This window comes from Variovorax sp. WS11 (genome assembly GCF_010499245.1).
GTDB lineage: Bacteria > Pseudomonadota > Gammaproteobacteria > Burkholderiales > Burkholderiaceae_C > Variovorax.
The window spans coordinates 897,236-951,532 of sequence record NZ_JAAGOW010000002.1; the positions used below are offsets into that span (position 1 = coordinate 897,236).

Annotated in this window: 55 protein-coding genes and 2 pseudogenes (2 of these 57 only partly in view); 30 read left to right on the forward strand and 27 right to left on the reverse strand. The window is 67.6% G+C overall.

The window, feature by feature from the left end; translation table 11 throughout:
- The 5 genes from GXN78_RS24730 to GXN78_RS24750 form a co-directional block, all read right to left on the reverse strand.
- A protein-coding gene (locus GXN78_RS24730; protein WP_106557305.1) for a potassium transporter TrkG crosses the window boundary here: on the reverse strand, positions 1–1,138 show its 5' portion. It extends 329 nt beyond the left edge of the window; only the first 1,138 of its 1,467 coding nucleotides appear in the window; its start codon is at positions 1,136–1,138; its stop codon lies off the left edge, out of view.
- Between the two features lie 18 nt (positions 1,139–1,156).
- A complete protein-coding gene (trkA, locus tag GXN78_RS24735) occupies positions 1,157–2,626 on the reverse strand; it encodes a Trk system potassium transporter TrkA (protein WP_106557304.1) in 1,470 nt (489 codons plus the stop codon).
- Between the two features lie 92 nt (positions 2,627–2,718).
- Positions 2,719–3,678 carry a 2-hydroxyacid dehydrogenase gene (locus tag GXN78_RS24740; protein ID WP_106557328.1) on the reverse strand — a complete coding sequence of 320 codons (960 nt, stop codon included), beginning with the start codon at positions 3,676–3,678 and terminating at the stop codon, positions 2,719–2,721.
- Positions 3,679–3,683: 5 nt separating this feature from the next.
- Positions 3,684–4,643, reverse strand: coding sequence for a tripartite tricarboxylate transporter substrate binding protein (locus tag GXN78_RS24745; protein WP_239142891.1), 960 nt, complete (start codon positions 4,641–4,643; stop codon positions 3,684–3,686).
- A gap of 10 nt (positions 4,644–4,653) precedes the next feature.
- Positions 4,654–5,625, reverse strand: a complete 972-nt coding sequence (locus tag GXN78_RS24750) for a tripartite tricarboxylate transporter substrate binding protein (RefSeq protein ID WP_106557302.1) — start codon at positions 5,623–5,625, stop codon at positions 4,654–4,656.
- Positions 5,626–5,720: 95 nt separating this feature from the next.
- Between GXN78_RS24750 and GXN78_RS24755 the strand changes: the two genes are divergently transcribed.
- From GXN78_RS24755 to GXN78_RS24780, 6 genes and pseudogenes are all read left to right on the forward strand, one after another.
- Complete coding sequence (locus GXN78_RS24755; RefSeq protein ID WP_106557301.1) at positions 5,721–6,629, forward strand: LysR family transcriptional regulator; 909 nt, start codon at positions 5,721–5,723, stop codon at positions 6,627–6,629.
- 90 nt (positions 6,630–6,719) lie between these two features.
- Positions 6,720–9,020: an NADP-dependent malic enzyme gene (locus GXN78_RS24760; RefSeq protein ID WP_106557300.1), complete on the forward strand. Its 2,301-nt coding sequence runs from the start codon at positions 6,720–6,722 to the stop codon at positions 9,018–9,020.
- Positions 9,021–9,189: 169 nt separating this feature from the next.
- A complete protein-coding gene (locus tag GXN78_RS24765; RefSeq protein WP_106557299.1) occupies positions 9,190–10,221 on the forward strand; it encodes an ABC transporter substrate-binding protein in 1,032 nt (343 codons plus the stop codon).
- Positions 10,221–11,065, forward strand: a pseudogene (locus tag GXN78_RS24770) (ABC transporter ATP-binding protein). The gene GXN78_RS24765 and the pseudogene GXN78_RS24770 overlap by 1 nt, the downstream one beginning before the upstream one ends.
- Positions 11,062–11,827 (forward strand): annotated as a pseudogene (locus tag GXN78_RS24775) (ABC transporter permease). The pseudogenes GXN78_RS24770 and GXN78_RS24775 overlap by 4 nt, the downstream one beginning before the upstream one ends.
- On the forward strand, positions 11,820–12,302 hold the full coding sequence (locus GXN78_RS24780; protein WP_106557296.1) for a nucleoside deaminase: 483 nt from the start codon (positions 11,820–11,822) through the stop codon (positions 12,300–12,302). The pseudogene GXN78_RS24775 and the gene GXN78_RS24780 overlap by 8 nt, the downstream one beginning before the upstream one ends.
- A gap of 34 nt (positions 12,303–12,336) precedes the next feature.
- Here the strand turns inward: GXN78_RS24780 and GXN78_RS24785 are convergent, their stop codons facing one another.
- Positions 12,337–13,215, reverse strand: coding sequence for an MBL fold metallo-hydrolase (locus GXN78_RS24785; RefSeq protein ID WP_106557327.1), 879 nt, complete (start codon positions 13,213–13,215; stop codon positions 12,337–12,339).
- An 89-nt stretch (positions 13,216–13,304) separates the two neighbouring features.
- Here GXN78_RS24785 and GXN78_RS24790 point away from each other — a divergent pair, with 89 nt between their 5' ends.
- From GXN78_RS24790 to GXN78_RS24810, 5 genes are all read left to right on the forward strand, one after another.
- Positions 13,305–13,691, forward strand: coding sequence for a metalloregulator ArsR/SmtB family transcription factor (locus GXN78_RS24790; protein WP_106557295.1), 387 nt, complete (start codon positions 13,305–13,307; stop codon positions 13,689–13,691).
- Positions 13,688–14,119 carry a YeeE/YedE family protein gene (locus GXN78_RS24795; RefSeq protein WP_106557294.1) on the forward strand — a complete coding sequence of 144 codons (432 nt, stop codon included), beginning with the start codon at positions 13,688–13,690 and terminating at the stop codon, positions 14,117–14,119. The genes GXN78_RS24790 and GXN78_RS24795 overlap by 4 nt, the downstream gene beginning before the upstream one ends.
- A gap of 3 nt (positions 14,120–14,122) precedes the next feature.
- A complete protein-coding gene (locus GXN78_RS24800) occupies positions 14,123–14,560 on the forward strand; it encodes a YeeE/YedE family protein (protein ID WP_106557293.1) in 438 nt (145 codons plus the stop codon).
- A 72-nt stretch (positions 14,561–14,632) separates the two neighbouring features.
- Positions 14,633–15,136 carry a hemerythrin domain-containing protein gene (locus tag GXN78_RS24805; protein WP_106557292.1) on the forward strand — a complete coding sequence of 168 codons (504 nt, stop codon included), beginning with the start codon at positions 14,633–14,635 and terminating at the stop codon, positions 15,134–15,136.
- 85 nt (positions 15,137–15,221) lie between these two features.
- Positions 15,222–15,536: an EthD family reductase gene (locus GXN78_RS24810; RefSeq protein ID WP_106557291.1), complete on the forward strand. Its 315-nt coding sequence runs from the start codon at positions 15,222–15,224 to the stop codon at positions 15,534–15,536.
- On the opposite strand, the gene GXN78_RS24815 is transcribed toward GXN78_RS24810, so the two are convergent.
- From GXN78_RS24815 to GXN78_RS24830, 5 genes are all read right to left on the reverse strand, one after another.
- Positions 15,514–16,569, reverse strand: coding sequence for a lysylphosphatidylglycerol synthase domain-containing protein (locus GXN78_RS24815; RefSeq protein ID WP_239142892.1), 1,056 nt, complete (start codon positions 16,567–16,569; stop codon positions 15,514–15,516). The genes GXN78_RS24810 and GXN78_RS24815 overlap by 23 nt on opposite strands.
- An 82-nt stretch (positions 16,570–16,651) precedes the next feature.
- Entirely contained in the window at positions 16,652–17,608 is a 957-nt protein-coding gene (locus GXN78_RS24820) for a hypothetical protein (RefSeq protein WP_146163064.1), read from the reverse strand.
- Between the two features lie 58 nt (positions 17,609–17,666).
- On the reverse strand, positions 17,667–17,810 hold the full coding sequence (locus GXN78_RS40910) for a hypothetical protein (protein WP_181360556.1): 144 nt from the start codon (positions 17,808–17,810) through the stop codon (positions 17,667–17,669).
- A 1-nt stretch (position 17,811) separates the two neighbouring features.
- Positions 17,812–18,144, reverse strand: coding sequence for a hypothetical protein (locus tag GXN78_RS24825; RefSeq protein ID WP_106557289.1), 333 nt, complete (start codon positions 18,142–18,144; stop codon positions 17,812–17,814).
- Between the two features lie 63 nt (positions 18,145–18,207).
- The gene (locus tag GXN78_RS24830) at positions 18,208–18,606 is read right to left on the reverse strand and encodes a hypothetical protein (RefSeq protein ID WP_106557288.1); all 399 of its coding nucleotides are present in this window, start codon (positions 18,604–18,606) and stop codon (positions 18,208–18,210) included.
- Positions 18,607–19,011: 405 nt separating this feature from the next.
- Between GXN78_RS24830 and GXN78_RS24835 the strand changes: the two genes are divergently transcribed.
- A complete protein-coding gene (locus GXN78_RS24835) occupies positions 19,012–20,568 on the forward strand; it encodes a phospholipase D family protein (protein WP_164255730.1) in 1,557 nt (518 codons plus the stop codon).
- Between the two features lie 9 nt (positions 20,569–20,577).
- On the opposite strand, the gene GXN78_RS24840 is transcribed toward GXN78_RS24835, so the two are convergent.
- On the reverse strand, positions 20,578–22,056 hold the full coding sequence (locus GXN78_RS24840; RefSeq protein WP_106557286.1) for a cyclic nucleotide-binding domain-containing protein: 1,479 nt from the start codon (positions 22,054–22,056) through the stop codon (positions 20,578–20,580).
- A gap of 74 nt (positions 22,057–22,130) precedes the next feature.
- On the opposite strand from GXN78_RS24840, the gene GXN78_RS24845 reads away from it, so the two are divergent.
- The gene (locus GXN78_RS24845) at positions 22,131–22,382 is read left to right on the forward strand and encodes a hypothetical protein (protein WP_164255732.1); all 252 of its coding nucleotides are present in this window, start codon (positions 22,131–22,133) and stop codon (positions 22,380–22,382) included.
- Positions 22,379–24,085: a cyclic nucleotide-binding and patatin-like phospholipase domain-containing protein gene (locus GXN78_RS24850; RefSeq protein WP_164255734.1), complete on the forward strand. Its 1,707-nt coding sequence runs from the start codon at positions 22,379–22,381 to the stop codon at positions 24,083–24,085. Before GXN78_RS24845 ends, GXN78_RS24850 begins: the two co-directional genes overlap by 4 nt.
- Before the next feature lie 145 nt (positions 24,086–24,230).
- Here GXN78_RS24850 and GXN78_RS24855 read toward each other — a convergent pair whose 3' ends face one another.
- Together GXN78_RS24855 and GXN78_RS24860 are read right to left on the reverse strand one after the other, a co-directional pair.
- Complete coding sequence (locus GXN78_RS24855; protein ID WP_106557284.1) at positions 24,231–25,202, reverse strand: Fe-Mn family superoxide dismutase; 972 nt, start codon at positions 25,200–25,202, stop codon at positions 24,231–24,233.
- Between the two features lie 25 nt (positions 25,203–25,227).
- Positions 25,228–26,214, reverse strand: coding sequence for a chromate resistance protein ChrB domain-containing protein (locus GXN78_RS24860; RefSeq protein WP_106557283.1), 987 nt, complete (start codon positions 26,212–26,214; stop codon positions 25,228–25,230).
- Positions 26,215–26,277: 63 nt separating this feature from the next.
- Here GXN78_RS24860 and GXN78_RS24865 point away from each other — a divergent pair, with 63 nt between their 5' ends.
- On the forward strand, positions 26,278–27,540 hold the full coding sequence (locus tag GXN78_RS24865; RefSeq protein WP_106557282.1) for an MFS transporter: 1,263 nt from the start codon (positions 26,278–26,280) through the stop codon (positions 27,538–27,540).
- Positions 27,541–27,569: 29 nt separating this feature from the next.
- Here the strand turns inward: GXN78_RS24865 and GXN78_RS24870 are convergent, their stop codons facing one another.
- From GXN78_RS24870 to GXN78_RS24885, 4 genes are all read right to left on the reverse strand, one after another.
- On the reverse strand, positions 27,570–30,716 hold the full coding sequence (locus GXN78_RS24870; RefSeq protein ID WP_106557281.1) for an efflux RND transporter permease subunit: 3,147 nt from the start codon (positions 30,714–30,716) through the stop codon (positions 27,570–27,572).
- Positions 30,713–32,005 carry an efflux RND transporter periplasmic adaptor subunit gene (locus GXN78_RS24875; protein ID WP_239142893.1) on the reverse strand — a complete coding sequence of 431 codons (1,293 nt, stop codon included), beginning with the start codon at positions 32,003–32,005 and terminating at the stop codon, positions 30,713–30,715. Before GXN78_RS24875 ends, GXN78_RS24870 begins: the two co-directional genes overlap by 4 nt.
- Positions 32,002–33,234 carry a TolC family protein gene (locus GXN78_RS24880; protein WP_106557324.1) on the reverse strand — a complete coding sequence of 411 codons (1,233 nt, stop codon included), beginning with the start codon at positions 33,232–33,234 and terminating at the stop codon, positions 32,002–32,004. The genes GXN78_RS24875 and GXN78_RS24880 overlap by 4 nt, the downstream gene beginning before the upstream one ends.
- A 76-nt stretch (positions 33,235–33,310) precedes the next feature.
- Positions 33,311–33,775: a hypothetical protein gene (locus GXN78_RS24885; RefSeq protein WP_239142894.1), complete on the reverse strand. Its 465-nt coding sequence runs from the start codon at positions 33,773–33,775 to the stop codon at positions 33,311–33,313.
- Between the two features lie 12 nt (positions 33,776–33,787).
- On the opposite strand from GXN78_RS24885, the gene GXN78_RS24890 reads away from it, so the two are divergent.
- Genes GXN78_RS24890 through GXN78_RS24920 form a run of 7 tightly spaced genes read left to right on the forward strand, consistent with a single transcriptional unit; the run spans position 33,788 to position 38,284 of the window.
- Positions 33,788–34,114, forward strand: a complete 327-nt coding sequence (locus GXN78_RS24890) for a metalloregulator ArsR/SmtB family transcription factor (protein WP_106557280.1) — start codon at positions 33,788–33,790, stop codon at positions 34,112–34,114.
- Positions 34,115–34,132: 18 nt separating this feature from the next.
- Complete coding sequence (locus tag GXN78_RS24895) at positions 34,133–34,612, forward strand: ArsI/CadI family heavy metal resistance metalloenzyme (RefSeq protein ID WP_106557279.1); 480 nt, start codon at positions 34,133–34,135, stop codon at positions 34,610–34,612.
- A 12-nt stretch (positions 34,613–34,624) separates the two neighbouring features.
- On the forward strand, positions 34,625–35,119 hold the full coding sequence (locus tag GXN78_RS24900; RefSeq protein ID WP_106557278.1) for an arsenate reductase ArsC: 495 nt from the start codon (positions 34,625–34,627) through the stop codon (positions 35,117–35,119).
- Between the two features lie 3 nt (positions 35,120–35,122).
- Positions 35,123–35,617: an arsenate reductase ArsC gene (locus GXN78_RS24905; RefSeq protein WP_106557277.1), complete on the forward strand. Its 495-nt coding sequence runs from the start codon at positions 35,123–35,125 to the stop codon at positions 35,615–35,617.
- 11 nt (positions 35,618–35,628) lie between these two features.
- Positions 35,629–36,333, forward strand: coding sequence for an MIP/aquaporin family protein (locus GXN78_RS24910; protein ID WP_106557322.1), 705 nt, complete (start codon positions 35,629–35,631; stop codon positions 36,331–36,333).
- A 6-nt stretch (positions 36,334–36,339) separates the two neighbouring features.
- Complete coding sequence (gene arsH, locus GXN78_RS24915) at positions 36,340–37,062, forward strand: arsenical resistance protein ArsH (protein ID WP_106557276.1); 723 nt, start codon at positions 36,340–36,342, stop codon at positions 37,060–37,062.
- A 10-nt stretch (positions 37,063–37,072) separates the two neighbouring features.
- Positions 37,073–38,284, forward strand: a complete 1,212-nt coding sequence (locus GXN78_RS24920) for an MFS transporter (protein ID WP_239142895.1) — start codon at positions 37,073–37,075, stop codon at positions 38,282–38,284.
- 39 nt (positions 38,285–38,323) lie between these two features.
- On the opposite strand, the gene GXN78_RS24925 is transcribed toward GXN78_RS24920, so the two are convergent.
- The 6 genes from GXN78_RS24925 to GXN78_RS24950 form a co-directional block, all read right to left on the reverse strand.
- Positions 38,324–39,091, reverse strand: a complete 768-nt coding sequence (locus GXN78_RS24925; RefSeq protein WP_106557275.1) for an alpha/beta hydrolase — start codon at positions 39,089–39,091, stop codon at positions 38,324–38,326.
- A 92-nt stretch (positions 39,092–39,183) separates the two neighbouring features.
- Positions 39,184–40,503, reverse strand: a complete 1,320-nt coding sequence (locus GXN78_RS24930; RefSeq protein WP_106557274.1) for an epoxide hydrolase family protein — start codon at positions 40,501–40,503, stop codon at positions 39,184–39,186.
- A gap of 28 nt (positions 40,504–40,531) precedes the next feature.
- On the reverse strand, positions 40,532–42,010 hold the full coding sequence (locus GXN78_RS24935) for an efflux transporter outer membrane subunit (RefSeq protein WP_239142896.1): 1,479 nt from the start codon (positions 42,008–42,010) through the stop codon (positions 40,532–40,534).
- Positions 42,007–42,909: an HlyD family secretion protein gene (locus GXN78_RS24940; RefSeq protein WP_106557273.1), complete on the reverse strand. Its 903-nt coding sequence runs from the start codon at positions 42,907–42,909 to the stop codon at positions 42,007–42,009. Before GXN78_RS24940 ends, GXN78_RS24935 begins: the two co-directional genes overlap by 4 nt.
- Positions 42,910–42,915: 6 nt before the next feature.
- Positions 42,916–43,146, reverse strand: coding sequence for a DUF1656 domain-containing protein (locus GXN78_RS24945; RefSeq protein WP_106557272.1), 231 nt, complete (start codon positions 43,144–43,146; stop codon positions 42,916–42,918).
- Positions 43,140–45,191, reverse strand: a complete 2,052-nt coding sequence (locus GXN78_RS24950; RefSeq protein ID WP_106557271.1) for an FUSC family protein — start codon at positions 45,189–45,191, stop codon at positions 43,140–43,142. The genes GXN78_RS24945 and GXN78_RS24950 overlap by 7 nt, the downstream gene beginning before the upstream one ends.
- A gap of 210 nt (positions 45,192–45,401) precedes the next feature.
- Here GXN78_RS24950 and GXN78_RS24955 point away from each other — a divergent pair, with 210 nt between their 5' ends.
- Positions 45,402–46,064 (forward strand): gamma-glutamylcyclotransferase, encoded by a 663-nt coding sequence (locus GXN78_RS24955; RefSeq protein ID WP_239142897.1) that lies wholly within the window; start codon positions 45,402–45,404, stop codon positions 46,062–46,064.
- Between the two features lie 8 nt (positions 46,065–46,072).
- Here the strand turns inward: GXN78_RS24955 and GXN78_RS24960 are convergent, their stop codons facing one another.
- On the reverse strand, positions 46,073–46,984 hold the full coding sequence (locus tag GXN78_RS24960; protein WP_106557269.1) for a LysR family transcriptional regulator: 912 nt from the start codon (positions 46,982–46,984) through the stop codon (positions 46,073–46,075).
- 262 nt (positions 46,985–47,246) lie between these two features.
- Here GXN78_RS24960 and GXN78_RS24965 point away from each other — a divergent pair, with 262 nt between their 5' ends.
- The 3 genes from GXN78_RS24965 (at position 47,247) to GXN78_RS24975 (ending at position 49,261) form a co-directional block, all read left to right on the forward strand.
- A complete protein-coding gene (locus GXN78_RS24965; RefSeq protein ID WP_106557268.1) occupies positions 47,247–47,729 on the forward strand; it encodes a MaoC family dehydratase in 483 nt (160 codons plus the stop codon).
- Positions 47,726–47,911 (forward strand): hypothetical protein, encoded by a 186-nt coding sequence (locus GXN78_RS24970; protein ID WP_106557267.1) that lies wholly within the window; start codon positions 47,726–47,728, stop codon positions 47,909–47,911. The genes GXN78_RS24965 and GXN78_RS24970 overlap by 4 nt, the downstream gene beginning before the upstream one ends.
- A 63-nt stretch (positions 47,912–47,974) precedes the next feature.
- Positions 47,975–49,261, forward strand: coding sequence for an epoxide hydrolase family protein (locus GXN78_RS24975; protein ID WP_106557266.1), 1,287 nt, complete (start codon positions 47,975–47,977; stop codon positions 49,259–49,261).
- Between the two features lie 21 nt (positions 49,262–49,282).
- On the opposite strand, the gene GXN78_RS24980 is transcribed toward GXN78_RS24975, so the two are convergent.
- Together GXN78_RS24980 and GXN78_RS24985 are read right to left on the reverse strand one after the other, a co-directional pair.
- Positions 49,283–49,741, reverse strand: a complete 459-nt coding sequence (locus GXN78_RS24980; protein WP_106557265.1) for a hypothetical protein — start codon at positions 49,739–49,741, stop codon at positions 49,283–49,285.
- A 136-nt stretch (positions 49,742–49,877) separates the two neighbouring features.
- Entirely contained in the window at positions 49,878–50,669 is a 792-nt protein-coding gene (locus GXN78_RS24985) for an IclR family transcriptional regulator (protein WP_106557264.1), read from the reverse strand.
- A 152-nt stretch (positions 50,670–50,821) separates the two neighbouring features.
- On the opposite strand from GXN78_RS24985, the gene GXN78_RS24990 reads away from it, so the two are divergent.
- The 4 genes from GXN78_RS24990 to GXN78_RS25005 all read left to right on the forward strand — a co-directional run.
- Positions 50,822–51,766 (forward strand): tripartite tricarboxylate transporter substrate binding protein, encoded by a 945-nt coding sequence (locus GXN78_RS24990; protein WP_239142928.1) that lies wholly within the window; start codon positions 50,822–50,824, stop codon positions 51,764–51,766.
- 116 nt (positions 51,767–51,882) lie between these two features.
- Positions 51,883–52,572 carry an RraA family protein gene (locus GXN78_RS24995; RefSeq protein WP_181360555.1) on the forward strand — a complete coding sequence of 230 codons (690 nt, stop codon included), beginning with the start codon at positions 51,883–51,885 and terminating at the stop codon, positions 52,570–52,572.
- Positions 52,569–53,495: an NAD(P)-dependent oxidoreductase gene (locus GXN78_RS25000; RefSeq protein ID WP_106557262.1), complete on the forward strand. Its 927-nt coding sequence runs from the start codon at positions 52,569–52,571 to the stop codon at positions 53,493–53,495. The genes GXN78_RS24995 and GXN78_RS25000 overlap by 4 nt, the downstream gene beginning before the upstream one ends.
- Positions 53,496–53,526: 31 nt before the next feature.
- Positions 53,527–54,297, forward strand: the 5' portion of a protein-coding gene (locus tag GXN78_RS25005; protein ID WP_106557261.1) for a tripartite tricarboxylate transporter substrate binding protein. Its footprint extends 213 nt past the window's final position; the window shows 771 of its 984 coding nt (coding positions 1–771); the start codon lies at positions 53,527–53,529; the stop codon falls past the right edge of the window.

Genomic DNA, 54,297 nt, shown 5'->3' on the forward strand with positions numbered 1-54,297 from the left:
GCGGATGCACGAGACTCGTCATCTCGCGGCGCGCCTGCTTCACGAGGATGAGCACCCGCACCATCTTGATGCCGCAGCCGGCAGAGCCTGCGCTGGTCGCCACGCTCGAGAGCAGCAGCATGAAGAGCGGCGCGAACACGGGCCAGTGAAGGTAGTCGACGGTCGCAAACCCGGTCGTGCTGCCGACCGAGATGGTGTGGAACACGCCGTAGCGCAGCGCGTCCACCGGCCCGTAGACGCCTTTCACCCACAGCACCACCGCCACCAGCAGACCGCCGCCGATCAGCGCGCCGAGCGTGGCGCGCATCTCCGGGTCGCGCCAGAAGCCGCGCCAGTGGCCTTTTCGCATCGCGACGAAGTACAGCGCGAAGTTGCAGCTGGCCGCGAGCATGAAGAGCACCGCCACCCCTTCGAGCAGCGGCGACGCGAAGTGCGCAAAGCTCGCGTCGTGCGGCGAGAGCCCGCCCAGGCTCACGGTGGTGAACATGTGCATGAGCGCGTCGATGGCCGTCATGCCGAAGGCCCAGTATGCGAGGAAGCAGATCGCCGAGAAGGTCGCGTAGATGCCCCAGAGCCCCTTGGCGGTTTCCTTCACGCGCGGCGTGAGCTTGCTGTCCTTGATCGGGCCGGCCACCTCGGCCTTGAAGAGCTGGCTGCCGCCCACGCCCAAGAGCGGCAGGATGGCCACCGCCAGCACCAGGATGCCCATGCCGCCGAGCCATTGCAGGAAGGTGCGCCACACGTTGATCGACACCGGCAACTCGTCCAGCTTGACGAGCACCGTCGCGCCCGTGGTCGTGAGGCCCGACACCGCCTCGAAGTAGGCATGCGTGAAGTTGATCGGCCGCCCGATGTCGTCGAGCGCCCACATCAGCGGCAGCGTGGCAAAGAGCGGCAGCAGCACCCAGGTGAAGGAGACCAGGAAGATGCCGTGGCGCGGTTGCAGCTCGCGCTTGTAGCGGCTCAGGCCGCCCCACAGCGCGCCGCCGCAGACGAAGGAGATCGCCGCCGAGAAGGCCCACACATGGCGCAGGCCGTCGGCGTGCGTCCACGAGATGACCCACGGCACGAACATGCCGAGCGAGAAGAAGGTCAGGAGCGCACCGAGCACGCGCAGGACCGGAAGGAAGTCGCTCATTGAAGGCGCGCCGTGGCGTCAGAAGAAGGTGGCGCTCACGCGGAACAGCTTCTCCACGTCGCGCAGCTGGCGCTTGCGCGGCACGAAGATCACGACGTGGTCGTTGCTCTCGATCACGGTGTCGCCGCGCGCGATGATCACTTGTGCCGGCGTGGGCAGCGGCGCCTCGCCGGCCGGGACCGCGCCCTCCCCGATCTCCGGCAAGCCGCGCATGACCAGGCCGAACTGCGCGCCCTTGGGCAGCTGGATGTCCGAGATCCTGCGCCCGACCACGCGCGAGGTCTTGCGGTCGCCGCGCGCCACGATCTCCAGGGCCTCGGCCACGCCGCGGCGCAGGCTGTGCACCGCCTGCACGTCGCCCCGGCGCACATAGGCCAGCAGTTCGCCCAGCATGGTCTGCGCGGGCGACAGCGCAATGTCGATCTGCGTGCCGTGCATCAGGTCGGCATAGCTGCGGCGGTTGATCAGCGCCAGCACGCGCTGCGCGCCCAGGCGCTTGGCCAGCAGGCTGGCCATGATGTTGTCCTCGTCGTCGCTGGTGAGCGAGAGGAACAGGTCGATGTTCTCGATGCCCTCGTCTTCCAGCAGGTCTTCGTCGGTGCCGTCGCCGTGCAGCACCAGCACGCCGGTCGGCAGCTCGGAGGCGAGCAGCACGCAGCGTGCGTGGTCGCGCTCCAGCAGCTTGATCTGGTAGTTGCGGCCGGTCTCGACCAGTTGCCTCGCAAGCCGCAGGCCCACGCGGCCGCCGCCCGCGATCATGATGCGCTCGACGGCGCGATGATCGGCCTGGTCGTAGCGGTGCAGCGCCGACAGGACCGATTGCAGGTGCTCGCGCGCCGACAGCACGAACACCTCGTCGCCGGGCTCGATGAGCGTCTGGCCTTCGCAGAGGATGAAGCGGTCGGGCTCGTTCTCGAGCCGGCGGTAGATCGCGACGATGCGCATGTCCGCACCGGGCACGCATTCGCGCAGCTCGGCGATGGTGTGGCGCACCAAGGGCGCGCCCGCCACCGCGCGCACCGACACCAGGCAGGCCAGCCCGTTGGCGAACTCGCGCACCTGCAGCGCCTCGGGGTACTCGACCAGCTTGCCGATGTAGCGCGTCAGCGATTCCTCGGGGCAGATCACGCGGTCGACGGCAAAGCCTTCCTTGCCGAGGAGTGGGCTGTCGTCCTTGAACGCATTGGAACGCACGCGCGCGATGCGCGTCGGAATGCCGAACACCTGGTGGGCGACCTTGCAGCAGACCAGGTTGGTCTCGTCCTGCGCGGCGCAGGCGATCAGCATGTCGGCATCGCGCGCGCCGGCTTCGGTCAGCACGTCGGGCTCGATGCCGCTGCCCACCACGCCGCGCAGTTCGAAGCGTTCCTCGAGTTGGCGCAGGCGCACCGCGTCGGTGTCGATGACGGTGATGTCGTTGCGCTCCGACACGAGCGTGCCGGCCACGCTCTCGCCGATCCGGCCAGCGCCGAGGATGATGATTTTCAATGGATGTCCCCCCGGGACGGTTTATACGCCCGAAGGGAACCGCGTGATAGTCGCCCTGGCAGATCGCTGGGCCGGGCGGCGTGGGAGAACCGTCAGTTCGCAGCAGCGCTGGGCAACATACGCCCTTCGAAGAACGCCGAAAGGTTATCCAGCACTCTCCGGCCCATGGCTTCCCGCGTCTGCACCGTCGAACTCGCGATGTGCGGTGCGAGCACCACGTTGTCGAGCGCGAGGAGTTCGGCCGGCACGTGCGGCTCGTCTTCGAAGACGTCGAGGGCGGCGCCGGCAATCTGCCTTCGCTTCAATGCATCGAGCAGCGCCGCCTCGTCGACGACCGTTCCCCTGGCCACGTTCACCAGAAAGCCCTTGGCGCCCAGTGCATCGAGCACCGCCGCATCCACGAGGTGGCGGGTGGCCGCACCGCCCGCCGTGATGATCACGAGGAAGTCCGCCCAGCGCGCCAGGTCGAGCAACCGGGGTTCATGGGCCCAAGCTACACCTTCCACGGCCCGCCGTGCGTGGTAGCGAAGCTCCATGTCGAATCCCCCCGCGCGCCGGGCGATCGTCCGGCCGATGCGGCCGAGCCCGACGAGCCCGAGCTTCGCGCCGCTCACCTGCCGGCCCAGGGGAAAGGGCGAGTGGCCGCCGGCCTGCCAGCGGTGCGCGCGCACGTAGCGGTCCGCCTCCGGCAGCCGCCGCGCCACCGACAGGAGCAGTCCCATGGCCATGTCGGCGACACAGTCGTTGAGGACATCGGGGGTGTAGCCGACGGGGATTCCGCGCTGCGCGGCGGCGGCGAGGTCCAGCCGGTCGAGCCCGACGCCGAAGCTCGAGATGACGCGCAGATGGGGCAGCGCGCCGATCAAGGCGGCGTCGGCACCGCAGGCGGCCGACGTCACCACCCCTGCGATCTCCGTGCCGCGCTCCGCGAGAAAGGCGTTGCGCTCCGGCCCGGGTCCGGGCAGGCGACGCACGACGTAGGTGTCGGCGAGTGCGCGCTCCAGCGAAGGCAGCAGCGCAATGGTCTGGAGGAGGACGGGGCGGTCGGTCATCTTCTTCAATCGATCTTGACGTTGCGCACGCGAATGATCTCTGCGTAGCGCTTGCGGTCGTTGTCTATCAGGCGCGCGAACTGATCGGGCGTGGTCGCGGCCGGGACAGCGCCGAGTTGGACCAGCTTGTCCCGCACTTCGTCCTGGGCGACCGCTTCGCGCAGGTCGGCGGAGATCTTCACGACCACCTCGCGCGGCGTCTGCGCCGGCGCCAACAGCCCGATCCACGAGATGCTGTTGAATCCCGGCACCACCGATTCCGCGAGCGTGGGCACGGCAGGGAGCGCACTCACGCGCTTGTCGCTGGTGACGGCCAGCGCACGCAGCTTGCCTGCGTTGATGTGCCCGCTGGCTTCCAGCACGGTCATGAAGGACAGCTGGACGTGCCCGGCCAGCAGGTCGGCGATTGCGGGCCCGCCGCCACGGTAGGGCACGTGGAGGATGAAGCTGCCCGTCGCGTCCTTGAACATTTCCGCCGCGAGGTGCGGTGCGCCGCCGGCGCCGGAGCTGCTGTAGCTGAGCTTGCCGGGCTGCGCCTTCGCCAGCGCGACGAACTCCTTCGGCGACTTCGCCGCCACGCTTGGATGGACCATCATCGCGAGCGGCAATTCCGCCACAAGGCCGATCGGCGCAAACGCCGTGTCGGGGTTGTAGGGCAGTTTCGGATAGAGCACGGGGTTGATCGCCTGGGTCCCGATGTTTCCCATGAGGATCGTGTAGCCATCGGGCCGCGCCTTGGCCACGAACTCGGCGCCAATCTGGCCCGCCGCGCCGCCCTTGTTCTCCACCACGACGGGCTGGCCCCACTTCTTCGAAAGCTGCTGCGCGACGATGCGCGCGCCGGTATCGGTGCCCCCGCCCGGGGGGAAGGGAACCACCATCGTGACGGCACGCGCCGGCCAGGCCTGCGCGAAAGCACCGGCCGCCGAGAGGGAGACCAGCAGCGCAATCAAAGACTTCTTCAAGGCGGTCCCCTCACTGCGTGGCCGTGGCGCCGGAGGCCTTGACCACCTGGCCCCACTTCTGCACTTCCGACTGGATGAAGCGTGCAAAGTCATCGGCGCTTCCGCTCCCCGGCTCGGCCCCCGAAGCCTGCAGCCGCTCACGCACGTCCGGCATCTTCAGGATGCGGCTCACCTCCGCATTGACCTTGGCCACGATCTCCTTCGGCGTGCCGGCCGGCGCAATCAGCCCGCCCCAGGTGCTCGTCTCGTAGCCGCTCACGCCGGACTCGGCGATCGTCGGGATCTCCGGCAACGCAGCGGAGCGCTTCGCCGTGGTGACGCCCAGGGGACGGACCTTGCCGGCCTTGATTTGCGGACCGATCGCGACCACGGTATCGAACATCGCCTGCACCTCGCCCGAGATGAGGTCGGTGTGCGCCGCGGTGCTGCCCTTGTACGGGATGTGCGTCATCGTCGTGCCGGTCAGTGACTTGAAGAGCTCTGCCGAGAGGTGCGGCGCGCCGCCGTTGCCCGAGGATGCATAGCTCACCTTGTCGGGGTTCGCCTTCAGGTAGCTCGTGAAGTCGCGCACGCTCTTCGCGGGCACGTTGTTGTTCACGACCAGCACGAGCGGCACCACGTGCGTCAGCGCGATGGGCGTGAAGTCTTTCTGCGTGTCGTACGGCAGCTTGCCGTAGAGCGTCGCGTTGATCGCGTGGCTGCTCGCCACCAGCGCGAAGGTGTAGCCGTCCGCAGGCGCCTTCGCGACCACGTCCGTGCCGGCGATGCCCGCGGCGCCGGGCTTGTTGTCGACGACCACGGGCTGGCCCCAGGCCTGCGCGAGCTTGTCGCCGATGACGCGGGCAGCGAGATCGATCGCGCCGCCCGGCGTCGCGGGCACCACGATGCGGATCGGCTTGGCGGGAAATGATTGGGCAGCGGCCGGCGCGGCGATGGTCGCTGCAGCGGCTGCGGCAACGAGGCCCAGTACGAGTTGACGCATGCAATGTCTCCTGATCGGTATGAGCAGGAGTCTAGGAAGCGGATCGATAAAAGTCCAAGCCAGATCGTGGATCGATCGATGCACAATCTGGATCGATGCTCGACCTCTTCCAACTGCGCTGTTTCGTCGCCGTCGCCAAGGAATTGCATTTCGGCCGCGCGGCCGCGCGCCTTCACATGACGCAGCCGCCGCTGTCGCGCCAGATCCAGCTGCTCGAACATGCCGTGGGCGCCCAGTTGCTGGAACGGACGAGCCGGAGAGTGCGGCTCACCGCCGCCGGCGCCGTCCTGTTCGAGGAAGCAGAGGCGATTCTGCGCCGCGCCGAACTTGCGGCCGACATGGCGCGGCGCACCGCCCGCGGCGAGGCCGGCAGGGTGGTGGTCGGCTACACGGGCGTCTGCGGCTATGCGCTCATCCCGGAACTCCTGGCGGCTGCGGGCAAGGCATTGCCCACCATCCGCATCCTGCTGAAGGAAATGGTCTCGTCGGACCAGCTTCGCGCACTCGAGTCGGAGACCATCGACCTCGGATTCGTGCGGCCGACGCAGCCGGCGGTGGGCATTCGCTATCACCGCATTTCGAAGGAGCCCTTGGTGCTCGCGCTGCCTGCCCAACACCCGTTGGCCGGCAAGTCACGCGTCCGCCGCGAGGACCTGGCCGGCGTGCCGATGATCATGTACTCGGAAAAGGAGGGTAAATACTTCCACGACAAGATCGCCGGCCTGTTTCCCCCGACCGATCGCTCTCCGGAATACGTGCACCACATCGGGCAAACCCATACGATCGTTTCACTGGTGCGCTCGGGCATCGGCATCGCCATCGTCCCTGCGTCGGCGAAGTACCTCGGCTTCGAGAACGTGGTGCTCCGGCCGCTCTGGCGCAAGGACGTCAGCGCCGAGATCTACCTGGCCTGGCGCGAGGACTCGCGCAACCCGGCGCTGCACGCGCTGCGCGAGTTCGTCATCAGTCATCGTACGAAGGGGCCGGCAGCCCCGCTGCCCTGAGCCACCCGTGCACCTTCGTGGTTCCACTACACGAGCACCCCGCGCTTTTGGAGTAGCCTCTCCGCTCGTCAGAACCAAGGAGACTTTTTCATGGCCGCCCCCCTGTCCCCAGCAGAAGAAGCATTGCGCGATGCCGCCCGTGAGTACCACCGCAGCCCCGCCAAAGGCAAGATTTCCATCACGCCGACGAAGCCGCTGCTGAACCAGCGCGACCTCTCGCTGGCCTACTCCCCCGGCGTCGCCTACCCCTGCCTCGACATCGAGGCCGACCCCTCCATGGCCGCCGAGTACACCTCGCGCGGCAACCTGGTGGGCGTGGTCACCAACGGCACCGCGGTGCTGGGCCTGGGCAACATCGGCCCGCTGGCTGCCAAGCCGGTGATGGAAGGCAAGGGCTGCCTCTTCAAGAAGTTCGCCGGCATCGACGTGTTCGACATCGAGCTGGCCGAACTCGACCCCGACAAGCTGGTCGAGATCATCGCCGCGCTGGAGCCCACGCTGGGCGGCATCAACCTCGAGGACATCAAGGCGCCCGAGTGCTTCTACATCGAGCGCAAGCTGCGCGAGCGCATGAACATCCCGGTGTTCCATGACGACCAGCACGGCACCGCCATCATCTCGGCCGCGGCGCTGATCAACGGGCTGGAGCTGGTCGGCAAGAAGATCCAGGAAGTGAAGATCGCCGTCTCCGGCGCCGGCGCCGCCGCCATCGCCTGCCTGGACGTGATGGTGGGCATGGGCGCCAAGCCCGCCAACATCTTCGCGGTCGACTCCAAGGGCCTGATCTACATCGGCCGCCCGGGCGGCTTCGACGACTCGAAGTCGCGCTACGCGCAGTCGGACAGCGGCGCCCGCACCCTGGCCGACGTGATGAAGAACGCCGACGTCTTCCTCGGCTGCTCGGCGCCGGGCGTGGTCTCGCAGGACATGGTCAAGTCCATGGCCGACAAGCCCATCATCCTGGCGCTGGCCAACCCCGAGCCCGAGATCCGGCCCGAGCTGGCCAAGGAAGTGCGGCCCGACTGCATCATCGCCACCGGCCGCTCGGACTACCCGAATCAGGTCAACAACGTGCTGTGCTTCCCCTACATCTTCCGCGGCGCGCTGGACTGCGGCGCGACCAAGATCACGGAAGAGATGAAGCTGGCCTGCGTGCGCGAGATCGCCGAGCTGACCAAGGCCGACATCAGCGAAGAGGTGGCCACCGCCTACCAGGGCCAGGAGCTGGCCTTCGGCCCCGACTACATCATCCCCAAGCCCTTCGACTCGCGCCTCATCCTGCGCATCGCACCTGCCGTGGCCAAGGCCGCCCAGGCCTCGGGCGTGGCCACGCGGCCGATCGAGGACCTGGACGGCTACCGCCAGAACCTGGCGCGCTTCGTCTACCAGACCGGCATGTTCATGCGCCCGGTGTTCAGCGCCGCCAAGCTGGCGAGCGCCAAGCGCGTGGCCTACTGCGAAGGGGAGGACGACCGCGTGCTGCGTGCCGCCCAGCTGGCGGTCGACGAAGGCCTGGCCAAGCCGATCCTGATCGGCCGCCCGGCCGTGATCGAGACGCGCATCAAGAAGGCGGGTCTGCGCATCCGGGTGGGCACCGACGTCGACGTGGTCGACCCCGAGGACGACCCGCGCTTCCGCACCTACTGGGAGGCCTACCACAAGGTCATGGGCCGCCGCGGCATCACGCCCGAGGCGTCGAAGGCGATGGTGCGGCGCTCCAACACCACCATCGGCTCGCTGATGGTTCACCTGGGCGATGCCGACGCGATGCTGTGCGGCCTGGTCGGGCGCTTCGACAGCCACCTGAAGATCCTCAACCAGGTGCTGGGCCTGAAGCGCGGCGCTCCCGGATTCGCCACCCTCAACGCGCTGACGCTCGAGAAATACACCCTGTTCATCGCCGACACCAACGTGCACGAGGACCCGGACGCCCAGACCCTGGCGGAGATCGCGGTGATGGCGGCCGACGAGGTGCGCCGCTTCGGCCTGCCGCCCAGGGTGGCCTTCCTCTCGCACTCCAACTTCGGCTCGTCCGAACGCGCCTCGGCGCGCAAGATGCGGCTGGCGCGCGACCTGTTCGCGAAGATGGCACCCGACGTCGAATGCGACGGCGAGATGCACGGCGATGCCGCGCTGTCCGAGACCGTGCGCCACAACGCCCTGCCCGAGACCACGCTCAGCGGCTCGGCCAACCTGCTGATCTGCCCCAACCTCGATGCCGCCAACATCCTCTTCAACGTGCTGAAGATGACCGGCGGCAACGGCGTGACGGTGGGGCCGATCCTCATGGGCGCGAGCGGCTCGGCGCACATCCTCACGCCTTCGGCCACCGTGCGCCGCGTGCTCAACATGACGGCGCTGGCCGTGGCCAACGCGAGCTCGTCCAAGTAGGCCGCACGCACCAGAACGAACGCCCTGCCGCGGTGCGCGCGGCAGGGCGTTTTCATTGGGAGGGGGCCGGCCGCATGCACCCGCTTGGCTCAGCCGGAAGGGTTCGCACCAAGTGCGTGCCGGCACCGAATTTGCTTGAATGCCGGGCATCCATCCCTACGGACATCGAATGAACAAGCGCCAACTGCTCCACTCCTTTCTCGCCGCCTCGGCGCTCAGCTTCGGCCTCGTCAACGCCTACGCCCAGTCCCCGACGCCGATCAAGTTCCAGCTCGACTGGCGCTTCGAGGGCCCGGCCGCCCTCTTCCTGCATCCGGCCGCCAAGGGCTACTTCAAGGATGCGGGGCTCGACGTCACCATCGACGCCGGCAACGGCTCCGGCGGCACCGTCACGCGGGTGGCCTCGGGCGCCTACGAAATGGGCTTTGCCGACCTCGCGGCGCTGATGGAATTCCACGCCAACAACCCGGACAGCCCCAACAAGCCGGTCGCCGTGATGATGGTCTACAACAACACGCCCGCCTCGGTGATGACGCTGAAGAAGAGCGGCATCACCAAGCCCGCGGACCTGGCGGGCAAGAAGCTGGGCGCGCCGGTCTTCGACGCCGGCCGCCGCGCCTTCCCGATCTTCGCCAAGGCCAACAACATCGGCGCCGTCAACTGGACCGCGATGGACCCGACGCTGCGCGAGACCATGCTGATCCGCGGCGACATCGACGCCATCACCGGCTTCACCTTCACCTCGCTGCTCAACCTGGAGGCGCGCGGCGCCAAGGCAGCCGACATCGTGGTGCTGCCCTACCCCGACTACGGCGTGAAGCTCTACGGCAACGTGATCATCGCCTCGCCCAAGCTGATCAAGGAGAACCCGGCCGCGGTCAAGGCCTTCCTCTCGGCCTTCGCCAAGGGCGCCAAGGAGGTGCTCGCCAATCCGGCCGTGGCCATCGAGTCGGTGAAGAAGCGCGACGGCATCATCGACAGCGCGCTGGAGACGCGCCGCCTCAAGCTGGCGATCGACACCGTGATCAACAGCCCCGATGCGCGCACCGAGGGCTTCGGCGTGGTGAATGCGGGCCGGCTCTCGCTGATGGCTTCGCAGGTGTCGGACGCCTTCAACACCAAGACGCGCGTGAGCCCGGATGCGGTGTGGACCGCCGCCCTTCTGCCCCCTGCCGCCGAACTCAACATCCTGAAGAAGTGATGGCGGTCGCCGAGACCCCGCCCTTCGTCGACTTCCAGGACGTCTGGCTCGCCTACAACGAGGAGCTGCTGCGCGCCAACCACTTCGCGGTCGAGGCCATCGACCTGCAAGTGAAGCGCGGCGAGTTCATCGCCATCGTGGGCCCCTCGGGCTGCGGCAAGTCCACCTTCATGAAGCTCACGACGGGCCTGAAGATGCCCTCGATGGGCAAGATCCGCATCGACGGCGCGCCGGTGACCGGCCCGCTCAAGATCTCGGGCATGGCCTTCCAGGCGCCCTCGCTGCTGCCGTGGCGCACCACGGTGGACAACGTGCTGCTGCCGCTGGAGATCGTTGAGCCCTACCGCTCGAGCTTCAAGGCGAAGCGCAAGGAATACGTGGAGCGCGCGCGGCGCCTCCTGCAGAAGGTGGGCCTGGGCGGCTACGAGGACAAGTTTCCGTGGCAGCTCTCCGGCGGCATGCAGCAGCGCGCCAGCATCTGCCGCGCGCTGATCCACGAGCCCAAGATGCTGTTGCTCGACGAGCCCTTCGGCGCGCTCGACGCCTTCACGCGCGAGGAGCTGTGGTGCATCCTGCGCGACCTCTGGGCCGAGCAGCGCTTCAACGTGATCCTGGTCACGCATGACCTGCGCGAGTCGGTGTTCCTGGCCGACACGGTGTATGTGATGAGCAAGAGCCCGGGCCGCTTCGTGGTCAAACGCGACATCGAGCTGCCGCGCCCGCGCGAGCTGGAGCTCACCACCAGGAATTCACCGACATCGTGCTGGAGCTGCGCAGCCATATCGGCGCGATCCGCGGGACCGGCGTCGCGACAGTGGCGGCGGCGGGGGCGAGGGCGGCATGAATAGCAAGCACCTCGAACGCTGGTCGCCCTGGCTGCTGCTCGTCGCCGTGCTGGTGCTGTGGCAGATCGTCTGCTCGGCCTTCGGCGTTCCGATTTCATCTTCCCAGCCCCTGGCGCATCTGGACGCAGTTCTGGGAGTTCAAGGAAATCATCGCCGGCCATGCCTGGCGGACCTTCTGGGTCACGATGGCGGGCTTCGGCCTGGCGATCGTGGTGGGCGTGCTGCTGGGCTTCGTCATCGGCAGCTCGCGCCTGGCCTATGCCGCGATGTACCCGCTGATGACGGCCTTCAACGCCCTGCCCAAGGCGGCCTTCGTGCCGATCCTGGTGGTCTGGTTCGGCATCGGCATCGGGCCGGCCATCCTCACCGCCTTTTTGATCAGCTTCTTCCCGATCATGGTCAACATCGCCACCGGCCTGGCAACACTCGAGCCCGAGCTCGAAGACGTGCTGCGCGTGCTGGGCGCCAAGCGCTGGGACGTGCTGGTCAAGATCGGCCTGCCGCGCTCCATGCCCTACTTCTACGCCTCGCTCAAGGTCGCGATCACGCTGGCCTTCGTGGGCACGACCGTGAGCGAAATGACGGCCGCCAACGAAGGCATCGGCTACCTGCTGATCTCGGCCGGCTCGGCCATGCAGATGGGCCTGGCCTTCGCCGGGCTCATGGTGGTGGGCGCGATGGCGATGCTGATGTACGAGCTCTTCAGCGTGATCGAGAAGCACACCACCGCCTGGGCGCACCGGGGGTCGCAGAATGGATAGGCAGCAGGCCATCCGCGCCCTGCGCCGCGCCGATCAGGTCGCGCGGCGCGCGATGGCCATGGGCCGCCATCCCTTCGGCGCACTGCTGGTCGCGCCGGACGGCGAGACGGTGCTGGCCGAGCAGGGCAACATCGACACCGTGCAGCACGCCGAGGCCACGCTGGCGCGCACCGCCGCGCTCAACTACCCGGGCGAGTACCTGGCGCAATGCACCCTGGTCACCACCTTCGAGCCCTGCGCCATGTGCGCCGGCACCGTCTACTGGGCCAACATCGGCCGCGTGGTCTACGGCGCCGAGGAGTCGGCGCTCCTGGCGCTCACCGGCGACCATCCCGAGAACCCGACGCTCTCCCTGCCCTGCCGCGAGCTCTTCGCCCGCGGCCAGAAGGCCATCGAGGTGATCGGCCCGGTGCCCGAGGTGGCGGACGAGATGATCGCCACGCACCGCGGCTTCTGGGAAAGCCGAGGCGCCTGAGGTCCGTGGCCGTGGCCGAAGGATTGCCTGCGACCTACAGCGCGTTCACCGGAATCTTCAGATAGCACACGCCATTCGATTCCGATGGCGGCAATTCGCCGGCCCGGATGTTGACCTGGATCGCCGGCAAGATCAGCGCCGGCATGGCCAGGGTGACATCGCGCCTCTGGCGCATGGCGACGAAGCTCTCTTCATCGATGCCGTCATGCAGGTGGATGTTCTTCGCACGCTGGGCGGCCACCGTGGTCTCCCAGCCCGGTGCACGCCCGTCGGGCGGATAGTCGTGGCACATGAAGAGACGGGTCTGCGGCGGCAAAGCCAGCAGCCTGTGCACCGAGCGGTACAGCGCGCGGGCGTCGCCGCCCGGAAAGTCGCAGCGCGCACTGCCGACATCGGGCATGAACAAGGTGTCGCCGACGAAGGCGAGCCGGGCCTCCCCTGCCTCGCTCTCCAGCGCATAGGCCATGTCGGCCGGTGTGTGGCCGGGCACGTGCAGGGCTCTCATGCGCAGGCGGCCGACATGGAACACCTCGTCCGGCGCGAACAGATGACCGAACTGCGAGCCATCCAGCCGGAATTCGGGCTCGAGGTTGAACACGGTCTTGAACGCGCCCTGCACGGCGCGGATCCCCTCGCCGATGGCGATGGTGCCGCCCAGTTGCCGGCGCAGATACGGCGCCGCCGACAAGTGATCGGCATGAGCATGCGTTTCGAGCAGCCACGAAAGCTTCAGCCCGCGGCTGCGCACGAACGCAATCACACGATCGGCCGAAGCGGTGGAGGTGCGGCCGGACCTGGGGTCGTAGTCGAGCACCGGATCGACGATGGCGCATTCGCCGCCGCCGCCCTCGAACAACACGTAGGAAATGGTCGATGTCTCGGCATCGAAGAAGGCCTGTACCTGCGCATCCATGGCGTTCATTGCTTCAACGTTCTACATTTTTACATTACATCGAAATACATTCTATTGAAGAACATTCTGTTTTTCAATAAACTGTCGCCATGAAACCCGACCCCGCGCTCCCTGCGCCGCCTTCCGCCGAAGCCATGGCACAGCTGCACTCGGCCGCCGCCGAGGCTTGCGCGCTGCTCAAGGCCATGGCCAACGAAATGCGCCTGCTGCTGCTGTGCCAGCTGATCGGCGGCGAGCGCAACGTCGGCGAGCTGCAGGCCCTCTCCGGAATTGCGCAGCCCTCGTTGTCGCAGCAGCTCGGCGTGCTGCGCGACGAGGGCCTGCTGGCCACGCGCCGCGAGGGCAAGTTCATCTACTACAGCCTGGCCAGCGCTGAAGTCGTGACGGTGATGCAAGCCCTCTACAGCATCTTCTGCGCCAAGCCCCCCAACACGAAGAAGGCGTCCGCGCGCAAGTCCGCGGCATCCACGCGATGAGGATCGACTGGTTCCACTTCACCCCTTGGAGCGCGCTGGCAGGCGGCCTGTTGATCGGGCTCTCGGCCGCGATGTTCCTGCTGCTCAACGGCCGCATCGCCGGCATCAGCGGCATCGTCGGAGGCATGCTGCAACCGGGCGGCGGCCAGGGCTGGCGGCTGGCTTTCGTCGCCGGGCTGCTGGCGGCACCGTGGGCCTGGCAGCTCGCGCACGCGTTGCCGCCGGTCGCCATCGCTGCGAGCACGCCCGTGCTGGTCGTGGCCGGGCTTCTGGTCGGCGTCGGCACGCGCTACGCGAGCGGTTGCACCAGCGGCCATGGCGTCTGCGGCCTGTCGCGCGGTTCGCCGCGTTCGCTGGCGGCCACGGCCGCCTTCATGGGGGCGGGCTTCGCCATGGTCTACATCACACGCCACTTGCTGGGCGCCTGAACGATGCTGAACGCAAGCGCAGCGCTGGCCGGCCTTCTCTTCGGCCTGGGCCTGATCCTTTCCGGCATGACCGACCCGGCCAAGGTGCTCGGTTTCCTCGATCTCGCGGGCCGCTGGGATCCGTCGCTCGGCTTCGTGATCAGCGGTGCGGTCGGGGTCGGCGCGGTCGCCTTCGCGCTGGCGAAGCGGCGCGGCCGGAGCTGGCTCGGACAACCGATGCACCTGCCCGCCGCCACCCGCATCGACCGGCGGCTCCTGCTCGGCAGCCTGGCCTTCGGCGCCGGATGGGGGCTGGCCGGCTTCTGCCCGGGGCCGGCACTGGTGAGTGCGGCCGTTGGCCATGCGGAAGCACTGGTCTTCGTGGCGGCCATGCTGGCCGGGATGCTCGCGTTCGGCCTGGTCGAAAAAGTACAGCTTGCAGCGCCGGCCGCAACGCAGTAGAAAGACCTCGTTGGCAACGGCCGAGGTCTCCCGGGCAAGCCCGGAGAGGCCACTGTTTCAAAGGGGGCGGAAATGTTGGCGTCCGAATGCGCGTGGGCCATCTTGCGTGCCGAGCACGCGCGCATGCGCGAGTTGTTGGCGCGGGTCGACGCCGCGCTCAAGACCGGCGAGTGGAAGCGGGCGGGGCCTGCGGCTTCGCCGATCGCCGGGCTGATCGCTCGCCTCCAGGCTTTCGACGAAGCCACCCATCGCCCCAAGGGCACCGTCCTGCTCCAGATCCTGCGCGGCAGGTCGACCGAGTCCGATGATCTGCTGCGCCGCCTCGAACAGCAGCGCGAACGCTGCGACGCCCTGCTCTCCCAGGTGAAGTCGAGGCTGAAGCAGGCCGAATCCGGAGACACGGCCGCGGCTGCCGCCGTCGAGGACTGGCTGGAAGAGCACCGCCGCCTGATGCTCGATCACCTGGACCAGGAGGACACCTTGCTCCACTCCCAGACCGCCGAGTTGCTGACCGGCGAGGAATGGGCCGCCGTGGCGTCGTCCATCTCCGAGACCATGGGCGCGCGCAAAGGCTGAGGCTTTCACCCGGGCCCGCGCGTGGCGCTTGTGACGCACCGCGGCATCTCCTATGCTCACGGGCCCTTTCACACGGAGATGAAACATGATCAAGGTCAGCGTGATGTACCCCAACACCGCAGGCGCCCGGTTCGATCACGACTACTACCGCGACAAGCACATGCCCATGCTCAAGGAGAAGATGGGCGACGCGTGCAAGTCCTACACCATCGACAAGGGCCTGGCGGGCGGTGCGCCCGGCGCCCCGGCGCCCTACATCGGCATGTGCCACATCTTCTGCGACTCCGTGGAGAGCTTCCAGGCAGCCTTCGGCCCGCACATGAAGGCGATCATGGGCGATGTGCCCAACTACACGGACCTCAAGCCAGTGATGCAGATCAGCGAGGTGGTGGTGGGCTGAGCGCCCCGCTGCCTTCGGCCTCCGGCGGCGGATGCGCGGAGGCATAACGCTCCAGCAGCAGATAGAGCAGCAGCCCGCCGCCCAGCGGCACCAGGTAGTACAGCGCGCGATAGGCGAGCAAAGCGCCCATCAGCGCGCCCTGGCGCACCGAGCCCGAGAGCAGCGCGAGGTACACCGCCTCGAGCACGCCGAGGCCGGCCGGGATCGGCGTCACCACGCCCGCGATCGAAGCCGCCAGCATCACGCCCAGCGTGACGGGATACGGCACCTTGCCGCCCAGCAGCAGGTACATGGCCGAGGCCATCAAGGCCCAGTTGGTCGCCGACACGCCGAGCTGCACCAGGGCCAGCCGCGCCGAGGGCAGCTCCAACCGCCGCCCACGAACCCGCCAGTGCCGGCCCTGCGCCTTCGCGCAAGCCACCACATAGCCCGCTGCCAACAGCAGCATCAGCACACCCAGCGCGCGGAAGCTGCCCTCGCCCACATGCGCCTGCGCCGGCGGCTGCACCACGCCGGAGGCGAACACGCAGCCCGCCACCAGCCCGTAGCCCAGCCAGTTGGTCGCCAGGCTGATGCCGACGATCTGCGCCACCGTGGCTTCGTCGAGCCCGGCCCGCGCATAGAGCCGCGCACGCATCGCCACGCCACCGACCAGCGAGCCCAGGTTCAGATTGAAGGCATAGCTCGTGACGGCGATCGCCCAGCAGCGCCAGCGCGGCACGCGGTGACGCGTGTGGTGCCGGCCGATCAGGTCATAGCAGCCGTACAGCGCATGACTGGCGGTGCACAGCGCAAGCGCGGCCAGCAGCAGCCAGGGCGAGTAACCCCTGAGCGCCTGCCAGGCGCCGGCCCAGTCGACCTTGTGCGCGTGCGACAGCAGCAGGCCGAGCACGACCAGGCCCAGCACCGGCAAGGCCCAGCGGCGCACGCGCTGCCAGAGCGTGGCCCTGGTGGTCGCAGGGCCCGGTCGCGCATCGGGCGCGTCGGGCGCATCGCGCGCATCGGACAAGGGCATCGCATCGCTGTTCGGCATGCGCGCATCATTCCCGCGGGCAGCCGGTGCAGCCAGTTGCGGCCGGCGCTTGTTGGCGTAGGTTCAGATGCCGAGGGCGCGCTCAAGGCTCGTCGACCAGCACCCGCCAGAGCAGCACGGCAACGCCCACGAAGCCGAGGAAGATGAAGAGCTTGGAGAAGAAGCCGACCCGCGCGCCGTAGACCTCGTCCACGCGTTCCCTGAGGCCGTCGAGCCGGGTGGAGACGTCCTTGGCATTCGCGGTGCACGCCGTCTCGACGCGCCGGATCTCCTCCAGCGAAGCACCGGCCTGCACCGGCGCCGCGCGCCCCGCCGAGCCAGCGCTTTGAAGCTCGGCCCGGCACGCGGCAAGCTCCTTCGTCAAGGGCTCGCTCACCTCCACCGTCACGGCAGCGGCTTGTCGCGCCGAGTAGATGGCCAGCACGCCCAATCCGGCGGCCACACAGAGAAACACCGACAGCGTCACCTCCGCAATGCGACGGCCCCGGGACGGAGGCTCCGAATTCGTGCCTGGCAGTCGCAAGGCCAGCCCTAGCTTGATGAGGGCGACGACCAGCGTGCACAAGGCGGCGACCAGCGCGACCGCCCCGCGGCTCTGCTCGCCTTTCCCGAAGAGCCAGCTGTCGATGCGGTTGCTCAGCACGTTGACGAAGATGTTGCCGAAGACGGAATCGTCCTTCTTCATCTCCTTGGCCGTGGTCTGCAGCGTGGTGGCTGCGTCGAGCAGGCGCTGGACATCGGCCGCCGGCAATGCGGGCGGGCAGACGGGGCAGGCCGTTCCGGCGATGCCCTGCCCCGGCATGACCGGCGTCACCGGAGACGCGGGCACCACCGGCTGCACGAGCGCGCCGGCCGGCTCGCTGGCACGCGGCAAGGGGACCGGTGCTGGCGCCTCCACCGCGGGCTCGGGAGCCGCGGGCGACGGCGCGGCGACCTGGCCTTGGCCCTGGCCGTGCGCGAAAGCGCCCGCCAGCATGAGAACAACCGGCGCAGCCGCGCGCCCGCACTGCCGAAGCAGTTGTTGGATTCCTTGACACATGGATCCCTCCGAACTCAGGCCGGCGCATGTTGGCTTTCGCCTTGGTTCGCGTCAATCCTCAGTTGGAGGGAAGTAATGCCGCCGCGGCCATTTGCCGGTGCATTTCGGCGCTCGCGTACCCGCGCGCGACACCGGTCGTGGTGTTCGCGGCGCTCAGCCAGGCGCTGAGGAAGGGATTCTTCTGCGCCCAGGGACTGCGCATGTCAGTGCTTGCCGCGTCGGGCCGCAGCCCGCAGGATCATGGCCAGCGCCGCGCCGCCGGCTGCCGCCATCATCGCGGCCTTGACAGGCTCTTCGGCCACGTAGTGCTCGCCCTGCGCCTTGGCTTGCCGGGCGCGCTGGGGCAGCGAGGTCATGGTCGCGCGCACCTTGTCCCAGGTGCGGTGAAGGCTCGACGGCGCCTTCGCGTACATCGCGTCGTCGACGTGCGAAGGCCCGTGGCCGATGTCGTTGCCGGCGACGGGCATGGGCAGGGTCTCCGCGTCGGGGTTGGCTTGTTGCGGGGCAGGACGGGTGTGGAAGGTTTCGATTTTCATGGGGCCTCTTGGAAGAAGGTCGTCGGGATCCGGTGCAGGAGAAAAGGCGGCGGCGCTGCGGCATCAGCGTGACGGCGATGGTGCCGGCGGCGCTGGGACCGGCGTGACGGTCTCGCGGATCACGCCGCCGCCCATCACGCTGCCGCTGGTGCTGGTGGCGGCGCCCCTGACGCGCGCTTCGCAATCGGCACGGTCGGCAGCGGGCTGCAGCAATTGGCAGCGCGCCAGCGCGTTCTGCTCGGCCTGGTCGCCGGGCGTCAGGCCGCCGCGCTGCGATTCCTGCTTCGCTGCGCCGGCCTCGCGGCGGCAGGCTTCACGGTCTTGCTGGACGCCATCGCAGGCGGCGCGGTCGCGTTGCACCTGGGCGCCGCTGGCCTGCGCCCAGGCGGTGGCGCTGAAGAGGCACCCCGCGCAGAGCAGTGCGGTCAGTGACGAACGGACGAAGATCGCGTGCTGCGGCATATGGGGCTCCTTGAAAGATTGCCCTTCTTCTAACCCGCCAGGTGGATGCGATTTGTCGGACGCGGCGAGTTTTACCGGCCGTGTCCGTGCTCAGCGGGTCAGGCCCGAACAGGTGATCTTGCCGATCACGACCGCGGCTCGAGGGAAACCGCCCCATGGACAAGGGACGACAGCCGTTCTTGGGCTTTCCAATCCGAACTTCCGCTTCAAGCGGAAGCGGTCCTTGGACCTAAGCTCATGCACTACCGTAGTCGGCCATCACCCGACGCGCGCGGGTTCGAGATCGCGGGCGGCATGGGGTGCGTGCCGGCTGCTTGGACAAGCAGGACCTTCCGCTGCCCTGTGGATGGCGTCAGAATTGCGGCGAACGCTCGCTTTCAGGCGATGCGGTTCGGAACCGAAGCCATGAGACGCTGGTTGACCGCCCTCTTCGTGCTGCTGCTCGCCGGCTGCACCACGCTGCCGCCGCGCATCGCGCCGCCTGCTAGCAGCGCCATCGCCGATACCGGCGACACGCCTCTCGGGCGCATCGCTGCGGCGAGTCTGGCTGAGGCACCCGGTGGCAATTCGGGCTTCATGCTGTTGCCCAGCGGCGAAATGGCCTTCGATGCGCGCCTCGCGCTGGCCGAGGCGGCCACACGCTCGATCGACGCGCAGTACTACCACATCCATGATGATACCGCCGGCGCAGCCTTCCTGGCGTCGCTGCGGGATGCCGCGGTGCGCGGCGTGCGTGTCCGGCTGCTGGTGGACGACTACCACGCCGGCGACCTGTACCCCATGCTGCGAGGCCTGGCCGCGTTTCCCAACGCCGAAGTGCGCCTGTTCAACCCACTGCCGGAGCGCTACGGCACGCCGATCCGTCGCATGCTGCTGTCGCTGCACGAGTTCACGCGCGTCAACCGCCGCATGCACAACAAGCTCTTCGTCGCCGACAACCAGTTCGCCGTTTATGGCGGGCGCAATATCGCCGACGAATACTTCACGCGCCACGGCGAGGCGAACTTCATCGACCTCGACGTGCTCTCCGCCGGCGCCGCCGTGCGCGAGCTGTCCGCGAGCTTCGACCGCTACTGGAACAGCGAACAGGTGTGGGCGCTGGAGCAGCGGCTGCACGCTTTGGAACGTGCCGTGAAACCCGCCGAGCGGCGTGCCGAGTTCGACGTGCGGCTGAAAGAACTCGCTGGTCCACCGCCGAACGTGCCGCCGCGGGACTACCTGGGCCAGAGCACGGTGCGCGCGCAGATCGCGGAGGGCCGGTTGAAACTGTTGGCCGGCAGTGCCCGCGTGCACGACGACCCGCCCGACAAGGTGCTCCAACCCGTGGACCCGAACAAGGCCAGCCCGGCGATGCGCGCCAAGCTCGACGTGATCGGCGCTGCGCGCGAGGAAGTGGTCGTCGTCAATCCTTACTTCCTGCCTGGCCCGGTGGGCCTGCGCATGATGGGCGAGGCCCAAAAACGCGGCACGCGAGTGCTGATCGTCACCAACTCGCTCGGCTCCACCGACGAACCTCTGGTGTACCGCGCCTACTCACGCTACCGCCCCGACATGCTGCGGCTGGGCGTGCAGCTGTACGAGTTCGCTCCCGACCTGGTGCGGCGGTCGAACACCTTCGGGGTCTTCGGCAAATCCACGCCGCGCCTGCACGCCAAGGTGGTGGGCGTGGATCGGCGGTGGATGGTGGTGGGTTCGGTCAACCTCGATCTTCGATCGGCGACGCTGAATACCGAACTGGGCGTCACCATCGACTGCGCGGCGCTCACGCAGCAAGCGCTCGGGCTGCTGCGCGCCGATGCCTTCGGCAGCATGTACCGGCTGCAGCTTGGCGAAGACGGCGCGATCGAATGGCATGTGCGCGGCGAGAACGGCAAGACAGAGGTGCGGCGCGAAGAGCCGCACGCGAGCACATGGTTTTCGCTGTGGCTGCAATCGTTGCTTGTGTCCGAGGACGCCTTGTAGCGGGGCCCATCAGCGCGCGATGCGCACGATGCGCGCCGCGCCGCTGGCGGTGACTGCCATCGCCTGCTTCGTATCGAAGAAGGCGGGCGCGCGCACGACGGTCGATGTGCCAGCCTGCTCGACCTGCACGTTGCCCAGCAGCACGAGCAGCATCTCCCCGGCGCTCACTTCGGCGCGCTCGCCCGCGGCCAGCGGCCGGTGTTGCCCCGCGTCGACGACCGCCAGCCGCGCCGCGCGCTCCAACGTCTTCCACGCCGGCAGGCCGCGCACGCAGTCGTCGAAGCGCCGCGCCGCGAAGTTCTTCCAGAGGACCTCGCTCAGTTTCGGGTGCGCGTCGAGGATGGAGAACAACGCTGCGCGCGAAATCTGGATGAGCAGCGTGCCGGTGGCGGTGCGCAGCGAGGCACTGCGCCGTTCGCCGCTGAGCATGGCGATCTCGCCGAACATGTGGCCGGTGGCCAGCTCGTCGATGATGTGCTCTTCGCCTTCGCCCTCGCTAGGGGCCAGCACATAAGCGGCGCCGCGCGCGATCACGTAGAGCTCGTCGCCCGGGTCGCCGGCACGGAAGATTATTTTTCCCGCGGGAAGCGCAACGATCTGCGCGCTGCGTGCCAGTGTGGCCAGGCTGGGTGCGTCGAATGAGCCGAACAGTGCGGTCGCCTTGAGGCGCCGGATGACCTCGGCGGGGCGCAGCAGCCGGCCGCCGATGGGCAGGCGGTACAGCATCACCATCAAGCCCTCCTTGCGCCGCGTGAAGCGCTCGGCGAAGAAGGTCGAGATCAAGTGCCAGAGGTTGTGCGGGTCGATCCTGACGAGGGTGACGAGTCCGTCGCCTTTGCCGTAGCCGGGGTTGGCCTCGATGAAGAAGCGCGCCGCGGGCTTGTCGCAATGGCGCCAGTAGTGGCGCTCGACCTCGGAGTCGCGCGTGATCCAGTGCACCTGGCGCGTGAGCGGGTTGTCGGGGGTCACGCGCTCGAGGCCGAACGAGTTCGCCAACTCGTCCATGAAGGCGAGCACGGCCGGCGGCGGTGGATGCCGGGTGCTCGGCCAGATCACATCGAAGAGCTTGGCAAACACGCAATAGCTCGAAGGGTGCACCAGCGAGCCGAGGTAGTAGACGCGCCGCCCAGGGTGGCGCAGCAGGTAAGGCAGGGCGAGCTCGAGACCGAAGCGCGTGTTGGTATCGCCACCCCGGTAAGCGCGCATCGTACCCGCCTCGGCACGAAAGATCGCGCTCACCTTGCCGGCCAGTTCACGCTCGAAGATGTGCAGCGCGAAGTAGCCGACGATCTCGCCGGCGTGGTTGCGGTGCACGTTGATCCAGGTCTGCTCGGCCTTGGACTCGACCACGTACTTCGCGAACGAGTCGCGGCTGACGCCGTCAAACACCTCGCAATGGACCTTGTAGAGCGCATCGATGAACTCTTGCCGCGCGGCGGGGTCGAGCTTGCTCGGGACGACGATGGCGGATTTGGCGATCTTCGGCATGGGTGTCGGGCGCGCTGCGGACCACCCGTCGAACCGCCGGAAATCCGAAGGCCGGCGGGTTGCACGCGTGGCGGATGGGACGAACGATTTTGCCCCACGGCACGCCCGACCCGATCACCGAGGCGCCCTCGCGCCGCGGCATACTGGCGGCCATGCTCGCCGAGCCGCCGCCCCTTTGCAGCCACCGGACGCTTCCGGCCGAGGCCCTCGCAGTCCTCGCCAAAGGTTGCGGGTTCCTGCTGCTCGGCGTGCTCGCCGCGCCGATTGCCCTGCCGATCGAGAACGCCGCGCGCCGGGACGCCCTGGTGCCCGGCCTGGTGCGATGACGCCTGCGCTCGCCCTGCACCCGCTGTTCGCCGGCATTTCGTCCGAGGCGCTCGCCCCCCTTGAACGGTGCCTGCAAACGCGTCGCTTCGAAGCGGGCGACGTCATCCTGCGCGCCGGCGTGCCGTCGGCCGAGCTGTTCGGGCTGATCGACGGCGCTGTGAGCGTCGAGCTGGCCGGGGGTGGCCGGCGGCTGCTGCTGTTGCCGCCCCAGTGCTTCGGCGAGCTGTCGGCGCTGACCGGCGATCCGGTCTCGGCCAACGTCGTCGCCCAGCGCGATGTGCGAACCTGGGTCCTCTCGGCCCCCGTTCTCTTGGAGGCGATGGCGCAGGAGGTCGCATTCTTCCGCAACGTCGCGACCTTGCTGGGGCTTCGCCTTCGCGAGCGGACGCGCCGTGCGCCGGCGGCGCGGCCGCGCGTCGTGCTGGTGCCGACGGGGGAGGAAGCCAACCCGATCCTGCTGGCGGCGCTTGCCCGCGGTTTGCAGCACTACGCGCCCGGCTCCGAGCACGACGAGTCGCGCGACGACGCGGCAAGCGGCGCGCAGCGCATTCGCCGCTGGCGGGACGTTGGGCCGAGCGACGCAGTGCTGCTGCTCGGTACCGGCCAGGACGGCAGCGCGGCGTTGCTGGCGGAGCTCGATGCCGATGACGCGTTGCTGGTCACCGCAGACGATCTGCGCCGCCTCCCGGATACGCACGCCGCCCCCGTCGTCTGGCGCCCGGGTGCGCTCTCCGGGGCGGCGGCACTGCAGCGCTGGTGCCACGCGGTGCCGCGCGACGAGGTCGACGCTGCGGCATCGGGCGGCGACTGGTCGCGGGCGCGCCAGCCGGCGCTCGATCACCTCGTGCGGCGGCTTTGCGGCCGGGAGGTGGGCGTGGCCATGAGCGTGGGCGCGGCTGCCGGGCTGGCGCACCTGGGGGTGCTCGAGGTCCTGGAAAGCGACGGGCTGCCGATCGACTTCCTTTGCGGCTCGAGCATGGGGGGTGCCGTGGCACTGGCCTTTGCCCGATTCGGCAGCGCGCGCGCGGCGACCGAGAACGTCCTGCGCGTGGTCGTGGACTTCGCGCGCGCCAGGGGCATGCAATGGCTGCCACGCGCCTCGCTCATCTCCGCATCGCGCGTGACGACGCTCACCCGCGAGCTGTATGGCGATGCCACGTTTGCGCAGTTGCGGTTGCCGGTCGCGGTCGTCGCGGCCGACCTGACGATGGGCAAGCGTGCCGTGCTCGACAGCGGCGCCGTGGCGCCGGCGGCACGGGCCACGGCGGCGATCCCGGGGGTGTTCGCCGCGGTCCGGCTCGGCGACTCGGTGCTCGTCGACGGTGCGGTCGTGTCGCGCCTGCCGGTCGACCTGCTCGCCGCGCGCGGCTGCGGCTTCAGGCTCGCCGCGCTGGTCCGACCCACCTATCCCGAGGCGCCCCCCGATGCTGCGCGCGCCGCCGATCGCTTCGAACAGCGACTGCGTCGCCCGTTCGGCCTGCGCGCCGCGATGGGCGGTGCCTGGCGTTTGCAGGGCTGGTGGGACGCCGCCGCCCAGGCCGATCGCGCCGACCTGTCGCTGACCGTTCCGATCCCGGTCGGCGAAGGCTTCAACTTTGCGGCGGCCGAGGCCATGGTCGACTGTGGCCGGCGCACGGCGCTGGAGCGTCTGCCGCAGATCCGCCTTGCGATGCAGCAGGTGCTGGCGCCAGGGGTGCCTTGACAATACGCCGCCGGGCGTGGGTCACCGGCACCCAATAGTTGACCTGCGCCATAGACCGGTCAACCTCAACAAAGCTTCCGGGCAAAGTTGCCTTGATCGCCGGCAGGCAAGCCGGAGGGCAGTGAGCTGCTGAACAACCCGGAGGTCAGATCGGCCTACCTGGCCGGCGGCCAGGCACATGCAGCTTGAGCATGCTCTCGGAATCGCCTTGCTCCTTCACGAGAAGCGGAATGCCAGCGCTCCTGCACGCTTCGATGCCGCCTGCGACAAATCGTGCGTCGAAGCCTCGTGCGCGCAATGCGAGTGCGGTAGACCGCCCGATGTCCAGGCCGTGCGCGCAGTACACGAGGACCGGCTTGCTGCGATCGAGCTCGCTGCTCCAGGACGTCAAACGGGCGGGATCGTGCCAGGCGGCGCCCGCCACCTTGTCGCCGGCCGCGAAGAAGGTGGCCGCCCGCCGCACGTCGATCAACTGGTCTGCGGCAGCCGCGGCAGCCGGGTCTGCAGCCCAAGCGACGGCGTCTGCAGCGACCGCTGCGCCGTACTGTTCTTGGACGGCTTCCCACCGAATATTCTTGATGAACGCGTCGACGTAGGCGCCAGCCTTCGAGCCGAAGTCCATGTGGTACGCGTGCTCGTACATGTCGAGCGCCAGGACCGGCGTGGCCCCTGCCATCAAGTGCGTGTGGTCTGCAGCCCAATGGTTCACCAGACGGCCCTCGCGCGTGGACCACGACAGCAGCGCCCAGCCGGAGCCACCGCCCATCGCCTTGGCCAGCGCCATGAACTCGGCGCGCCAGCGGTCCACCGAGCCGAAGTCGCGCTCCAGCGCGATCGACAAGCCGCCGTCCGGCAGCACGCCGTCGCTGCCCAGATTGTCGAAGTACAGCTCATGCAGCCAGGCGGAATTGAAGGCGATCAGTTCCTCGCGCTTGAGCCCGTTGACGAGGAACACCGGCGTGTGGGCCCAGTCGAGTTGAGCCAGTTGCTGGCGGATCGCGTTCAGCCGCCTCACCGCGCCGGCGTAGTTGTTCTCATGGTGGCTCGCCACCAGCCGCTCGGACAACCCGTCGAGACGGGAGAAGTCGACGGTCAAGGGACGCGGTTGCAGATCCATGGGGACCTCCTTCAGGACGTGAGCCTCACGCTTTGACGCGCGTCGCCTCGCGTTCGAAATGCGCGTACAGCGAATCCAGCACGCCGCCGATCTCGGCGAGCAAGGCGTCGTCGTCCGGCAGGCGTTCGCGCGCGCCGGCGAGCACGGCTTCGAAGCCCGCCCCCTCGGGCGCCGATCCGCCTCCCGTGTCGAGCGAGCGCACCATCGCACCCAGGCGCATGAGCGCCGGGTCGTCCTCCAGCCCGAAGCTCGCCACCAGAGTTTCGAAAGTCACTCTCTCGCCGACATGGGTGAAGCTGGCGCCATCGAAGTCGAAGCCGAGGGCCTTGCGCGGGCAGTCGGCCGGCCGGGCGAGCCACTGGAAGCGCGCGGCGGGGTCGATGAAGCGGCGGATCAGCCAGGCACTGGCCACGCGGTCGACCCAGAGGCGGCGGCGCGTGGCCCACAGACGGCCCTGATAGTCGGCAATGTTCAGTCGCGGGATCCGGCCCTCGGTTTCGTGCGGCTCGTCGGGCGACAGCAGGGCTTCGATTCGCCGGCTGATGTCGGTCCACGCGGCTTCGGCTTCGAGGCTCGCTTCGCCGGGGAAGAAGTCGGTGGCGAGGAGCGCTTCATAGTCGCGGCGCAACTTTTTTTGCAGGCGCGTCAGGTCGTTGATGCCCATGGAAGCCAGCGTCGCTCCCGCGTTCTTCCACGCCTTGAGGAGTGTCGCGTAGTCCTCGCTGCGATCGAAGAGCTGCGGGTACGCGGCGGTGTCTGCGGCGTTTGCCGGCGCGATCAGCATGAGCCAGGCGCTGCCGCCTTCGCGAGTGCATTCGTCGGCCAGCGCCTGCAGGGCATCCCGATGCATGGCATTGAACGGCAGCAGGTAGGCGCCGTCGCGCAGTGCAGCGCAGCCCAGGGTCTTGAGCGCGCGCCAGATACGCATGCGGGCTGTCGCGCCCTGGGTCGGCAGCGAAACGATCAGCAATAACCACTGGCCGGTGTCCCCGGAGACGTCACGAGATTCCATGTAGCGAATAATACATCTATGTCATGATCGCTACAAATCAACCATCCAAACCTTGGAGCCGCGGTGAATACGAAGTCCTTGTCTCACCTGCCTTTCGGACTCGGATGGCTTTTGCCGGCGGGTGTCGATCCCGGAGCGCTGCCTTTGCTCGCCGCCAGGGCGCTGCGCGCCTTCGGCGATGGCTATATGGCGGTCCTGCTGCCGGCCTATCTGCTGGCGATCGGGCTCGGCACGCTGGAGGTCGGCATCGTGAGTACGGCGACGATGCTGGGCTCGGCGTTGGCCACGCTGGCGGTGGGCGCGTGGGGGCACCGCTTCCCGGGCGGGCGCTTGTTGCGCTGCGCGGCCCTGCTGATGGCGGCGACCGGGTTGGGATTCGCCGGCCTGTCATCGTTCTGGCCTCTGCTGATCGTGGCCCTGGTCGGCACGCTCAACCCGAGCTCGGGCGACGTGAGCGTTTTTCTTCCGCTCGAACATGCGCGCCTCGCCTCGGCTGCGCAGGGCAGCGCGCGAACCGCGCTGTTCGCGCGCTACAGCCTTGCGGGCGCGTTGTGCGCGGCGCTGGGGGCCTTGGCGGCCGCAGTGCCGGACTGGCTGGTTCGACACACAGAGTGGGGACGTCTGGACGCGCTGCGCGGCATGTTCCTGGCGTATGCGGCCATCGGCCTGGCGGTTCTCCGGCTGTATCGCGCGCTGCCGTCACCCGATGGCGACGCCGGCGCGAACAAACTCCCTGCCGCGCCGGCGCCGCTGGGGCCCTCGCGCGGCGTCGTGATGCGCCTGGCAGCGCTCTTCAGCGTCGATGCCTTCGCGGGCGGCTTGACGGTCAATGCCTTGATGTCGCTCTGGCTGCTCGAGCGCTTCGGACTGTCGCTTTCGCAGGCCGGCGTATTCTTCTTTTGGACCGGCCTGCTGAGCGCCGCATCCCAGCTCGCCGCGCCACGGGTCGCCCAGCGCATCGGGCTGTTGAACACGATGGTCTTCACGCACTTGCCGGCCAACATCTGCCTGGTGCTGGCAGCACTGGCACCCAGCCTCCCGATCGCGCTGGGGTTGCTGTTCGTCCGCAGCGCCTTGTCGTCGATGGACGTGCCCACGCGTACTGCCTACGTCATGGCCGTCGTGACGCCAGGGGAACGCAGTGCCGCGGCGAGCTTCACGGCGGTGCCGCGGAGCCTGGCAGCGGCGCTCAGCCCGACGCTGAGCGGCGCACTCTTCGCCGCAGGCTGGATCTCGATGCCGCTCATCGCATGCGGCGTGCTCAAGATCGGCTATGACTTGGCACTGTGGCGAGCGATGAGACGCAGTCCGGTCGATAGGCAGTGATCCAACAAAAAAAGGTGGTCCGCCGCCACTCATACCACGCCGTTCGCAAGTTGCTGACGTAGCCGACGCCGGTGCATCAGATACCAGGCCGCTGGAATGACCAGCATGCTCAGCAGGGGCGCGGTGACCATGCCGCCCACCATGGGCGCAGCGATTCGAGTCATCACCTCCGAGCCGGTTCCGCTTCCCCACATGATTGGGAGCAAGCCTGCCATGACGACGGCAACGGTCATCGCCTTCGGACGAACGCGCTGGACGGCGCCCTCGCGAATGGCGGCAAGAAGCGTCTCCTCGTTCATCGGTGCTCCCGCCGCCATGAGCCGCGCAAGCGCGTTCTTGAGGTAGATGAGCATGACGACGCCGAACTCGGCGGCCACGCCGGCCAGCGCGATGAATCCGACCGCAGTGGCTACCGAGATGGCGTGGCCCAGAGCCCAAACGAGCCAAAAACCACCGACGAGCGAGAACGGCACCGCTGCCATGACCAGTGCGGCGTCGCCAAACGATCTGAACAGCAGGTACAGCAACAAGAAGATGACTGCCAAGGTGACGGGCACCACGAGCTTGAGCCGTTCCGTGGCTCGTTCAAGGTACTCGAACTGCCCAGACCATGACACCGCATAGCCGGCGGGCATCGTCACGGACTTGGCGACCTCGGCCTGCAGGTCGTTGACGACCGACCCGAGGTCTCGGCCTCGCACGTCGACGTAGACCCATCCGGAAAGGCGTGCATTCTCGCTTCGCAGCATCGGTGGACCGTCTTCGATGGTGACCTTCGCCACATCCTGGAGCAGCAGCTGTGCCCCTTTGTCAGTCACGAAGGGCAGCTCGCGCAGGCGTTGCAGCGAGTCGCGAATCTCGCGTGGATACCTGACGTTGATGGGATAGCGTTCCCGGCCCTGAATGACTTCGCCTACGTTGTCTCCACCGATTGCGGTAGAGACGATGGCTTGGACGTCGGCTACGGAGAGCCCGTAGCGCGCCGCCGCCAGCCGGTCCACATCGACATCGATGTAACGACCGCCTGTCAGCCGTTCGGCCAGAGCCGAGGAAACGCCTGGTACCTTCTTGGCCGCGCTCTCGATTTGGGTTGTCAGCCTGTCGATGGTCGCCAGGTCCGCGCCGGCCACCTTGATGCCAACCGGGCTTTTGATGCCGGTGGCCAGCATGTCGATGCGATTCCGGATGGGCGGCACCCACACGTTCGTCAGCCCAGGCACCTGCACCGCACGGTCCAGTTCCTCGACGAGCTTATCCGGCGTCATGCCGGCACGCCACTGCTCGCGCGGTTTGAATTGGATGGTCGTCTCGAACATCTCCAGCGGCGCGGGGTCCGTGGCAGTGTCGGCTCGTCCGGCTTTTCCGAAGACGCGGGCCACCTCAGGCACCGTCTTGATGAGGCGGTCCGTCTGCTGCAACAGCTCCGACGCCTTGGAAATGGAAAGCCCTGGCAGGGCAGATGGCATGTACAGCAGGTCTCCCTCGTCCAGCGGGGGCATGAACTCGCCGCCCAAGTGCAGTACCGGGACGGCAGTCAGCGCGAGGAGCACGGCCGCGACGACCAGCGTGGCTTTGGGAAACCTAAGAACCACTTCGAGCGCGGGCCTGTAAGCCGACATCAGAAAGCGGTTCACGGGGTTCGCGGCTTCATGAGGGATTCGGCCGCGGATGAGATAACCCATCAGCACCGGAACGAGCGTCACCGACAGGCCAGCGGCTGCGGCCATCGCATAGGTCTTGGTGAAGGCCAAGGGCGAAAAGAGCCGACCCTCCTGCGCCTCCAGGGAAAACACGGGCACGAACGACAGTGCAATGACGACCAGCGAGAAGAAGAGGGCCGGGCCCACCTCAACGGACGCGGTGCTGACGAGATGCCATCGTTCCGCTGGGGTTGGGCTTCTGCCATGCTTCGACTCGAGCGCTTCCAGGTGCTTGTGAACGTTCTCGACCATCACGATGGCGCCATCAACCATCGCGCCGATGCTGATGGCAATGCCACCGAGGGACATGATGTCGGCGTTGACCCCCTGCCAGTGCATGACGATGAACGCCGCAAGAACTCCAATCGGAAGCGCGACCACTGCCACCAGCGCCGAGCGCAGATGAAAAAGGAAGACGGCGCAGACCAGCGCGACCACCAAGAACTCCTCCAGGAGCTTGTATCGGAGGTTCTCGACTGCACGGTCAATGAGCAGGGACCGATCGTAGGTCGCAACGATTTCAACGCCGGGCGGCAAGCTCGGCTTGAGCGACTCGAGCTTCGCCTTCACGGCCTCGATGGTCGTGCGCGCGTTCTTGCCGGAGCGCATGACCACGACACCACCGGCGACCTCTCCTTCCCCATCGAGCTCAGCGATGCCGCGGCGCATTTCCGGGCCAATCTGCACCGTGGCCACATCGCGCAACAGCACCGGCGTGCTGCCTGAAGCTGCGAGCGGAATCGTTCGGAAATCGTCCAGTGATTTCAGGTAGCCGCGGGAGCGAACCATGTACTCCGCCTCGGCCAGTTCCACGACCGAGCCGCCTGACGCCTGGTTGGCCTTCTGCAGGGCTGTCATGACCGTCGCTTGCGTGATGCCGAGCGCCCTCATGCGGTCTGGGTCCAGAACCACCTGGTACTGCCGTACCATGCCGCCGATGCTTGCTACTTCGGCGACATCGGGAACTGTCTTGAGCTCAAACTTCAGGAACCAGTCATTGAGCGCGCGCAACTGCCCGATGTCCTGCTTGCCAGTCCGGTCAACGAGCGCGTACTCGTAGACCCAGCCGACACCAGTTGCATCCGGCCCCAGCGACGCGTTTGCGCCCGCGGGCAGCCTGCTCTGAACCTGGTTGAGATACTCGACCACGCGTGAGCGGGCCCAATAGGGGTCCGTCTTGTCATCGAAGAGCACGTAGACGAAGGAGTCACCGAAGAACGAGTAGCCGCGAACCGTCTTGGCACCGGGGACGCTGAGCATGGTCGTGGTCAGGGGGTAGGTCACCAGGTCCTCAACGACTTGAGGTGCCTTGCCCGGGTAAGGCGTTCTGATAATCACCTGAACGTCCGAGAGGTCCGGCAGAGCATCCAGGCTGGTCTTCGATACTGACCAAAGGCCAGCGGCGACCAGGAACAAGGTCGCGAGGAGCACCAGGAATCGGTTACCCACCGACCAGCGGATCAATGCGGCAATCATTGCTTCGTTCCAGACTGCAGCCGCTGCACCGATGAGGTGGCGGCTGCCGGCGGCGCTGCAGACGCAGACATGCTCCCCAGGACCGAGCGCAGCCGGGCCTCGGAGTCGATAAGGAACTGACCACTCGCAACCACCTCCTCGCCTTCGCTCAATCCTTGAACGACCTCGATGTTGTCACCGAGGTCCATCCCCGGGGAGACGTCACGCGGCTCGAACGCGTCGCCTCCTTTGCGGACGATGACGACCGCGCGCTTTCCTGTTCGGATGACCGCCTCGGCCGGTACGACCAGCCGCGTGCTCGTCGGTCCTGCCACCTGCAGCCGCAGAAGCATCCCAGGCGTGAGCTTGCCGTCCTTGTTGTCGACCTCGAACCGAGCCTTGAGCGTGCGCGTGTTCGAGCTCACCTCTGGAAGTATTTCCTTGAGTTCGCCCTCGAAGGTCTGAGAGGCATCTGCTTGCAGTACAGCCTTGACCTTTTGCCCGCGGCGCAGCGTCACCACCTGTACTTCTGGAATCTCTGCGACTGCCCAGACCTTGTCGAGACCGGCGATACGAAACAGTGTCATGCCGGGCGTGACGGCAACGCCTTCCCGTACCGCCAGGTCTGCAACCACACCACCGGTCGGCGCACTGAGAGTGAAGCGCGCCTGCGCGATCCCCGTCTCCTCGCTTCGACGGATAAGGTCAGCCGGAATCGACATGGCGCGCATCCGCTCTCGCGCCGCGGCAATCAGATCCGGCGACACGCCCGAGCGCTTGAGCGCAAGCAGTTCGTTCTGAGGGCCGAGCCAGTCCGGCGCGAAGATGGTCGCCAAGACTTGCCCCTTGCGTATGCGTTCCATCGGGGCACGGACAGCCAGATGCTCGACGTATCCCGCGACGCGCGTTTGAACGGCCACATTCAATCGCTCGTCGAACTGGACCGCTCCTATGGCGTCGAAAGAGCTCGAGACCTCGGCACGCCGAACGGTGGCATATCGGATACCGAGGTTCTGTTGCACCGCGGGGCTCACCTTGACACCAGCGGTGCTCGGGTCACTGTCGGCGTAGACAGGAACAAGCTGCATGTCCATGAACGGCGACTTCCCCGGCTTGTCGAAGCGCGGGCCTGGAACCATCGGGTCGTGCCAGTAGAGGACTTTGCGGCCGTCTGGCGAAGAGGTGTCGCCGGTGCCGCCGGTTTCACTACTCATACTCTTCTTGCTTGTGTGCTGTCCCAAGAAGAAGCCGCCGCCAGCCAGGACCACGCCGATGACGACAAGGAGTGCCGTGAGGTGTGCGGGTTTCATTGGTCGCCTCCTTGCGCGAGAGCTTTGAATGCAAGCTGTGCCTGGGCTTTGGCGAGGTCGCGTCGAAGCGTGAGGAGCTTGCGCTGCGCTTCCACCTCGGCGTGCCTCGCTTCGAAGAGGGTCACCAGAGTGCCCTGGTTCGACCGGTATGCAGCGGTGGCTGCGGCGGTCCGATGCTGGGCTGGCGTCACAACGCTGCTGCGAAACCGCTCGATGCGGACAAGCAGTCGCTCCATATCGCTGGCGAGCATTCGATATTCAGCGGTGGCCGCGCGGATGGCTTCAGCGAGTTCTGCTTCGGCTTTGTCGGCCAGTGCGAGCTTCGCTGCGGTTTCGCGGTCTTGGCGCTCGGAGCGTGCCACTTGAAGCGGGATGCTCACGCCGAATGACACCATGTCCGAGTAGCCGGTGCGCTGCCCGTAAGACACCTCCCAGGTCCAGTTTGGCTTGCGTTCCGATGCTGCGACTGCGGCTGACTGCTTGGCCACGTCAATGTCGAACTGCTTCGCCAGAACGGCAGGATGCCGCTCGATATACGCTTGCTCATTGGGCAATGGCATTGCGGCTACGGGTGCCAACTCGTCGTCCTTCGTGCCGACCCACCGCTGCAATGTCACCCTGGCCACGCTTTGCTGCTGGCGCACTTCCGCCGATTCATCCTCGGCTCTGCCGCGGGCGCCGGTCAGCGCAAGAGCCTCCTGGCTGCTGCCGGTTGGCGACGCCAAGCGCGCACGCGCCGCCTCGAGCTCTTCGTGGGCGTGGTGCTCCATGAGCGTAGTGAGCTTCAGCGCCTCGCCGGCGTAGTAGGCATCAAGATACGCGAGCGCTGTGTTCAGACGAGTCTCGGCAACGGCCGCTTCGGACTGAATCGCTTCGCGGGCGACCGACGCCTCGGCTGCGGCGTGGCGGGCAGCCCGCTTCTCCGGCGATAGCCATTCCTGGCTGATGCCGATGCGCTTCATCGTCATCGAATCGCGGGTCGTACTGAAGCGGTCGCCTCCCGTCACCGGCAGGTTGTCGATGCCAGCCCGTATCGTCGGATCCGGCAGCTGGCCAGCGGCGCGGGCCGCTTCGGATGCGCTCGCTACGCCAGCGCGCGCTGCGCGAGCCGATTCGGATCGCTTGACGGCCAGGGCGAGAGCCGCCTCAAGGGTCAGGGGTGCTGCCTCTACCAGGCAGGGGAACAATGCGGCGGCCAAGACGGCTGCGCGCAGGAAGTGGGGTTGCATGAAAACTCCGCAGACAAATGAGATGTCAGCTGGCGAGCGGACAAGCCGCGCCAGCGCCATTCAGTCGTCGGAGATTTCAGACTCGAAGTCTGAGCGTGGAGAGGAAGACGGGTTCAGGAGGCGGTCTGGCCTCGGGTGCCGCAGTGCCGCCCAGCGCTGTTGTGGACGCTGCGTCCAGCACGGCAGGCAATATCAGCACTTGGACGATGGCAGGTAGCGACGGCGTTGCGGCCTTGGCCTGTTCGACCGATTGTGGCGCGCTGGTTGCGTACTGATGGCAAAGGACTGGCTGGGCCTTGTCCATCCCTTCACACGGCTCGCCGGACGCCATCGCTTCAGCCATCGCCGCTGGATCGGCCACGCCCGGGCAAACGTAGCTCGCCAGCGCCAGCTGTGAAAACAGCAGCGACAGGACCACCAAAAACGGGGTCATGGAGCGACGGAACGAGCGGCGGAACATGAGCGGACGAGTGTAGCGCTGTAGTGGCCCGAACTGCCTATCCAGGGAAAAGACGCCTTGACTCAAGCTCATTATTTCCATTATTCTCGAATCATGGAATCGCAGCAAGTCGTTCAAGCCCTGGCAGCGCTCGCCCACCCGCTTCGCCTCGAGGTGTTTCGCGCCCTGGTGGTGTCCGGCCAGCCTGGCCTTACGCCCGGCGTCATGCAGGAAGCGTTGAGCGTGCCGCCGGCCACCTTGTCCTTTCACCTGAAGGAGCTGGTGAATTCAGGGCTGGTGACGCAGGAGCGCGCCAGTCGCAACCTCATCTACCGGGCCGCATACGACAACATGAACGCGCTGCTCGGATACCTCACGGACAACTGCTGCCAGGGCGCCGCCTGCGCCGTGGAGAACCCCGCCGACGACTGCAAGTGCTGACCTCACTCAAGGAGCATCATGAAGAGATTTCACGTCCACGCCCATGTCGAAGACCTGGAGGCGAGCATCGCCTTCTATTCGAAGCTCTTCGCCGCCGAACCGACACGGGTCGAGGCCGACTACGCCAAATGGATGCTCGAAGACCCGCGCATCAACTTCGCCATCTCCACGCGCGGTGGAGCGCCGGGCATCGACCACTTGGGCTTTCAGACGGACGATGCAGACGAACTGGCCGAACTGAAGGCGCGCGCCCAGGCTGCAGAGATGGCGCTGCTCGACCAGGGCGAGACGAGCTGCTGCTATTCGCGCAGCGAGAAGCATTGGGTCACCGACCCGCAGGGCATTGCATGGGAGCACTTCCATACGCTCGACAGCATCCCGGTGTTCGGGGAGGGCACGAAGAGCGCGGAAGGTCGGACTACCGCCTGCTGTGCCCCCGGCATGGCTCGTGGCAAACCGGTCGGGGTGACCGTCAAGCCCGCATCGTCCTGCTGCTGAAGGAATTCCAGAATGATCAAGAAGATCCACAACGTGCTCTTCATCTGCACGGGCAACTCCGCCCGCTCCATCCTGGCGGAGGGCCTGATGAACGAGTTGGGGAAGGGCCGCTTTCATGCGTATTCGGCAGGCAGCCACCCCAAGGGCGCCGTGAACCCCTTCGCGATCGACACGCTGAAGACGATGCGCATTCCATCGGAGGGCATGCGCAGCAAGAGCTGGGATGAATTCGCCACCCCGGACTCGCCGCGGCTCGACTTCGTCCTCACGGTCTGCGACCAGGCGGCCGGGGAAGTGTGCCCTGTCTGGCCGGGCCAGCCGATGTCTGCCCACTGGGGCGTCGCCGACCCGGCAAGCTTCGAAGGCACGGACGAAGAAAAGCGAATGCAGTTTCGCGACACCGCCATCACGCTGAAGCGCCGCATCGAGCTCATGCTCGCGCTGCCGATGGAACGCCTCGACGCCATGGCGATTCACCGCGAAATCAAGGACATCGGAAAGCGCTGAGCGATGACGACCCATGTTCTGATCCTCTGTACCCACAACTCCGCACGCAGCGTCCTGAGCGAAGGCATGCTCAACCACTGGGCCAAGGTGCTGGGCAAGGATGTCCGCGCGCATAGCGCCGGCAGTGCGCCGAGCGGCCGCATCAACCCCTTCGCGCTGGAAGCACTGGGCAACGCCGGCGTCGATACCGCGGGCTACCGCAGCAAGAGCTGGGACGAATTCACGGGCCCGGACGCGCCCGGAATGCGCATCGTCATCACGGTATGCGAAAGCGCGGCCGCTGAGACCTGCCCGTACTGGCCGGGGAGCCCGGTCAAGATGCATTGGGGTTACCCGGACCCGTCCAATGCACCCGGCGGCGATGAAGGCAAACGCGCGGCCTTCGAGCTCACGCGCCAGGCGGTGGGCTACCGGATGCTCCAGCTCCTGAGCCTGCCGTTCGATTCGATGAACGACGCTGAGCTGCAGCAGGCCCTCGAAGACATCTCCAAGAACTAGAGGTGAGCGACTTGGGCGAGACATCTCGAAAACTGTTTGCCGAAGCCCTCGGCACCGCACTGCTGCTGGCCGTGGTCATCGGCTCGGGCATCATGGCCGAGCGCCTGGCCGGGGGCAACGTGGCCATCGCCCTGCTGGCCAACACGCTGGCGACGGTCGGCGGCCTGTACATCCTCATCGAAGTGTTCGGCCCCGTGAGCGGCGCACACTTCAACCCGGCGGTGTCGCTCGTCATGGCAGTGCGCGGCGCAATGCCCCGGGCGCTGGCAGCCCCCTATATCGTCGTCCAGCTGGGGGGCGCGATGCTCGGCGCCTGGCTTGCGCATGCGATGTTCGACGCAACCATCTTCCAGTTCTCGACGAAGGTCCGCAGCGGCATGGGCCAGTGGATCGCCGAGGCGGTGGCTACCGCGGGCCTGCTCCTGGTCATCCTGAGAGCACCTGCGAGCCGCGTCGCCGCCATGGTGGCGTGCTACATCGGCGCGGCCTACTGGTTCACGGCCTCGACCTCCTTTGCCAACCCTGCGGCCGCAATCGGCCGGATGTTCAGCGACAGCTTCGCCGGCATCGCCCCGGCCAGCGCGCCGGGCTTTGTCATTGCCGAGCTTGTCGGTGCCGGCATCGGAGTCGCTGTTCACAAGGCCCTGAGTCCCGCCGCTCCGACGCCAGACATTGCGGCAACCAGCACCGACACGACTCCCCACTCATCGTCATGACCAGCCGTGATTGAGAACCCGCCCACTTTCCCGGCCCTCGATACCACGCTGTTCGACGTGCCGACGCACGATCGCCTGGTCGTGCGCGAACCATCACTGCACCAGCCGCGTTTCCTGATGCTCTACGGCTCGCTGCGGGAACGCTCGTACAGCCACCTGCTCACGCTCGAGGCAGCCCGCCTCCTCGAAGCCATGGGGGGCGACGTGAAGCTCTTCGACCCGACCGGATTGCCGCTTCCCGACAGTGCTCCAGATTCCGATCCGAAGGTCCTGGAACTGCGCAAGCTGGCGCAATGGGCCGAGGGCATGGTGTGGACCTCGCCGGAACGGCATGGCGCCATGACCGGCATCATGAAAGCGCAGATCGACTGGATTCCGCTGGCCCTGGGCGCCGTAAGGCCCACGCAGGGCAAGACGCTGGCGGTCATGGAGGTGTCGGGCGGCTCGCAATCGTTCAACGCGGTCAACCAAATGCGCGTGCTCGGCCGCTGGATGCGGATGCTGACCATCCCCAACCAGTCCTCCGTGGCCAAGGCCTTCCTCGAGTTTGACGAAGCAGGCCGGATGAAGCCTTCGGCGTACTACGACCGGGTGGTCGATGTCATGGAAGAGCTGTTCAAGTTCACGCTACTGACGCGCGACCTCGCCCCCTACCTGGTCGACCGATACAGCGAACGCAAGGAAAGCGCCGCCGAGCTGTCGAAGCGGGTCAATCAGAACACCATTTGAATTGGGCACCATGCCGCACGTGCTCAACGGGATGAGAATCGGCGCTCGCACCGGCGTCGTCGCCACTCTGGGAGCGGCACAGACGCTCGCCTGGGCATCGTCGTACTACCTGCCGGCGATGCTCGCGGCATCGATGGCTCGGGACCTGGGCGTGTCAGTGCCGACGGTGTTCGGCGCGTTCTCCATTGCGCTTGTCGTGTCGGCGCTGCTCGGCCCCTACGCCGGCCGAGCCATCGACCGGTGGGGTGGCCGCCCCGTCTTGATGGGCACGAGCCTCCTCTTCGCCGCCGGCCTCGCTTCACTGGCTGCCGCGCAAGGGCCCATCAGTCTCTTCGCCGCCTGGATGCTCATCGGCATCGGCATGGGAGCCGGACTGTACGAGGCGGCGTTCTCCGCCCTGGTTCGCCTTTACGGGCATGATTCGCGCAGCGCCATCACAGGCATTACCTTGCTGGCGGGTTTCGCCAGCACGGTGGGCTGGCCGCTGTCGACCCTGCTCGAGGCCCAGTTCGGATGGCGTGGCGCCTGCCTCGCGTGGGTCGCTCTCCATGTCGTGCTGGGGCTGCCGCTGAACGCGTCCCTGCCCAAGGTGATTGCACCGGGCGCGTCGCAAGATGGCGGGGAAGGAGCGCTCGGTGCCGCCTCGACCGACCACGGCACGGCGCCGCCCGCTCGCCTCGTCGCGGGCTTGCTGGCCTTCGTCTTCGCGGCGACTTGGTTCATCAGCACCGCAATGGCGGCGCACCTGCCTCGCCTGCTCCAGGCCGGCGGCGCCACGCTCGGCATGGCGGTTGCCGTGGGTGCGCTCGTCGGTCCTGCACAGGTCGCCGGCCGGCTGCTGGAGTTCGGCTTCCTGCGGCGAGTCCACCCGGTGCTGTCCGCGCGCATTGCGGCACTGGCCCATCCGGTCGGAGCGGCGGCGCTGCTGATGGCGGGGGCACCGGTGGCCGCGCTGTTCGGCATCCTGCACGGCGCGGGCAACAGCATCCTGACCATCGCCAAGGGCACCCTGCCCCTCGTCCTGTTCGGACCGCACGGCTATGGCGAACGGCAGGGCCTGCTGATGGTGCCCGCTCGCATCGCGCAGGCCTTCGCACCCCTGGCTTTCGGCCTCTGCCTCGACCGATGGGGCGCAGGTGCTCTCTGGCTATCAGCCGTTCTGGGGCTGGCGGCGTTCGGAGCTCTCCTTGTCCTTCCCAGTGGCGCGACTGCGAGGCAGTAGCGCCTGGTGCTGCGCGACCCACGCACGGGGGGGACAGATTCAACGAGCTGCCGCCGCAGCAATAGCGTCAGCCACCTCCTTCGGCCGCGACAGCAGAGGCACGTGGCTCGTCGGCAGGCTCACCACCTTCGCGCCGATGGTCTTCGCCATGGCCTCCTGCAGCGCCGGCTGGATCATGTGGTCCTGCCGGCTCAGGACGAACCACGACGGCCGCGTCTTCCATGCCGCGGTGCTCGTCTTCTCCTCGAAGTTGGCGCCGCGCACCGGCCCTTGCGTGACGGCCATCAGCTTTGTCTCCCCGGCCGGAAGGTCCTGGGCAAAGTGCTTGGCGACGCCTTCCGGTGTCAGCGTGAGGAAGCCCTCCTTGTCGGCCACGAGGTGCTTGAAACCCGGCGGCTCCGCGTAGCCCTTGGACAGGTCGGCCACGGACTGGCCTTCGGCCGGCGCAAAGGCAGAGACGTAAACCAGCGCCTTGACGCGCTCGTGCTGCCCGGCCTCGGAGATGACGACGCCGCCCCAGGAGTGGCCGACCAGGACCACCGGGCCGGTCTGGGCGTCGAGCACGCGCCGGGTCGCGGCCACGTCGTCGGCCAGCGAGGTCAGCGGGTTCTGGACGGACACGACCTTCAGGCCCTTGGCCTGCAGACGCGGCACAACGCGGTTCCATGCGGACCCATCCGCAAAGGCGCCGTGCACCAGCACGACGGTGGCGGGCGCCTCGAGCGCGGGCGCCGGAGGCGCCGCGCCGGCTGCGATGCTCAGTCCGATGGCGGCAGCGGCCACGGTGCTCTTGAGAAAACTGCTCATGTGAAATCCTGTCGACGAGAAGATGAGAAAACGAGAAAAGAGAGGAATGAACCGCCGGCCTTCGGGCTTGCCGAAGGCTGGCGCAGCATCGATCAGCGCAGCGACCTGAACGCAGCGCGCATCTCGCTGGCGAAGAGCTGCGGCTCTTCCCACGCGGCGAAGTGGCCGCCCTTGTCGACGTCGTTGAAGTAGACGAGCTTGCGGTAGCTGCGCTCGGTCCAGCTGCGCGGCGCGCGATAGATCTCGCCCGGGAAAACCGTGACCGCGACAGGAACCTTGATGTCCGCCGTCTTCTGCTCGACGGCATTGAAGTTGTTGTTGTCGTTTTCCCAGTAGAGCTGCGCGGAGGAAGTCGCGCTGTTCGTGAGCCAGTAGAGCGTGATGTCGTCGAGCATCTCGTCCTTCGTGAGCGAGCGCTCGGGGTCGCCGCCGCTGAAGGTCCAGGCGGCGAACTTGTCGTACATCCAGGCGGCCTGGCCGGCGGGGGAATCGGCCAAGCCATAGCCCACGGTCTGTGGGCGGGTCACCATCATCGCGGCATAGCCGCCGCCCTTCTTGTAGAGCTTGTCGAGCGACGCGGCCGCGGCTTTCTCCGCGGCGCTCAGTCCCCTCGGCACGGGCGCGCCGCTGCTCAGCGCCTTCGCGACGTCCGGCGGCACGGTGGCCGGCATGTTGACGTGGATGCCCAGCAAGCCCTGCGGCGCCTGGCGCCCCATCGCGCTCGCCACGACCGAACCCCAGTCGCCACCCTGGGACACATAGCGCGTGTAGCCCAGCCGCTTCATCAGCACGTCCCAGGCGGTCCCGATGTGCTCGGGTCCCCAGCCGGTGCCCATGGGCTTGCCGGAGAAGCCGTAGCCCGGCATCGAGGGAATGACGACGTCGAAGGCGTCTTCCGCGCGGCCGCCATGGGCCGTGGGATCGGTGAGCGGGCCGACGACCTTCAGCAGCTCGAAGACCGAGCCCGGCCAGCCGTGGGTGATGATCAGCGGCATCGCGTTCGGATGCTTCGAGCGGATGTGCAGAAAGTGGATGTCCACGCCATCGATGGTGGTCACGAATTGCGGCAGGGCATTGAGCCTGGCCTCCGCGCGGCGCCAGTCATAGTCGGTGCCCCAGTAGCGCACGAGCTCCTGGATCTTCGCCAGCTGCACGCCCTGCGATTGATCGGCCACCGTCTCGCGCTCAGGCCAGCGCGTCGCGGCGATGCGTTGGCGCAGATCGGCCAGCGCGGCATCGGGGATGCTGACCTGGAAGGGGCGGATGGCCTCTTCGGCAGTGGCTGCGCGTCGAGGGGACGAGGCCTTGGCCTCCGCGGCCGAGGCCGTCGTCTGCGCATGAGTGGGACCGGCGAGCGAAGCGAGGCCGAAGGTGACGGCGGAAATGGCGAGAAGTCTGTGATGGAAAGTCATATCGGTTTGGTGTAAAGAAAGATGGTGCTCAGCGGTTTTCCCAGCCCCCGCCCAGCGCGAGGAAGAGATTGACTTGGTCCGAAGCCAGCTTGCTGTCGGCCGCGGCCACCGACTGCTCGACCGTGGTCAGCGTGCGGTCCGCGTCGAGCACCGGCAGATAGCCTTGCCGGCCCAGCGCGAAGAGCTGCTGCGTGTCCTCCGACGCGCGGCGGGCCTTCTGGCGCGCGGCTTCGAGCAGCGCGCGCCGCTCCAGGTCGCGGGCATAGACCTCGAGGGCGCTCTCCGCTTCCTTCAGCGCGTTCAGCACCGTGCCGTCGAAGCGCGCCAGCGCCACCTGCTGATCGGCGTCGGCGCTGCGGATGCGCGCCTGGATGCGGGAGCGGTCGGGAAACTGCCAGTTGATCAGCGGGCCGATCGAGAACTTGAAGGTGTCGGCATCGAGAAAATTCTTTCCCAGCCCCGCCGAGCCGAGCGATGCGCCCAGCGTGACCTTCGGGTACAGATCGGCCGTCGCGATGCCGATGCGGGCGGTCGCCGAATGCAGTTCGAACTCGGCGCGTCGGATGTCGGGCCGGCGGCTCAGCAGGCCGGCGCCGTCGCCGATGGGGATCGGCCGCGCGAGGCCCGGCTCCTGCTCGCAGGCCTGCACCGTGCGCGGGAAGTCCTCGGGCGCCTTGCCGGTCAGCACCGCCAGGCGGTAGAGCGCGAGGCGCCTTTGCGCGTTCAAGGCCGGCAAGCTGGCGCGCACCTGGTCCACCTGCGCCGAGGCGCGAGTGACGTCCACCGTGTTGCCCCGGCCCCCGCGGAACAGCGCCTGGGTCAGCTCGGCGCTCTTCTCCTGCAGTGCGACCGAGCGAGTCGCCACCGCGATCTCGCGCCCGGCCAAGCAGGCGTCGAGAAAGGCACGGGTGGTTTCGGCCACCACCGTGACGCGCGTCGCGTCGTAGGCGGCGCGGGCCGCGCTGCTGTCTGCCTGGGCCGATTCGATGGTGCGCGCGATCTGCCCGAACAGGTCCACCTGGTAGGACACGCCGGCGCCCAGGCCGTAGGTGACGTTGTTCGACAGGGGCTTGCCGGGCCGCAGCTCTTCCTCGGCCGAGCGGCGGCCGTAGGTCGTGGTGGCCAGCAGGCTGGTGCTCGGGCGGCGCCCGGCATCGGCGTAGTCCTGGCCGGCCAGGGCGCGCTCGATGTTGCCGGCGGCAATGCGCAGATCGGTGTTGGCCGCGAGGGCCTCCTGCACCAGGCCATCGAGCGTGGGGCTTTCATAGAGGCGCCACCAGTCGCCGGGCACGGGCTCGCGCACGAAGGCGGCCTCGGAGCCGCCGAGCCAGGGGCCGTTCGCGGACTGGCCGTTGATGGCCGCATCGGCCGGGCGCTGGTAGTTGGGGCCGACGGCGGCACAGGCCGCCAGCAGTGCAGCCATGGCGAGCATGAGCAGGCGGAACACTGAAAACCCTTCGCCTTCGGCTACGGTGCTATGAGCCTTCGGAGCGGCCGTGCGGCTCATGACGGAGCTCCTTGCGCCACGGTGGCCTTGCGCGGCGCCTCGATGACTTCGACGGTCGCGGTGCGTCCCGCGATCAGCCGCGCGTCCTGCGGCACGCGGTCGAGCTGCACCCGCACCGGGATGCGCTGCGCGAGGCGGACCCAGTTGAAGGTCGGATTGACGTTGGCCAGCAGGCTCGAGCTGCCGCCGCGTTCGCGGTCCTCGATGCCGGCCGCGATGCTGTCGACATGCCCCTCGAACCACTGCGTCTCGCCGATCAGCCGCACGCGCACCGGCGCGCCGACTGCGATGCGGCCGAGCTTGGTCTCCTCGAAGTAGCCCTGCACGTGCAGGGACTGTCGGTCCACCAGCGCGAAGACGGGCCGGCCCGCCGTCGCATAGGCGCCGGGGCGAAGATCCAGGTTGGTCACCCAGCCATCGACCGGTGCGCGCACCTCGGTGCGGGCCAGGTTGAGCCGCGCCGTATCCAGCAACGACGAGGCCTGCGCCAAGCTGGCCTTGAGCTGGTCGACCTTGGTCCCGCCCTGCTCGCGCAGCTCGGCGGGCACCAGGTCGCCCAGCGTCACGTTGCGGCGGTTCTCGCGCCGCGCCTGCTCGATCTGCACGCGCAGCCCCTGCACCGTGGCCTCGGCCTGGGCCACCGCGAGCTGGTAGCGGGCACGGTCGATGGTGAAGAGCACGTCGCCCTGGCGGACGATCTGGTTGTCGCGCACGACGATCTGCTCGACCAGGCCCGACACATCGGGCGCGACCTGGATCACGTCGGCGCGCACGCGCCCGTCGCGCGTCCAGGGCGCCTCGCGGTAATGGTCCCAGGTGAGACGGCCGACACCCAGGGCGGCGCCCACGAGGGCCAGCGTGAGCGCCACGCGCCCGATGGTTTGAATGGCTGGTTTCATGGCGTCTCACCCCAGAAGAGAAAACAATCGGACTTGCAGGGCATCGGCAGCGAAAGCCACGCCACCCCACAGAAGCATGAAGAGGGCGAGGTCGACGAGCGCCGGGTGCCATACCAGGCGATAGGCGCCGACGTGCGCCAAGCCCTTGCGCAGCAGCAGGAGCAGCAGTACGGCGAAGAACGCCGACACCAGCCCCGCGTTGATGAAGATCCCGAACAGGCTGACTTCGGCTAGCACGTCGCACGCTCCTCGCTTCGGTAGGGCGGCGCATCGGGGAACAAGCCCACGCGCAGGCCCGTGGCCGCGGCCAGGCCTCGCAGGCGCAACTCCCCGGCCTGCAGGCCCAGGAGCCGATGAATCGTCTGGTCGACGGCCTTCAGCAATTCGGCCGCCGGCGCGGCGGGGCCCTTGCGGACCTGGAAGCGGAAGTGGTCCGCGATGCGCTGCAAGGCCGCATCGGCAGCCTGCGCCACGGTGCCGCCGCTTTGGTGCGCCACCTCGCGCAGGTCCGCCACATTGACGCCCAGGCGCAGGTCATCGAGCGCATCCGCCTGGCGCAGCCCCTCGGCGCCGCCGGCCCGCGCCAGGCGCGGCAGGAGCAGGCTTGCGCGGTCGAGCATGCGGCTGGCCCAGCCGCTGCGCCCCTGCAGCCGGCGCGCATCGGCCAGCGCCGCGAGATCGCGCCACCCCGCCCGCAGAATGCGCCATGCGCTGGTCTCCGCGCTCAGCACGCGCATGATCGAACTCACCAGCAGCGCGATGATGCCGCCCGCGAGCGCCCCCAGGAAGATCGCGATGAAGGCGTCGAAGTCGCCCCGGTGGGCCGGCTGCAGCGCGATCAACGTCTGCGAGGTCAAGGCAAAGCCGTACCCGTGCAGCCAGTACCGCGGCGACCCGAGGAACAAGGCCGTGCCGAAGTACAGGGGGAGCATGGCGAGCGCCAGCGTGCCGAAGCCGTCGACCGCAGGCAGGATCGCGAAAAGATAGAGCGCGGCGACCGGCGCGGCGGCGAGCGTCGCGGCGACGAAGAGCCTCTGCATCGGACGCGCGTCGTCGGCGAACGCGAAGACGGCTGAACCCGTGGCCGCGATGCCGACCGCCGCCGCCCCCTGCTGCCACCCGATCGCGATGACCAGCCCACCCGCCAGCATCACGGCGATCCCCGCGGCCAGGCCGGCGTAGGCGGCCAGGCCGTGGTCCAGATGCAGGCGCCGACTTCCGTGCGCGCCGATCATCTGCTGCAGCTGCGCATCATGGGCACGCCCCGGATCGCGAACGAACTCGCGCAGGTAAAGCACCTCGTCCCACGCGCGGGCCAGTTCCGCCAGGCGTTGCACCAGGCTGGCCGCCAGCATCTCGGTCCACTGCGGCACGGTGCCCGGCGCCGGCAGGGCGTGCCGGCCCGCCGCAAGCAGCTGCTCGATTTGCTGGCGGTCGCCGGCCTGCGCTTGCCCCATCCACGCGCGCAGCTCGGCCACGTGCAGCGACAAGGCCTGCGGCACGGCGCCCTGCTTCGCGATGGTGCCGAGGCGCTGCTCCACGCCGTTCCACAGGGGCAGCAGGGACACCAGCCGCTCCTCCAGCGCCGAGACGACGCGTGCGTCGGCATTCCCGGCGCCCGCGTCGAAGCGCTGGCCGATCGCGAGCTGGTGCAGCTCGCCCAGGTCCGCGGCCATGCGCTTGCGCGCCGCCTGCTCCGCCGCCGGCGCCGGCTCGGGCGCAAGGGCCGCGAGCATCCAGGCGCGCGCATCCTTCAGGATCGCGTTCAGCTTCGCATCCATCTGCGACTTGAGGGTGCGGGGAAAGACCAGGTTGTGCACCACCGTCGCACTGAGCGTGCCGATCGCGATTTCCTCGACGCGCAGGATCGCGTTGTCGAAGAGCTGCGACGGATCGCCGGCCATCGGGAGTCCGACCAGGGCCAGCGTGTAGCCCGCGAGCAGGAACAGGTAGGTGCGCGGGCTCCGGTCCAGCAGCGCCAGGTAGACGCACAAGGCCAGCCAGCCGGCAATGGCCGCAATCATCAGCTCGGGCGAGTTGACGAGCCCGGGAAGGATCAGCATCGATGCGCCCATGCCGAGCGCGGTGCCACCCATGCGATAGAGCGCCCGCGAGAACACGGCGCCGGAGGCCCCCGCCAGCGGCTGGCTGGTGATGAAGACCGTCAGCGCGGCCCACCACGGATTGGGCAGGCCGGCGCTGAAGGCGACGGACAAGGCCAGCAGCGCTGCGACGGTGCAGTTGAATGCGTAGACGATGCCGCGGGAGTTGAGGACACTCATGGGGTCCAAATCTAGTCATCGCAGTCCGAGCCGGAAAGACAAGCGGCGCCAATGGATCTTTGCAAACCGGGGAACAATCGCGGCCAACGCGGAAGGGCCCCACGGTATTTCACAAACTGCAAAAGAGAGTTGCCGGCTTGGCCCTCTATCGGACTGAACACGCGCCGTAGAGTCACGTCGATGCTTCCGCCCCACCCCGAACACGAGTCGATGCGCCGGCGCCTGGCCGACGGAGTCCTGCTCGCGTCGCTGCGTGCCGACGCGCCTCCGGGGGTCCGGGTCCGAACCGACGCGGAGTTGGACCAGTCCCTGGCAGACGCTCTTCGTCACCATGATCCCGCCGAGGATCTGTACGTCTTCGGCTACGGATCGCTGATGTGGAATCCGGCGATAGACGCGGTTCACATGAGCGTCGCGCGGGTCCAGGGCTGGCACCGGCGCTTCTGCCTGCGCATGATCTTCGGGCGAGGCACGGTCGCGGAGCCCGGCGCCATGCTGGCGCTGGACCGGGGCGGCGCATGCCACGGGTTGCTGTTCCGCATCGAGGCCGCCAAGGTGCTGCCGGAGGCGCGATTGCTTTGGAGGCGAGAAATGCTGGCCGGCTCCTACGAGGCTCGATGGATCAGGGCCTGCACGGACGCAGCACCGGTGCGGGCCCTCACCTTCGTTGCCAGCCGGCACCATGAGAGGTACATCGGCGCTCAGCCGATCGAGCATGTCGTCCGCCTCATTCGAACGGGCCAGGGGCCGCTCGGCACTTCGCGTGCCTATTTCGAGTCCATGCTGCAGACGCTCGAAGGGCTCCGCATCCGGGACCTGGGCATGGAACGACTGCGGCGAGCGATCCTTCTTGCGGATCGGGACGCGCCGTAGCCCGCCGATCAGACGCGTCGCAGGTGGTCGTGCCGCTCGAAGAGCGTGACGGCCCAATCGATGAAGACGCGGACCTTGGCGCTCAGGTAGCGATTCGGCGAGTAGAGAACGTGCACGGGACTGCGAGGGGTCCGCCAGTCCTCCAGGAGTGCCACAAGCTGGCCGGCCTTCACGGCTGCGTGCACGGCGTACGCCGGCGCCTGGATGACGCCCAGCCCCGCCAGGCCGGCTGCAAGGTAGGAGTTGGTGTCGTTCACGATGAGCTTGTGGCTGGGGGTGAAGGCCGAATCGCTGGTTCCGTCGGAAAAGCGGAACGGCAACGGGCGGCCGGTTTCCGCGGACAGCAGGCCCACGGTGGGACGCGCCACCAGCTCTTCGGGCGTCTTCGGCGTGCCGTGGGCCTGCAGGAAGCTGGGCGTCGCGCAGGTCGTGAAGCAGAAGGAGCCGATCTGCCGAGCCACGATCATCTGCTCGCTGATCTTGCCGGCGCGGATCGCGCAGTCGATGCCTTCGGCAACCAGGTCACTGCGCCGGTTTCCGACGCTGAGCTCGACTTCGACCTCGGGATAGTCCCTGTAGAACTCGGCAAGCGCGGGCAGGATGACCATCGTGCCGATCGCGACGGCCGTCTCGACGCGCACCTTGCCTGCGGGCTTGCCGCGGGACAGCTTGGTGGAGGATTCGATGTCGGCAAGATCGGCGAGCAGTCGCACCACGCGTTCATAGTAGGACGCGCCTTCCGGCGTCAGCGTGACGGCGCGGGTCGTGCGATGCAACAGGCGCACCTCCAGCGCCTGTTCGAGATGCTGGATCAGACGGGTCACGGTGGCGTTCGGCACGTCGAGCGTGTCGGCCGCCTTCGTGAAGTTGCCGGCTTCAACCACCCGGACGAAGGCGTTCATCGCAGCAATGCGGTCCATGCGCTGTCTCCTTGGGGTGTGGGAGACGGCCATTAGAACGCATCGCATTCCGCTCGAAGAAGGTCGTCGTCAGCTGCCCGTCCATGCTGAAGACGACGAACGCAATTCTTGATGCCTTTGAAAAAGTGCTTTCAGCGCTGCCCCCTTACTTCGTCGTGCTCCGGTCCCTAGAGTGCAACCCAGCGTCTCGAATGCATGCGCATTCGGAAGCACCCTCCAGCCGCAAGACGGAACACCGCACGCATTCGAATAGGAGAGCACCATGAACGACCTTCTGTACCTCGACGACCTCAGAGTCGGAGACACCTTCAAGACCGCCAGCCACACGCTGCATGCCGATCAGGTCCGGTTCTTTGCCATGCACTTCGACCCGCAGCCGTTCCATCTGGACGATGCCGCCGCCAGGCAGTCGATCTTCGGCGGCTTGGCCGCCAGCGGCTGGCACACGGCGGCGACCACGATGCGCTTGCTGGTGACCAGCGGCCCGCCACTGGCCGATGGCATCGTCGGCGCCGGAGCGAAGGTCGAATGGAAAGCCCCCACCCGTCCCGGTGATGTGTTGCGGGTCGAGAGCGAAGTCACGGACATCACGCCTTCCCGCTCTCGGCCCGACCGGGGGACGGTGGTGATGCGCTCGGACACGCTCAACCAGCGCGACGAGATCGTGCAGACGATGACCGCCACCCTGATGGTCTCCCGCCGCCCCGCCCAGGATGTTGGAAGGTCGTCAAGGAGAGCGTCATGATCCTGCGATCGATCGAGAAGCGCCCGCTGTCCGACGAGCCTTTGGATGCGATCAGGGTGCCTGCCGACCGCGACGTCGACAGCCACAGGATGACTCAGCCGAACGTGGCTGCATCGACGCGCCCCACCCGCGCGGCGGCAACTGAATGGGATGAGTGGAAGGCCGTGCGAGATGTGGGCTGATCTCTCCAACTGCCCACGCCTGAAAAGGCATTCGAAATCTCCATCCACACAAGGGTCCGTTCAATGACTTCATCGCTCACGCGGCGCGGCTTTCTTGCTACTTCGGCAGCAACCGCGCTGACCGCCAGCCCCTTGGTGTTCGCCGCTACCGCCGACGACGAAACCCTGACAGGCCGTCCCGCCATCCGCCCGTTCAAGGTGAGAACACCTCAAGCCAAACTGAACGATCTGCGCCAGCGCATTGCCGCCACCCGGTGGCCCAGCAAGCAACCCGTTGCCGACGCATCGCAGGGCGTGGAGCTCGCCACCATGCGAAAGCTGGCGCGCTATTGGGCCACGGACTACGACTGGCGCAAGGTCGAGGCCAGGCTGAACGCGCTGCCGCAGTTCGTCACCGAGATCGACGGCGTGGACATCCATTTCATCCACGTCCGATCGAAGCAGCCAGGCGCCCTTCCGGTCATCGTCACCCACGGTTGGCCCGGGTCGATCGTCGAGCAGTTGAAGATCATCGAGCCGCTGACGAATCCGGTGGCCCATGGCGCGAGTGCGGCGGACGCGTTCGACGTCGTGATCCCGTCGCTGCCCGGCCACGGCTTCTCGGGCAAGCCGACCGCCGTCGGCTGGGATCCCGTTCGCATCGCCCGTGCCTGGATCGCGCTGATGAAGCGCCTCGGATACACGAGGTATGTGGCCCAAGGCGGCGACTGGGGGAATGCCGTCACGGAGCAGATGGCGCTGCAGGCGCCGCCTGAATTGATCGGCATTCACACCAACATGCCGGCCACCGTGCCGGACGACATCGCGCAGGCGCTCCAGTTCGGCAACCCGCCACCCGGCCAGCTTTCGCCCGACGAGAAACATGCCTTCGATCAGCTCGCCTTCTTCTACAAGCACGGCTTGGTCTATGCCCAGGAAATGAGCAACCGCCCTCAAACGCTGTATGGGATCGAGGATTCACCGATCGGTCTCGCGGCCTGGATGCTCGACCACGATGCGCGCAGCTACGAGCTGATCGCTCGGGTCTTCGATGGCCAGCCGGAGGGGCTGACACGGGACGACGTCCTCGACAACATCACGCTCTACTGGCTGACTGAAACAGCGGTCTCCTCGGCACGCCTGTACTGGGAAAGCAAGCTGGCCTTCTTTGCGCCCAAGAACGTGACCATCCCGGTTGGCGTGAGCGTCTTTCCCGATGAGATCTATGCGGCTCCTCGTAGTTGGACGCAGCGCGCTTATCCCAAGCTCGTTCACTACAACCGGCTTCCGAAGGGCGGCCACTTTGCCGCGTGGGAACAGCCGCAGCAATTCGCCGAGGAATTGCGCGCGAGCTTCAAGTCGCTTCGGTGAGCGAGCGCAAGTTGCATAGCCCTACGGTCCACGGGCCGTCATGCTCCGCGCTTCGATGGCCTTGACGGAGTTCTCAAACGCCCGTTCCAGGACGCGCCTGCCGATGCTCCCGAGCACGAATCCGAGCACCCGCCCCTTGAGGTTCTTGCCGTCACGTACGACGACCACGTCGATGCCGGTCGAGCCGTCGGGCTGGCGGGTGAAGGTGTACGTGTGCCCCGACGCCCCGCCCCACAGGTTGGAGTCGGTCGTCGTGAGGACGACGCGGCCGGGGTCGGACCAGTCGTAGTGCAGGCGTTCCCAGATGCCGCCCGAGCCTTCCGTGACGTCGGCGTGCCAGCGGCCCTGGTCGTGCACCTCGAGGTAGTCGTCGGCGCTGTTGCCGAAGAGCTTAGAGCGGCCTGGCCCGAAGTCGGTGAGCCCGGCGAGGTACTGCTCGGGCGTCGAGGTGGTTGTCTGGTGGAGATGGATCGTGGACATCCCTCGACGATAGGGGACGACCCGATGGCGTGAATGACGTACTCCCCTCGTTTCAGGACAAGGCCTGGATGCAGCGTTTCACTTCCGGCAACAGCCCGATCCACGAATCGGCCTTCCGCAATCGCTCTCCGACGCTCTACGGGTGCCACGCCGAGACAACCCTCGGCGTCTGAGGCGTCGTGCTTCCGGCCAGCGCATACGACAGCTGGTTCGCCGCCTTGATGATCGTCTTGGCGTGCCGTAGCAGCTTGTTCTTCGGCAGCCGTTCGGCAGGGCCCGAGATGCAGACGGAGCCCAGCAGGCGCCAGTTGAGGCCGAAGACCGGCGCAGACACCGTCGCCACCCCCTTCTCTCTTTCGCCGATGGAGAAGTGGTAGCCCCGCTTCCGGATCTCTTCGTACAAGGCGCCGGGCTCGCCCGAGAACGCGAGGATCACCCGTCCGGGCGAACCCTTGTCGAGCGGCAGGGCCGAGCCCATGCGTGCATGGTGGCGGATCGGCTGCGGCCCCTCGACCCGAACGATGCAGGTGCGGATGTTGCCTTCGCGCACGTAGAACGCAGCACTCTCGCCGGTCGTCTGCGTCAACTCGCGCAGCATCGGCTCGACCACGTTGTTGACGTCGAAGGCCGCCTGGTAGCGCGCGCCCAGCCAGCCGGCCGCCGGCCCGAGGCGCCACTCGCCGTCATCGCGCTGGACCACATAACCGCTATGGCCCAGCGTCCGCAGAAGGCGCAGCGCCGTCGTCTTGTGCATGCCGCTGCGGCGCGTCAGCTCCGCCAGCGACAGGCGCTGGTCCTGCATGCCGAATGCCTCGAGCAGTTGAAGGGCGCGCGTGACAGCGGTGACGCCGCCGGCGGGCTCGTCGCCTTCGGGCGATGCGCCTGCATCGCGTTGTTGCGGGGTCTCGCTGGCTTTGGTTCGCGGCATGGTTCGTGGTCCACCTGGTGCAACACCATTGTACGTATCGGAACGCAAATCTACAGTTCGTCCAAGCCTGAAGCAGGCAATGACCGTGGATCACCACCAATCGGAGACAAACCTTGACCATCACGAAACTCGACCTTTCCCGCCGCACCGCGGTGCTCGCCGTGTTGTCCTTTGCCTCCTGCGCCGCGCTGGCGCAGGCCTACCCCTCGCGGCCGATCAAGCTCATCGTGCCCTTCCCCGCCGGCGGCGGCACCGACCTCATCGCTCGCGAAGTGGGCAACAAGGTCGCGACGCAGCAGGGCTGGACCGTGGTGATCGACAACAAGCCCGGTTCGGGCGGCAACCTCGGCGTGGACGCCGCGGCCAAGGCGGCGCCGGACGGCTACACCATCGTGCTCGGGCAGACCAGCAATCTCGCCATCAATCCCACGCTGTATTCGAAGCTGCCCTACAACCCGCAAAAGGACCTGGCCCCCATCGGCCTGGTCGCCAGCTCGCCGCTCGTGCTCGTGGTTGCGGCCGACTCGCCCTACAAGACGCTGGCCGATGTCGTGGCAGCCGGCAAGGCGAAGCCCGAAGCCATCAACTACGCGAGCTCCGGCAGCGGCACGGTCGCCCACCTGGCCGCCGAACAGTTCCAGAAGATCGCCGGGGTCAAGTTCACGCACGTGCCGTACAAGGGCGCGGCGCAAGGCGCGACCGACCTCGTCGGCGGCCAGATCCAGATGTACATGTCGTCGATCCCCACCCTCATCGGACACATCCGCAACGGCAAGATGCGGGCCCTCGCGGTGACCTCGGACAAGCGCGTGAACGACCTTCCCAACGTGCCGACCATCGCCGAGTCCGGCTACAAGGGCTTCGAGGCGGTGACCTGGTTCGGCATTGCCGGCCCGGCGTCGATGCCGAAGGACGCGGTGGCGAAACTCAACGTTGCCTTCAACAAGGCGCTGCAGGACGCCGACGTGAAGAAGAAGCTCGAGGGCCAGGGCGCCGACGTGCTCGGCGGCACGCCCGAGCAGTTCGGCAAGCTGATTCAGGACGACATCGTGCGCTGGGGCAAGGTCGTCAAGGACTCCGGCGCCAAGGTCGACTGACGGCGCCTCCACCTCCCGATCACCGGCTTGCCGGAAACGCCCGTCGGCAGCGCATGCACGACTCGGCGAGGCGCAGCTGCGCCCGCCTTCCACCTCTCACACCCGAAAGACCCATCATGAGCAACCCATTGCCCGAGATCATTCGCGACTTCGAGCGCGTTCCTGCCGACATCGTTCAGCAGGCTTCCGAATTCCAGCCGGCCATTCTTGCCGACGTGGCAGGCCGCCGGGGCGCATTGCACGGCCGCATCCAGCCGCTGCGGCCGCGCATGAAGCTGGCCGGCCCCGCGCTGACCGTCGAGGTGCGGCCCGGGGACAACCTCATGATCCACGCTGCGATCGCGCTGGCCAAGCCCGGCGACGTGCTCGTGATCGACGGCAAGGCGGACCAGACCTCGGCGCTCATGGGCACCATCATGATGACCGCCTGCCGCCAGCGCGGCATCGCCGGCGTGGTGGTCGACGGCGCGGTGCGCGACAGCCTGGAGATCGACGAGATGGACTATCCGGTCTTCTCGGTCGGCACCAATCCCAACGGCCCGACGAAGAACATCGGCGGCCGCATCGGCCACCCGGTGACGGTGGGCGGCGTGACCGTGCGGGCCGGCGACTTCGTGATCGGCGACGGCGATGGCGTGATGGTCGTGGAGCGCGAGAAGATCGCGTCGCTGATCGGCGCCGCGCGCAAGAAGGTGCAGGACGAGACCAAGCGCATCGCTGCGATCAAGGACGGCAACACGGCCGCCTCCTGGCTCGACGGCGCGCTGCGCGCGGCGGGCGTGCTCAAGGAAGGCGAGACGCTGTGAGCGTGATCCTCGTCACCGGTGCGGATCTCGCCCCGCAGGCGCTCGAACTCCTGAAAGAGCACGAAGTGATCTTCGCCGGCAAGACGCCGACGGAGGACGACGTGGTGGCGCTGTGCGCCAAGCACAATCCGGTCGCGATCATCGTGCGCTACAGCAAGGTCGGTGCGGCGGCGATGGATGCGGCGCCTGCCTTGCGCGTGATCTCCAAGCACGGCAGCGGCACCGACACCATCGACAAGCCGGCGGCCAAGGCGCGCGGCATCGAGGTCGTCGCGGCAGCGGGTGCCAACGCCGCGGCCGTGGCCGAGCAGGCGCTGGCGCTGATGCTCGCCTGCGCCAAGTCCGTGGTCTCGCTCGATGCGCGCATGCACGGCGGCCACTGGGACAAGGCCACGCACAAGAGCCTGGAGCTGGGCGGCCGCACCGTCGGCCTGGTCGGGCTCGGCGCGATCGGCCTGCGCTTTGCGCGGATGGCCCATGCGCTGGACATGCGGGTGATCGGCTTCGACCCGTTCGCGAAGAACCTGCCCGACTACGTGCAGGCGGTCGACCTGGAAGCGATCTGGCGCGACGCCGACGTGATCTCGCTGCACTGCCCGTTGACCGAGGACAACCGCAAGCTGGTGAATGCGGACACCCTGGCGACGACCCGGCGCGGTGTGATCCTGGTCAACACGGCCCGCGGTGGCCTGATCGACGAGGACGCGCTTCTCGCCGCCGTGAAGTCCGGCCAGGTGCTGGCAGCGGGCCTGGACAGCTTCGCGGTCGAACCGATGGCTGCCGGGCACGCTTTCCAGGGCGAGAAGGGCTTCGTGCTGAGCCCGCACATCGGCGGCGTGACCAGCGATGCGTACGTGAACATGGGGGTCGCCGCTGCGAGCAACGCACTCGAAGTCCTGGCGAAGCAACGGGCGCCCGCCTGAACATCCCCCGATCGGAATCAGGAGACATTCAATGAGCATTTTTTCGCGCAAGACCATCCCGGCCGCCCTGGCCGCGGCGGCGATCCATGCAGCCGCAGGTGCGGCTTTCGCGCAGGGGGACTATCCCTCGAAGCCGGTGCGCATCGTCGTGCCCTATCCGCCCGGCGGCGCGGTGGACCAGGTGACGCGCCGCGTCGCCCAAAAGCTCACGGAGCAGACGGGCCAGAGCTTCTTCGTGGAGAACAAGGCGGGCGCGACCGGCACCATCGGCGCGCAGCAGGTCGCGAAGGCCACGCCCGACGGCTACACACTGATGGCCAACGACACGACCTACTCGATCCTGCCGCACGTCTTCAGCAAGCTGCCCTTCGATCATGAGCGGGACCTGATGCCGGTGGCTGCTTTCAACTTCGCACCGATGGCGCTCGTGGTGGGCTCGGAGTCGCGCTTCAAGGCGCTGTCGGACCTGGTGGGCTACGCGAAGGCGAACCCCGGCAAGCTCAACTACGGCACCGGTGGTGCAGGCACGACGCCGCACTTCTCCACCGAGGCCCTGGCCAGTGCGGCCAGGATCGACGTGACGCACGTCCCCTTCAAGGGTGCCGGCGAGGCCACGCTCGCCCTGCTCTCGGGGACCATCGACTTCCAGATCGCCTCCACGCCGGGGGTGATGGGGCAGGTCAAGGGCGGCAAGGTGCGGCTGCTGGGCATCAGCGGCGACAAGCGCCTGGCCGCGCTCCCGGAGGTCCCGACCTTCGCCGAGGCCGGCATCAAGGACTACAGCGTCATCAACTTCACCGGG

Excerpts from the sequence above, each read along its gene's own strand:
- GXN78_RS24740 (WP_106557328.1), bottom strand. The coding sequence starts at position 3,678 with ATGACCGACCGCCCCGTCCTCCTCCAGACCATTGCGCTGCTGCCTTCG.
- GXN78_RS24750 (WP_106557302.1), bottom strand. The coding sequence starts at position 5,625 with ATGCGTCAACTCGTACTGGGCCTCGTTGCCGCAGCCGCTGCAGCGACC.
- GXN78_RS24755 (WP_106557301.1), top strand. The coding sequence starts at position 5,721 with ATGCTCGACCTCTTCCAACTGCGCTGTTTCGTCGCCGTCGCCAAGGAA.
- GXN78_RS24760 (WP_106557300.1), top strand. The coding sequence starts at position 6,720 with ATGGCCGCCCCCCTGTCCCCAGCAGAAGAAGCATTGCGCGATGCCGCC.
- GXN78_RS24765 (WP_106557299.1), top strand. The coding sequence starts at position 9,190 with ATGAACAAGCGCCAACTGCTCCACTCCTTTCTCGCCGCCTCGGCGCTC.
- GXN78_RS24780 (WP_106557296.1), top strand. The coding sequence starts at position 11,820 with ATGGATAGGCAGCAGGCCATCCGCGCCCTGCGCCGCGCCGATCAGGTC.
- GXN78_RS24785 (WP_106557327.1), bottom strand. The coding sequence starts at position 13,215 with ATGGATGCGCAGGTACAGGCCTTCTTCGATGCCGAGACATCGACCATT.
- GXN78_RS24790 (WP_106557295.1), top strand. The coding sequence starts at position 13,305 with ATGAAACCCGACCCCGCGCTCCCTGCGCCGCCTTCCGCCGAAGCCATG.
- GXN78_RS24795 (WP_106557294.1), top strand. The coding sequence starts at position 13,688 with ATGAGGATCGACTGGTTCCACTTCACCCCTTGGAGCGCGCTGGCAGGC.
- GXN78_RS24800 (WP_106557293.1), top strand. The coding sequence starts at position 14,123 with ATGCTGAACGCAAGCGCAGCGCTGGCCGGCCTTCTCTTCGGCCTGGGC.
- GXN78_RS24805 (WP_106557292.1), top strand. The coding sequence starts at position 14,633 with ATGTTGGCGTCCGAATGCGCGTGGGCCATCTTGCGTGCCGAGCACGCG.
- GXN78_RS24810 (WP_106557291.1), top strand. The coding sequence starts at position 15,222 with ATGATCAAGGTCAGCGTGATGTACCCCAACACCGCAGGCGCCCGGTTC.
- GXN78_RS24815 (WP_239142892.1), bottom strand. The coding sequence starts at position 16,569 with ATGCCGAACAGCGATGCGATGCCCTTGTCCGATGCGCGCGATGCGCCC.
- GXN78_RS24820 (WP_146163064.1), bottom strand. The coding sequence starts at position 17,608 with ATGTGTCAAGGAATCCAACAACTGCTTCGGCAGTGCGGGCGCGCGGCT.
- GXN78_RS40910 (WP_181360556.1), bottom strand. The coding sequence starts at position 17,810 with ATGCGCAGTCCCTGGGCGCAGAAGAATCCCTTCCTCAGCGCCTGGCTG.
- GXN78_RS24825 (WP_106557289.1), bottom strand. The coding sequence starts at position 18,144 with ATGAAAATCGAAACCTTCCACACCCGTCCTGCCCCGCAACAAGCCAAC.
- GXN78_RS24830 (WP_106557288.1), bottom strand. The coding sequence starts at position 18,606 with ATGCCGCAGCACGCGATCTTCGTCCGTTCGTCACTGACCGCACTGCTC.
- GXN78_RS24835 (WP_164255730.1), top strand. The coding sequence starts at position 19,012 with ATGAGACGCTGGTTGACCGCCCTCTTCGTGCTGCTGCTCGCCGGCTGC.
- GXN78_RS24840 (WP_106557286.1), bottom strand. The coding sequence starts at position 22,056 with ATGCCGAAGATCGCCAAATCCGCCATCGTCGTCCCGAGCAAGCTCGAC.
- GXN78_RS24845 (WP_164255732.1), top strand. The coding sequence starts at position 22,131 with ATGGGACGAACGATTTTGCCCCACGGCACGCCCGACCCGATCACCGAG.
- GXN78_RS24850 (WP_164255734.1), top strand. The coding sequence starts at position 22,379 with ATGACGCCTGCGCTCGCCCTGCACCCGCTGTTCGCCGGCATTTCGTCC.
- GXN78_RS24855 (WP_106557284.1), bottom strand. The coding sequence starts at position 25,202 with ATGGATCTGCAACCGCGTCCCTTGACCGTCGACTTCTCCCGTCTCGAC.
- GXN78_RS24860 (WP_106557283.1), bottom strand. The coding sequence starts at position 26,214 with ATGGAATCTCGTGACGTCTCCGGGGACACCGGCCAGTGGTTATTGCTG.
- GXN78_RS24870 (WP_106557281.1), bottom strand. The coding sequence starts at position 30,716 with ATGATTGCCGCATTGATCCGCTGGTCGGTGGGTAACCGATTCCTGGTG.
- GXN78_RS24875 (WP_239142893.1), bottom strand. The coding sequence starts at position 32,005 with ATGAAACCCGCACACCTCACGGCACTCCTTGTCGTCATCGGCGTGGTC.
- GXN78_RS24880 (WP_106557324.1), bottom strand. The coding sequence starts at position 33,234 with ATGCAACCCCACTTCCTGCGCGCAGCCGTCTTGGCCGCCGCATTGTTC.
- GXN78_RS24885 (WP_239142894.1), bottom strand. The coding sequence starts at position 33,775 with ATGGAAATAATGAGCTTGAGTCAAGGCGTCTTTTCCCTGGATAGGCAG.
- GXN78_RS24890 (WP_106557280.1), top strand. The coding sequence starts at position 33,788 with ATGGAATCGCAGCAAGTCGTTCAAGCCCTGGCAGCGCTCGCCCACCCG.
- GXN78_RS24895 (WP_106557279.1), top strand. The coding sequence starts at position 34,133 with ATGAAGAGATTTCACGTCCACGCCCATGTCGAAGACCTGGAGGCGAGC.
- GXN78_RS24900 (WP_106557278.1), top strand. The coding sequence starts at position 34,625 with ATGATCAAGAAGATCCACAACGTGCTCTTCATCTGCACGGGCAACTCC.
- GXN78_RS24905 (WP_106557277.1), top strand. The coding sequence starts at position 35,123 with ATGACGACCCATGTTCTGATCCTCTGTACCCACAACTCCGCACGCAGC.
- GXN78_RS24920 (WP_239142895.1), top strand. The coding sequence starts at position 37,073 with ATGCCGCACGTGCTCAACGGGATGAGAATCGGCGCTCGCACCGGCGTC.
- GXN78_RS24925 (WP_106557275.1), bottom strand. The coding sequence starts at position 39,091 with ATGAGCAGTTTTCTCAAGAGCACCGTGGCCGCTGCCGCCATCGGACTG.
- GXN78_RS24930 (WP_106557274.1), bottom strand. The coding sequence starts at position 40,503 with ATGACTTTCCATCACAGACTTCTCGCCATTTCCGCCGTCACCTTCGGC.
- GXN78_RS24935 (WP_239142896.1), bottom strand. The coding sequence starts at position 42,010 with ATGAGCCGCACGGCCGCTCCGAAGGCTCATAGCACCGTAGCCGAAGGC.
- GXN78_RS24940 (WP_106557273.1), bottom strand. The coding sequence starts at position 42,909 with ATGAAACCAGCCATTCAAACCATCGGGCGCGTGGCGCTCACGCTGGCC.
- GXN78_RS24950 (WP_106557271.1), bottom strand. The coding sequence starts at position 45,191 with ATGAGTGTCCTCAACTCCCGCGGCATCGTCTACGCATTCAACTGCACC.
- GXN78_RS24955 (WP_239142897.1), top strand. The coding sequence starts at position 45,402 with ATGCGCCGGCGCCTGGCCGACGGAGTCCTGCTCGCGTCGCTGCGTGCC.
- GXN78_RS24960 (WP_106557269.1), bottom strand. The coding sequence starts at position 46,984 with ATGGACCGCATTGCTGCGATGAACGCCTTCGTCCGGGTGGTTGAAGCC.
- GXN78_RS24965 (WP_106557268.1), top strand. The coding sequence starts at position 47,247 with ATGAACGACCTTCTGTACCTCGACGACCTCAGAGTCGGAGACACCTTC.
- GXN78_RS24970 (WP_106557267.1), top strand. The coding sequence starts at position 47,726 with ATGATCCTGCGATCGATCGAGAAGCGCCCGCTGTCCGACGAGCCTTTG.
- GXN78_RS24975 (WP_106557266.1), top strand. The coding sequence starts at position 47,975 with ATGACTTCATCGCTCACGCGGCGCGGCTTTCTTGCTACTTCGGCAGCA.
- GXN78_RS24980 (WP_106557265.1), bottom strand. The coding sequence starts at position 49,741 with ATGTCCACGATCCATCTCCACCAGACAACCACCTCGACGCCCGAGCAG.
- GXN78_RS24985 (WP_106557264.1), bottom strand. The coding sequence starts at position 50,669 with ATGCCGCGAACCAAAGCCAGCGAGACCCCGCAACAACGCGATGCAGGC.
- GXN78_RS24995 (WP_181360555.1), top strand. The coding sequence starts at position 51,883 with ATGAGCAACCCATTGCCCGAGATCATTCGCGACTTCGAGCGCGTTCCT.